The following is a 57,671-nucleotide window of genomic DNA, read 5'->3' as shown; positions in this document are numbered from 1 at the left end:
CATTCGCGAACACAGCGCGTAAACGGCCGCGCGTTCAGGCGTGCGCGAAATGGCTCGCGATCGCCTCGTCGATGCTGTCGAACTGCAGCACTTCGCTGGCTCGCACGGCCATGCCCCGATCGCAATATTCGCGGAGCGTGGCGGGGTCGTGCGACACCATGATCAGGCTGCGTTCCTGCCTGCGTTGCAGCAGCGCTTCGCGGCAGCGATCCTGGAACCGCTCGTCGCCGACCGCCGTAATCTCGTCGATCAGGTAACAGTCGAACGAGACGGCGAGCGACACCGCGAAAGCGAGGCGCGCCATCATACCGGCCGAATAGGTGCGCAGTGGCATGCGCAGATAATTGCCCAGCTCGGCGAAATCCTCGACGAAAGCGAGCGTGTCGTCGACCGGACGGCCATAGATGCGGGCGATGAAGCGCGCATTGTCGGCCCCGCTCAGGCTGCTCTGGAAACTGCTCGACAGGCCGAGCGGCCAGGACACCGACATGCCGCGTCGGATCGTGCCGCTGCTCGGCTGTTCGACGCCGGCGATCAGGCGCAGCAAGGTCGACTTGCCCGCGCCATTGTGCCCGCATACGCCGACCGATTGGCCTTTTTCGATCGCGAAACTGACGTTATCGAGGACGTAATGGCGCCCGTTGCGGGTCGCATAGGATTTGGAAACCCGATTGAAGACGATCATCGATAAAGGCTCGCGTCGCAAGCCGGCGGGCTGCGTGGCCCTCTAGATGACGGTTCGGGTCGCACTTGACAAGCGGAGCGTCGGTTGGGGGCAGGGGACGGGGGTCCGCCGCTATCGCGACCGGCTGCGGCAGTGCATCGAACGTCACGATGATTTGTTCGCGCCGCCGCAATCGCTGACCGACGAAATCGGGGCCGACGGCGAAACGATGCGGGTAAACGCGCGCTATTTTGCCGATGCCCAGAAATGGTTCACGCTGACCGGCCGGCTGCGCAGCGTCAGGCTGGATCGGCCGGTCGATCTTTTCCATTGGTCGCATCCGATGCCGATGTGGGCGAAAGGGGCGCTGAACGTGGTGACGGTCCACGACCTGATCCCGATCCGTCAGCCCGAATATTCGGCCATCCCATCGGGCCGTTTCCGCCGCCTTTTGACGGCATTGGCCGAACGGGGCGCCTGTTTCACCTGCGTGTCGGAAGGAGTGCGCGATGAACTGCTCGCCTTCACCGGCATTGATGCGCGGCGCGCGATATGCACCTGGCAGCCCGTGGAGGCGCCGCGCGCCGTGGCGTCCTTGCCCGCCGGGCTTGAGCGCGGACGCTATTTCCTCCTGCTCGGCAGCGTCGAACCCCGCAAAAATGTCCGTCGCGCAGTGGAAGCGTGGCGCGCGGCGAAAACCGGCGTGAAACTGGTGATTGCCGGGCCCGACGGGCATTGGACCGATCGCCGCGACCGGGCCGCCTTCGAACGCGACATCGCTTCGCCCGACATTGTCCGGTTGCCCTGGCTTGGCGATGCGGTCGTCGAACGCCTGACCGTCGATTGCCGTGCGTTGCTGATGCCGTCGCTCGCCGAAGGCTTCGGTTTGCCGCCGGTCGAGGCGCTGATGGCGGGGGTTCCGGTGATCGCGTCGGATAGCCCCGTCTCGCGTGAGGTTCTGGGCGCGGCGGCGGCGCTCGTCGATCCGCGCGACGCCGCGTCGATCACCGGCGCGATTGTTCGGGTGAACGCGGCCGCACAAGGGATGCGAACGCCGCTGCCGGCGATGTTCGAACGGTATGGCGAAGCCGCCTTCGCCGCGCGCTTGCGCCTTGCCTATGACCGGTTTCTCCAGCTAGGTGAACGCAATTAAAGCGGAATTTCGAATCGACGATCCACTCCGCCCAACAGTGTCGGAGGAATAATGCGGGTCGGAATCGATGGTTTTAATCTGGCTTTGCCATTTGGAACCGGTGTCGCGACTTATTCGATGTCGCTCGCGCATGCGATTCAGGCCGCCGGCCATCAACTCGACGGCGTTTATGGTCTTCGCACGCCGTTCCGCAAAGTCCTGCGCAACGTCAATTTCTTCGAAGCGCTCGGCGCCGAATATCAGTCGAAGGCGCCGCGATCGTGGAGCTTTGGCTGGGGCCGCGAACTCAGCTGGACGGTCAAGGCGCGCAAGGCGCGGCAGGTCGATCTGCACGGCAAGCAGGAAGTCCGGCCCTTTGCGCACCGATTGCCCGATTTCGACCGGCTGTTCACCGTGTCGGACCTGTTCGACCAGGCGATGCGCAATTTTCGCCGATTCGGAACCTTCACGACCGTTTCCTTGCCCGATGCGCCCGACATCATGCACTGGACCTATCCGTGGCCGATCCGCGTGGCCGGGGCGCGCAACATCTACACGATGCACGATCTGGTGCCGATGAAGCTTCCCTATGCCAGCCTCGACAACAAGAAGATCTATCACAAGCTGATGCGCGCCTGCATTCGCAAGGGCGATCATATCGCCACGGTGTCCGAGGCGAGCCGCGCGGATATCGTCGACTTTTTTCCCGAAGCCGAGGGAAAGATCACCAACACCTATCAGGCGATCAGGCCCTCTGCGCAGAGCCTGAGCCTCGCGAGCGGCGACGAGGCCGAGGTGGGGCAGGCCATCAAGAGCATTTTTCGTCTCGATTTTCAGGATTATTTCCTCTTCTTCGGCGCGATCGAGCCGAAGAAGAATGTCGGACGGCTGATCGAGGCCTATCTCGCCTCGGGCGTGAAGGCGCCGCTTGTCGTCCTCGGTCGCCGTGCATGGGGCGCCGACGTCGAACTGTCGCTGATCCAGCGCGACGAGACCCGGCCGATGAAGACGATCTTCAAGAATATCCGGCGGATCGACTATCTGCCGCGGCGGCTGCTCATGCTGCTGGTGCGCGGGGCCAAGGGCGTGGCTTTTCCTTCTCTCTATGAGGGTTTCGGGTTACCGATCCTCGAGGCCATGACTTTGGGGACGCCCGTCATCACTGCGAACACCAGTTCCATGCCCGAAGTCGCGGGCTCGGCGGCGCTGCTCGTCGATCCTTATGATATTCAGGACATTGCCGCGGCGCTGCGCCGGATCGATACCGATGCCGAACTGCGCGCCGACCTTTTCGGGCGCGGTATCGCGCAGGCGGAGAAATTCTCGATGCCAGCCTATCAGGACCGGCTCAACGCGCTCTACGACAGCCTGCTGTCCGGACCCCGCCGGTGACGATGATCCGCTCGGTGGCGGCGGCGCTGTTGCTGGCCGGCGCGCTCGGCGGCTGCGCGATGCTGCCTTCGGCGGCGCCGACGACCGGGCAGGTGACGAAACCGGCGACGCTCGCCGACGGCCGCACACTCAATCTGGTCGACCTGACCGAAAGCGGATGGACCGAGGTTCAGGTGCCGACGCTGCCGTCCGCCGGTTGGTCGTTCACCGACGGAACGACCAGCAGCGAAGAGATATTGGTCGGCGACAATCTGGAAATCGTCGTGTTCGAGGTCGGCTATCGCCTGTTCGGCGCGGTCGACAGCGGCAGCAATGCAAAGGATCCGACGGTGTCGGCGGCCGGTGCGACGCTGCCGACGATTAGCGTACCGCAAGGCGGCTATATCAACATCCCCTATGTCGGGCCGATCGACGTCCTCGGACGTACGCCGCAGGGGGTCGCGGCTGAAATCCGCACCCGGCTGCGCGGCCTGTCGCAACAGGCCGACGTGCTGGTGCGCGTGGCGTCGGGACCGATGCGGTCGATCACCGTCGGCGGCGAGGTCAAGGCACCAGGTCGCATCGCGATTACCGCGGCGGGCGAACGCGTCCTCGACGTCGTCGCCGCGGCGGGTGGTCCCGCCGATCAGCAGTCGAACCTGATCGTACGGCTGGCGCGTGCGGGAGAAAGCCAGGAAATGCCGCTCGACCAGATTCGGGCGGGCGACGCCGCGAACATCCGCCTGATGCCCGGCGATGTCGTCCAGTTGCTGAAACGGCAGCAGAGTTTCTCGGTCATCGGCGCGGCGCGCGACGTCGCCGAGGTGCCGCTTGCCGACACGCCGGTTTCGCTCGTCGAGGGGCTGGCGCGCGCGGGCGGGCCGATCGATAATCAGGCCGATGCGACCGGCGTCTTCGTCTTTCGCTATGTCGATACCGACGTGGACGGCACGGTGACGTCGGTGCCGACCATCTACCGCCTCAATCTTCTCGATCCGCGCAGCTATTTCGTCGCCAGCCGCTTTCGCATGCAGGACGACGATGTGGTCCTGATCGCCAATGCCCGGTCGGCGCAGTTCGCGAAGCTGGTCCAGATGCTCAACCAGCTGACTTCTCCCGTCGTGACGGTCGACGTGCTGACGCGCTGATCCGACGATGTCGGCTCCGGCCATCCTGGCATTGCCGCCGCACCGGCGTCACAAGGCGCGGATCCGGCGGCGTGCCGGGCACGTCGCCTTGCACGAGACCGGCACGGTCGAAGCGGTGGCAGCGCGGATCGTCGGCGGCCGCGTCGGCGGCCTGTTCTGGCGCCCGCTCGACGCCCGGCTGGCGGCTTGGCTCGGCGCGGTCGAGGGCGACATCTGCGCAATCGTCTGCCGCGATCCCGCAAATTTGCAGGTGCTGCTCGACATTTGCGCGCGCGCGTGTCCCGGCCCGATCCTCTTGGTGGCCCCGAATATCTCTGCTTCGGATTGGCCGCACCATGCGCGGTTCGATGAAAAATCGGACCCGTGGCCACTGATCGACCGCGTTTCGACGGTTTGCTGCGACGACCCCGAGCGCGTTTTTGTTCAGCTGGCGGCGCTCGCGGGCCGGAGGATCGTGGCGGTCGAAAAGGGCCGGGTCAGGCATGCCGAAACGGCGACCGTGGCCGAGCGGGCGGTGGCATGTTTGCGCACCGACTGGCGCTATGTTTCCCCTTATGACGGCCTCGATTGGTCGCTCGACCAAATGCTCGATTATCTTGTGCGCTGGCGCGAGGTTGCCGGACGCACGGCGGGCGTTGGCGCGATGTTCGGCATCGCGGGCTGGAAAAGGCGGCGCATTCGCCAGTTCCTGATCGGGTCGCCCGACGCACCCTGCCTGTCCGACGTCGAGGAAGCCCGCCGCGTCGAGGGGGCCGTTGCCGCCTGGCCATCGCGGACCGACATCGCGGCGCTGGAACGCTTGCGAGGAGGGGATTCCGTCTGGCGCGTCGAGGACGGCTTTATCCGCTCGGCCGGGCTTGGGGCCGCGCTCGTCCAGCCTTGCTCGATCGTCCTCGACAAGCGCGGCATCTATTACGACCCCGCGCGTCCCGGCGATCTGGACATGCTGCTGCAGACCGCATCGATCGACGCTGAACTGGCCGCCCGTGCGGCCGCGCTGATCGCGCAGATCCGGACGAACGGCGCGACCAAATATAATTTGGGTGGCAAGCGCGTCGATCTTCCGGCGGACCGGCATATCATATTGATTGCGGGACAGGTCGCGGACGATCTATCGGTGATCGCGGGCGGCGGCGGGATATCCTTCGCGCAGATCGTTTCCGCCGCACGGCGGGAAAATCCCTGCAGCTTCATTATCTTCAAACCGCATCCCGACGTCGTCGCCGGACTGCGCGACGGCGAATGGCGCGAGCCCGCGATCGCTGCCGACGCGGACCTCGTCCTCGCCGACGGAGCGACCCATGACCTGCTCGAACGGGTCGATGCGGTGCACGTCCTCTCGTCCCTGTTGGGGTTCGAGGCGCTTTTGCGCGGACGCCGGGTGAGTGTGTACGGCCAGCCCTTTTACGCCGGGTGGGGGCTCACCGACGATCGCGGCGCGGCACAAGAGCGTTCACGCCCGCTCTCGCTCGAGCAATTGGTCGCGGCGACACTGATCCTTTACCCGCTCTATGCCGATCCGCGGACCGGGCTGCCCTGTTCGCCCGAACATCTGCTGGTGGCCCTTGCCGACATGCCGCCACGGTCGCGCATCCGCAGCCTGGTCGCGCGGCTTGTCGCAAAGTCGCGAAAATGGAACAAATACCGCTAGTGTCACAAGAAATTACGCGATATCGACTGCAATAAGAGGGGTTTATGGGCGCGGCCAACTATTACGACATCTGGCGCTTACTCAGCCATCCGCGCAACGACAACGAAGCCGATATTCGCGGCCTTTGCCGATCGCACTATCTTGGCGACCATGAGGCGCTGTGCCGCGTGCTGGGGCGCTACAAGATGTATGTCGATACGCGCGATATCGGCATCGCCAGTCATCTGATGATGGATGGCTTCTGGGAAATGTGGGTGACCGAAGCGATGCTGCGCAGCGTGCGGCGTGGTTCAGTGGTCCTCGATGTCGGCGCCAATCTCGGCTATTTTTCGCTCCTGCTCGCCGACCTCACCGGGCCAGAGGGGCGGGTGTTGTCCTTCGAACCCAATCCCCGCCTAGCAGGCTTGCTCGACAAGAGCCTGCAGGTGAACGGCTTTGCGGGATTTACCGATCTCCACAAAATTGCGCTCGGCGCCGGGGAATCGGAGTTGCGGCTCGAGGTGCAGGACAGTTCGCCGGGCGGCGGCCGGGTTCTGCTTCCCGGCACCAGCCGGTCGCACAATACCACATCGGAAGTCGTGGTGCCGGTGCGCCGGCTCGACACCATCGAACATGCGCTCGCCGCCGAATTCATCAAGATCGATGTCGAGGGGTTCGAGCAACAGGTTTGGCACGGCATGACCGGCATCCTGAAACAAAGGCGCCCGCTGACGATCTTCATGGAATTTACCGTCCAGCGCTACGACGACCCGCGTGGCTTCCTCGACGAGGTACTCGCTTATGATTTCTCTCTCGAAATCGTCGACCCGGTCGCGGGCGTGCGCCCGATAGCGAAAGACGAAATTTTCGCCATGCCGCACAATATCGATCACATGCTGGTGTTCCGGCGGTGACATTCAAACACGCGTCCGTCAGATTTTGACCTAGGACGCTGCCAGAAAGGGTAAGGCATTGGCCGACGACAGCGTCACGACAAAAGAAATTCAGGCCAGCGGCGCGTCGGATATCGCGTTCAGCCCGGACGGATCGCGCGTTTATGTGGCGACGCAGAATTCGCGCATCCACGTCTTCGACGCCGCGACGGGCACGCTGATCACGACATGGCAGTTCGGACCCGGCTTCGGCGCGATGAGCGTGTCCGACGACGGCTCGTTCCTGCTCCTCACGCGCGCCGAAAGCGGCGGACCCGCGGCCATCTATCGGGTGGCGACCGACACCGGCGCGGTGACGTCTTTTGCGCAGGCAAGTGGTCCTTATGCGACCGACGTCCAGGCGACCGACGGCACCCACGCCATTGTCGCGCTATACGGCGGCAAGATGCAACTGCTCGACCTCGCCACGGGCACCTACACGCCGATCGAGGGCATTTTTGGTGATGGAAACAACACGCGCGTTTTCCTGACCGATTCCGGCCGTCTCACGCTCGCTGCGTCGTCGCAGACCTCGGGCGGCGAGTGGTCGGTTTACGACGAGGTGGCCGGGCGCTTCGTTGTAAGGGGCGATAGCGGCAACGGCCCGCTGCAGCCGGGCTTCAATAGCGGCGTCCAGTCGATCAGCGAGTCCGGTGGGTTGATCGCCCAATATATCGTCGAACTCGCGATCAATATCTCCGATGTTTCTGGCAATGATCTTCGCCGCGTCAATAGCGGCGGCTTTGTCGACGCGATGACCTTCGATCCTGGCGGCGATATTCTCTATTATCACCTCGTCGGCGGCGAGATCGTCGCGCTGGAAACGACCAATTTCACCGAAATCGACCGCTTTTTCGTCGATGTCGGCGCGACGCCGAGCGCGGGCAGCATGACCGGCGCGCAGCTCGACATCAGCCCCGACGGCAAGCATCTCGTCTATCGCGACCATGCGTCGGGTCAGGTGTTCCTGATCGACCTTTCGGTGCGCGACCAGCAGTTCGCCGGGACGAGCGGCGCCGATGCCTTCGATGGCGGCAAGGGCGATGACGTCTATCTGGTCAACCATGCCGGCGACACGGTCACCGAACTGGCGTTCCAGGGGAATGACCGGATCAACGCGACCATCGACTATACGCTCGGCGCGAATGCCCAGGTCGAAACGCTGGCGGCGGCCGACGCCGCGGCGACCACGGCGATCGCCCTGACCGGCAACGCGCTCGACAACCGGCTGATCGGCAACGCCGGGATCAACATCCTTTCGGGGCTGGTCGGCAGCGACGAATTGCGCGGCCTGGGCGGAGCCGACATTTTGAATGGCGGCGACGGTAACGACCTGCTGCTGGGTGGGGCAGGCAGTGACACGCTCAACGGCGGTGCCGGCACCGATACGGCAAGCTACGACGATCTGAACACCGGCGTCACGCTCTCGCTCGCCGCCGGAACCGCCAGCGCCCCGGGCGGCGACATCGATACCTTGGTGTTGATCGAAAATGTCATCGGCAGCCGTTTTGCCGACTCGCTGACGGGCGATGACGCGATCAACCTGCTGGAAGGCGGCGCCGGCGACGACCTGCTCTTCGGGCGCGGCGGCGAGGATATTCTCGATGGCGGGACCGGCGCAGACCATATGCATGGCGGCGCGGGCAACGACAAATATCGCGTCGACAATCAGAACGACCTGATCTTCGAGATCGCGGGCGAGGGCGTGGACGAGGTCACCGCCTCGGTCGGACACTATCTTCACGCCAATGTCGAGAATCTGACCCTCTCGGCGACCGCCGGTGGCATTTTCGGCGTCGGCAACGATCTTGCGAACACGATCCAGGGCAATGCGGAATCGAATCTGTTGCTCGGCGGCGGCGGCGACGACGTCCTTCGCGGCGGGGCCGGGGGCGACAGCCTGTTCGGCGAGGATGGCGCCGACCAGCTCTTCGGCGATGCGGGCGTCGACTATCTCGTCGGCGGCGCGGGCAACGACCGGCTGAACGGCGGCGACGATGCCGACGCCCTTTACGGTCAGGATGGCGACGACGTCCTGACCGGTGGCAACAGCTTCCACACCGACATTCTGGTCGGGGGGGCGGGCAACGACATATTGAACGGCCTGAACGGCCGCGGCGACTATGACCTGATGGACGGCGGCGAGGGGAACGACATCTATTATGTCGACACCCCCGACGACCTGACCTTCGAGGCGGTCGGCGGCGGCATCGACACGGTGTACGCAAGGATCAACGGCGCGGGTTATTATCTCTACGCCAATGTCGAGAATCTCATCCTCGACGGCAACACGCCGTTCGGCGTCGGCAACGAACTCGACAACAGGCTGACCGGCAATGCGATCGGCAATTATCTGCTCGGCGGCGCCGGCAACGACACGCTGAACGGCAAGGCGGGCGAGGATGTGCTGTTCGGGGAAGCGGGCGCCGATATCTTCGTCTTCGAAAGCGGCACCGGCGGCGACGTGATCGGCGATTTCGCGCGCGGCACCGACAAGATCGACATCTCGGCCTTCGGTTTCGCGAACTTCGCGGCGCTGAAGGCGGGTTTCAGCCAGGTCGGCGCCAATGGGGCGATCAACCTCGGCAATGGCGATTTCATCGTTCTCCACAATGTGACGATGAGCCAGCTGACGCAGGGCGATTTCATCCTGTCGGCGACGGCGGGAAAACCGAACCTGTTCGGCGACGGCGCAAAAGCTGTCGAAGACGCCGCCTTTGCTCCCGATGTTGCTACGCTGGTGCTCGACTGGAATCCCGACCAATGGATGGCGCGGCACCATGCCGCCGATCTATGGGCGTGACGGGGCGATATATGACGAATAGCGCGGGCGCGGGCGCGGGGGCCGGCACAGGATTTCTTGGGGACAAAGACTGACATGGCGACGATCAACGGCACCACGGGGAACGACAAGCTCTACGGCACCGGCACCGACGATGTCATCAATGGCGGGGCGGGCAACGACACCATCCTCGCCAGCGATGGCGACGACGTGATAAACGGCGAGGATGGCGATGACGTCATTGTCGCGGGCTTCGGCAACCAGACGATCAACGGCGGTGCCGGCAACGACCAGATCAGCCTTCGCGATGTGGTCCAGTCGGGCATGTTCGCGATCCGCACCCGGCACGAGATCAACGCCGGCAGCGGGAACGATCTGGTCCGGATCGAGTCCGATCTGGGCGGCAGCATCAAGGTCGATCTGGGGACTGGCGACGATGTCGTCATCATCGACCGCCTGCGTGGATCGCAGCCCGAACTGACGCTGGGTGCCGGCCGCGACACGGTCGTTCTTGGAACGCGCTTTCAGCCGATCCAGCAGGGTGACGGAAATATCGTCGTCATCAATGATTTCGCTGCGGGTGATAGCGGCGATTCGATCGATCTGTCCCTGTTCCTGCGCGACATCATGCTTCGCTCGATTGGTCCTGCGAGCGAGTCTGCGGCCAACCCGTTCGCCAGCGGGCATTTGCGTCTGATTCAGGACGGCGCCGACGTTCTGATCCAGACCGACTTCAACGGCAATGTGCCCGGGCAGGTGGAGTTGACGGTCGCGCGGCTTCGCAACGTCGACATGAGCCAGCTGACCGCCGCCAATTTCGGGGGCTATGACCCTGCGGGCGCTGCACCGGTACTCGGCACGCAGAACGGGACGGCGGTTGGGGATTTCCTTGTCGCGTCGGCGATCGGCGGCACGCTCAACGGCCTCGGCGGCGACGACCTGTTGCTCGGCCGCGCCGGCAATGACGTGCTGAATGGCGGCGTTGGGAACGACCGGATCACCGGCGGTTTCGGCAACGATGTCCTGTCGGGTGGCGATGGCAACGATCATCTGTCCGACTCCGATGGCGACGACAGTTTCATCGGCGGCGCGGGCGACGACGAGATCGAGATCACCCGCTATTCGATCGACGGGCGACTGACGTCCAGAACCGACCAGATTTCGATTTCGGGCGGCGACGGCAATGATCGCGTCAATGTCATATTCAACACGTCGACAGAGACCGGAATCCCCGGCTGGCGTCGTGACGGAAAATTGACCGTCGATCTTGGTGCCGGCGACGATTTCTTCGCCCAGTCGGGCCGCGCCTCGACCACGCTCACGCTGGGCGGCGGACGCGACACGGTGGAAATTCTCCCTGATTTCTCGTTATCCCCCGAGGCTCCGGCCTTAACGATCACCGATTTTGCTGCCGGAACTGGTGGCGACGTGCTGGACCTGAACCGTCTGCTGTCGCTTGGCGGGGGCGGTAGCGGCCCCCAGGCATGGGCAGAAGGAAGCAATCCCTTCGCGACCGGCCACCTGCGGCTCGAACGGGCGGGCAACGACACGTTGGTGCTGTTCGACTATGACGGTTTCGGGCGCGCGGGCGGAGATGATGCAGAATATATCGTGGCACGGCTGCAGGGCGTCCTGCCCGAACAACTGACGGCTGCCAATTTCACCGGCTATGCACCCGACGGTTCGGCCGTTGCGTCATTGACGCTTACCGGGACCGCCAGTGCTGACACGCTTGTGGGACGGGGCGGTAACGACACGCTGAACGGCGGGGACGGTAACGACCGGCTGAACGGCGGCTTCGGCAGCGATACGCTGATCGGCGGCAGTGGGGACGATATTCTCGAAAGCGGCGGCGGGCTGGGGTCTGACAATTTGTCGGGTGGGATCGGCAACGACACGCTGATCGCGACCGGTGCGGGGACTGATGTCCTGTCGGGCGGGGATGGCCACGACCATATCATCATTACCCGCTCGGGGCGCATCTCGCCGATGCCGTCGGAGCTTGTCACCGTGACGGGCGGCGCTGGCAACGATCTGGTCGAATTCACCGGGAACTTGACGGGTCGCCTGCTCGTCGATCTCGGCAGCGGTGACGACCGGATCATTCTCTACAGCATCTTGTCGGCCGGTTATGCGGTGGGCGACGGGATCGAGATCACGACGGGGACGGGGCGCGACACGGTCGAACTCAGCCTTTCCATGTTCGGCACCGGTACCGGCGATGTCGTGATCACCGATTTCACGACGGGCGCGGGCGGCGACAGGCTCGAATGGCTGAGCCTTGCGATCCAGCGGACCTTCGACGACTATTTCCGCGATTCCTTTCCGGTCACCGGTATTTCTGGCCTGAATCTTTTTGCAACCGGTCTGGCGACGCTGACCCAGTCGGGTGCGGATACGATCCTGCGCTTCGATCGATATCAGGTGATTTTCCGGAACACGACGGCGACCAGCTTCACCGCCGACAATCTCGGCATCGATCCGCTGCATGCGACGCAGCCGGCGACGACCAGCAACGACAGTTTCACCGGTACGGCGGGGCGCGACTATCTTTTCGGCCAGGCCGGCAACGACACGATCGACGGCCTCGACGGCGATGATGTGCTGTGGGGCCAGGCGGGCAACGACACCATCAACGGCGGTGGCGGCAACGACATCATCGACGGCGGGATCGGCGAGGATGTGTTGAACGGCGGCGACGGCGATGACCGGATCATCGGCGTCGGCAAGGATCAGATCGACGCCGGTGCGGGCGACGACACCATCTATGATACTGCCATGTCGACGATCATTGCCGGTACCGGCAATGATGTCATCCGGCTCAACGTCCCATATGAATTGACGCAGAGCGGCGTCGGACTCGGCAGCCTCCAGGCGGGTGACGGCAACGATGTCCTTGCCGGTACCCACATCGCGGGCGCCCTGATCGATGTCTTCAACAAGGGCAGCTATGTCGTCAACATGGGGGCGGGCGACGACTATGTCGTCGATTTCGTGGGCACGATCACGCTTGGCGCCGGCCGCGACACGGTCGAACGGGTGCGCGGGGCGATCACCGATTTCCAGACCGGAAACGGCGGCGATACCTACGACCTGACCGGCTATTCCTATTTCGCCAACGTCGGGGCCGCGGCGAGTTTCGAATATTTTGGAGTCAATCCCTTTGCCGCTGGCTATTTGCGGCTGGTGCAACAGGGCGCCAACGTCATCCTGCAATCGGCGCCCTATGGCTTCAACGCCGGCTATGTGCCGGATACCATCGTCACGTTCCGGAACACGACCGTGGCCCAGTTCACTGCCGAAAATTTCGGCGGATATGATCCGCACGCGCGCAACCCCGTGACGACGGTCTTTCGCAACTCGACGACGATCGACGCCAACCGCACCTATGAGATGAACAATCCGCTGGGGCATGCCGAAAATATGGGGACGGTCGCCTTCCTGCCGACCTCGACGGGCACCTTTATCAATAACGGTACGATCCTCTTTAACGTCACCGGGTTTGTGACGGGACCATCACCCTATGTGACAACGGCCGCAGGTCTCGTCGTAAGCGACCGCAACACGTCGTCGACCTTCGTCAATTCGGTCGATGGCGAGATCCGCGCGAACATGTCTGCCACCTACGAGGATGGTGCTGTTGTCAAAGACCCGACCCAGCTCTTCGCGACCGGGTTGAGACTGAGCGGCAGTTTCACAAATCATGGCGTAATTTCCGCCCACTCCGCGGTAGGAGGAAGCGCAGTGGCGGTCGGCGTATCAAGCGGAACGCTCCATAACACTGGCACCATCCTTGCGACATCGGCCTATCAGGCAGCTGGTGTTACCGTCACCACCGGTGCTCAACTGGACAACACGGGTACGATCCGCGCCGAGGGCGGCTATCTGGCGATCGGCGTCAGCGGTTCCAACCTGCCGATGCAGAATGGCCTGCACAACGCCGGCACGATCATCGCGCGGACCGACGCATCGTCGCCCTATGCGTCGATCGGCGTGATGGTGCAGTCCTCGGCGCTTCCGGGACCTGCGCCGATATGGAGCAATGCGGGGCAGATTACGGCCGACATCGGCTACTATTTCTATGATTTTACCGACGATGGAATTGCCGAGATATTGCACAACAGCGGCACGATCACCGGCACGATCCTGATCAACAAGGGTGATGATCAGGTCATCAACAGCGGGCAAATCAACGGCGACGTCTTGCTCGACAACGGCAACGACACCTATGACGGCCGTGCGGGACAGATCAACGGCGCGGTGTGGGGCGGTAACGGCGACGACACGCTGCTCGGCGGTCAGGGGGCCGATGTGTTCCTCGGTGGCGCCGGAGCCGATGTGATCTCCGCGGGCGGCGGCGACGACTATGTCGAGGGCGGCTTTGGCAGCGACACGCTCGACGGCGGTGCCGGGACCGACATCCTGTCCTATTTCTACTCCTCCTCCGCGGTCACCGCCAATCTTGCCTTGGGCACGGTCATCGGCGGCGGCAGCACCGACTATGTCCGCAATTTCGAATTCTTTGTCGGGTCGCAGGGGAACGACGTCATCGTCGGCAGCGGCCTCGGCGAGCGGATCTATGGTGAGGGTGGCAGCGACCAGATCGACGGCGGTGGCGGCGACGACATCCTATTCGGCGGCGCGGGCGTCGATACGCTGACCGGCGGCAGCGGCAATGACACCTTCGAATTCCAGGCCGGTGGCGGTCGCGATGTCGTCACGGACTTCGCCAATGGCGACCGCATCAACATATACGGCTATGCCGCCGCGATCGCGATCGAGCAGTCAGGTGCCGATACGATCATCCGTCTGTCGGCGAACGACAGCCTGCTGCTGCGCAACACCGATGCGGCCACGCTGACCGCCGCGAACCTCAGCTTCAAGGGTGCGGTCGCGCCGATCCAGACTCCGCGCTTCGTTTTCGACACGATCGAAACCGCATCCAACCTTGTGCTCGGGGCGGGAACACAGATCGTTCTTGGCGACACCGGTTCGGAAAACCCGCTTTTCGAAGATACGCGTTCGGTCGGGATTCTGCAGGAAGGCCCGAACTTCGCTTCGTCGATCTGGAATGGCGGCACCTTCCGCATGACCACGACGCTGGCTGACCTGCTGACCATCGGCGCATCCGGGCTTTGGGACAAATTCGTCAATCAGGCGGGTGCGATCTTCGAAATCACCGCGCAGAACGCCTCGGCGCTCGGCGGTTCTTATTTCCAGTCGGTCTGGAACGCCGGGCAAATCCGCGTCACCTCGAACAACGGCGACGCCGCAGCCTTTCTTGATCTGAATTTGCGCGAAGGCGTCTTTGTGAACAGCGGCGCGATTGTCGTGACGGCGTCGGGAACCGCTGCCGGGACGATCCACGACTTTAATTCGACCGGTCCGGGCCTCTATTTCAACAGCGGCACGATCTCCGCCTCTGGCGGCGAAGGCGCCATCGCTTTGGGAGTCCGCGCGCCTTATCGAAGCGACGTCGATGTCGTCAACGCGGGAACATTGACCGCCAACGACAATGGCGCCTCGGGCGCGAGCGTCGCGATCCTGTTCGACAGCTTCGCGTCGCTTTCGGAAGTCTGGAACCGCGGCACGATCAACGGTGACTACGCCATTCGCGTGACCGACCTAGACTTCCACGAACAGTTTGCGTCGGAAACGGGGTTGCGCGTTTACAACAGCGGGACGATGAACGGGATCGTCGCGCTCAGCAGCTATGCCGACATCGTCGTCAACACGAACGCTATCAATGGACTGGTCCGACTGGGTGGCGGTGACGATATCTTCGATGGCCGGATGGGCCGTCTGACCGGCCACCTTCTTGGTGGGGCGGGCAACGACACACTGCTGACCGGGGCGGGCAACGACAATCTCTTCGGCCACGTGGGCGACGACATATTGTCGGGCGGTGCGGGCAACGACACTTTGACGGGCGGCGCCGGGCGCGACAGTTTCCGGTTCGAAACTGGCTTTGGCGACGACGTCGTCACCGACTTCCAGACCGGCAGCGCTCACGACTATATCGATGTCGCGGACTATGCTGCCTATCAGTCGATCACCCAGAGCGGCAACGATGTCCTCATCCGCTTCTCGGCGACCGACAGCATGCTGATCCGCGGCACGACGGTCGCGGCGATCACGCCGGCGATGATCCGCTTTGGCGCAGCTCCGATCGCCGCCCAGCCGATCCCGACGGCCCCTGCGGCTCCGGCGGCGCCGCCGCCCCTCGTCGCAACCGATATCGCGCGCCCGTTCGCTCCGGTATTGGGGACGGCCGGCAACGACACGATCACGGGCGGCGCCGGCCCCGACGATCTGCGCGGGCTGGCGGGCAATGATACGCTCGATGGCTTGACCGGCAGCGATCTCCTCTATGGCGGTCGCGGCGACGATATCTATCATGTCGATGTCGCGAGCGACCTGATCTTCGAGGCGGCGGGCGAGGGCAACGACACGGCGATCGCGACCGTCGGCTATTACCTCTATGCCAATGTCGAAAATCTGACGCTGGCGGCCAATGCGGGCAATATCTTCGGCGCCGGAAACAATCTCGCCAACACCATTCTCGGCAATGCCGGGTCGAACCTGCTGCTTGGCGGCGGTGGCGACGACGTGATCCGCGGCGGGGGCGGGGTCGACAGCCTGTTCGGCGAAGCCGGTGTCGATCAGTTGTTTGGCGATGCCGGAATCGATTATCTGGTGGGCGGTCTCGGTAACGACATCCTCGACGGCGGCGACGACGCCGACGCGCTTTATGGCGAGGACGGCGACGATACGCTGATCGGCGGCGCGGGCTTCTTTACCGATATCCTTGTCGGCGGCGCGGGCAACGACATCTTGCGCGGCGATTCGGGGCTCGGCGACTACGACCTGATGGACGGCGGCGCGGGCAACGACATTTATTATGTCGACACGCCTAACGACCTGACCTTCGAGGCGGCCGGCGGCGGCATTGACACCGTCTATGCCAACATCAATGGCGCGGGCTATTACCTCTACGCCAATGTCGAAAATCTGGTGCTGGAGGGCAATACACCGTTCGGGGTCGGCAACGATCTCGCGAACCGGCTGACCGGCAATGCGGCCGGCAACTATCTGCTCGGCGGCGCGGGTAATGACACGCTGAACGGCAAGGCTGGCAACGACGTGCTGTTCGGCGAAGACGGTGCGGACACCTTCGTGTTCGAGCGCGGTACCGGCGGCGACGTCATCGGCGACTTTGCGCGCGGCACCGACAAGATCGACCTGTCGGCCTTCGGCTTCGCAAGTTTCGCGGCGCTGCAGGCGGGGTTCACCCAGGTCGGTGCTAATGGTGCGATCAACCTCGGCAATGGCGACTTCATCGTCCTCCACAATGTGACGATGAGCCTGCTGACCCAGGGCGATTTTGTCCTGTCGGCGATGGCGGCGAAGGAAGAGTTTGCTAGCGACGCGGCGAAAATCGCGGAGGCGGCGCTGTCGCCCGATGCGGCGGCACCGATGCTCGACTGGGCACCCGATCATTGGATGCCGCACTATCAGACGGGGTACCAGTTCGGCCTCGCCTGACCCGGCGCAGCCGAGAATTTGACGACCGAGGATTGCGGGCGACCGCATGGTGGAGAGCGAAGACATGGCCGCAGATGATAGTGTGAAGCTGACCGACCTGGTGGTGAGCGGAGCATCCGACATCGCGTTCAGTCCCGATGGTTCGAGCATCTATGTCGCGAGCGGCAGGCGAATATTCGCCTTCGACGCGGCGACGGGGAACCAAGTCCAGAACTGGTTGGTCGCGGGCAGCCTTGGGGCGATGAGCGTTTCCGAGGACGGCGCTTTCATACTCGTGCTGCAGGCCAATGGCACCATCGTGCACCGAGTATCGACGGTCACGGGGGCGGTAACGAATTTCCCCGTGCCAGGCGGTGTGCCGGCATTCGATATCGAAACAACCGACGGGACGCACGCGATCGTGACGGTGGGGCAAAGGTCTGTCACGGGAGACGCCGGCGCCTATTCGATCGATTTCGCGACCGGGACCTTCACTTCGTTGCCGCTACCTGTCTATGGCGGGGGCTCATATCTGACGGAATCCGGCCGCTATGTCCTCGCCGCCGCTCGGGGGATCAGCAATGGTCCGCTGGCTGTCTATGACAGCGTGGCAAACCAGTTCGTGGCGTCGGGTGACAATTATCAGTTCGACGCAATACGCGAGGGCTTCAACGACGGCATTCAGGCGATCAGCGAGGCTCGCGGGCTGATTGCGCAGCCCAATTCGTATGGCATGATCAATATTTTCGATCTCGCGGTCGACGGCTTGCGCATGGTCAGTGCTGTCGGCCGGATCGATGCGCTGGCGTTCGATGCGAGTGGTGCAATCCTCTATTATCATTCCATAGAGACCGGCGAAATCGTGGCGCTGGAAACGACCAACTTTACCGAAATCGACCGGTTCCAGGTTGATATGACCGACTGGAACTTCGGGATCGGCACCCAGGGCGCGCAACTGCACATCAGCCCCGACGGCAAGCATCTCGTCTATCGCGATCCCCAGTCGGGCCAAGTTACCCATGTCGACCTCAGCGTGCGCGACAATATCATGAACGGCACGACCGGCGCCGACGCGCTCGACGGTGGCAAGGGCGACGACGTCTATCTCGTCGACCATCTCGGCGACACGGTGACCGAGCGCGCCTTCCAGGGCAACGACCGCGTCAACGCCTTGGTCGATTTCCATCTGGGCGCCGGTTCGGCGGTGGAAACCATCGCCGCCGCCGATCTCGCCGCGACCACGCCGCTCGCGCTGTCGGGCAACGCACTCGCGAACCTGCTGCTCGGCAACGCCGGAAACAACCGGCTCGCCGGCGGTGGCGGCAACGACCGGCTCGAAGGCGGCGCGGGCAACGACCGGCTCGACGGCGGCAGCGGCGCCGACGTCCTGGTCGGCGGCAGCGGCGACGATGTCTATGTCGTCGACCAGGCGGGTGACGAGGTGATCGACAGCGCCGGCATCGATACCGTCGAGGCGAGCATCACCTACATCCTCGGCGCGGGGATCGAGAATCTGACGCTGACGGGGAATAGCAGCGGTGCCGGCACCGGGAACGAATTGGCGAACATCCTCATCGGCAACGACGCCGGCGCTCTCCTGTTCGGCGGCGGCGGCAACGATCGTCTCTTCGGCGGTACCGGCACCGATTTTCTCGATGGCGGCGAGGGCGACGACATGCTGTCGGACCAGGGCGGCTATAACACGCTCGTCGGCGGCGCGGGCGCTGATACGCTGACCTCGACCGGCGACAGCGCGCTCATGGCATCGCATCTCTACAACGGCTTCGACAATCTCGACACGCTGGCCGAGGCCGATACGCTGATCGGCGGCACCGGGAACGAGTTGTTCTGGGCCGGCTTCAACGACAGCGTCGACGGCGGCGCCGGCGGGGAAAACACCCTCAGCCTCAATCTCCAGGGCTCGGCAGCGGGCGTGCGGATCGATTTTCGTCCGCTGGAGACCGGCGGGGCGGTCGTCAACGGCACCGGTACGATCCGCTCGATCACCGGGCTCAGCACGATCATCGGCAGCCAGGGCAACGACCGGATCAACGGCTTTTCGGACGCCGCGATCTTTCCCTTCTCGGGACTCACGCTTGACGGGCGCGACGGGAACGACATCCTCGTCGGCGGTGACGGGGGCGACAAGCTGCTGGGGGGATCCGGCGCGGACACGTTGCGCGGCGGCGGCGGGCGCGACCTTATCTTCGCCGCGGGCGAGGATTATGATCCGGCGATCACCGACACCTTCCGCGACACGCTGTACGGCGAGGGCGGCGACGACTCGCTGTCAGCCGGGCGCGGCGACACCGTCGATGGGGGCGAGGGGATCGACAGCCTGTTCCTTAACCTTGCCAATGCCACCGCGGGTGTCACGCTCAATATAGCCGACCTTGCCACCGCCACCGGCGTGACGATGTTCACCGGAACCATCCGCAATATCGAGGTTCTCACCGGCCTGATCCTCCCCAATGCCACCAACATGGTCAATCTGGCTGGCCAAGTTGGCGAATCGAGCCTTCCCATTTTCGGCGGCACGGCGCGCGACGTCCTGATCGGCTCCGATTTTCGCGACCAATTCTACGGCGGCGATGGCGACGACGAACTGCGCAGCGGTGCGGGCAACGACTATATCGAGGGCGGGGCGGGCGACGACCTGCTCGCCGGCGGGGCGGGGCGCGACAGCCTTTTCGGCGGAACGGGCATCGACACCGTCAGCTATGACGACGCCGCCAGCGCGGTCACCATCTCGCTCCTGTCGAACTACGGGACCGATTTCGCCAACAATGTCGACGTCCTGAATTCGATCGAAAATGCCATCGGAAGCCGCTTTGCCGACGCCATCACCGGCGATAATGCGATGAACAACGTCCACGGCGGCGATGGCGACGACATCATCGATGGGCGCGGCGGGTCCGACAATATTTTCGGCGATGCTGGAAACGACATACTCACTGGTGGGCTTGGCAGCGATTTCATCGACGGCGGCACGGGCGCCGACCGCATGTACGGTGGGCAGAACGACGACAGCTATCGTGTCGACGATGGCGCCGATCTCATCTTCGAAAATGCCGACGAGGGCGTCGACAGCGTCATCGCCTCCGCCAGCCACTATCTTTTCATGAATGTCGAGCATCTCGAACTCGCGGCGGGGGCGGGCGATCTGTTCGGGGTCGGCAATGGCCTTGCGAATACGCTCCAGGGCAATGCGGGATCGAACCTGCTGCTCGGCGGCGGCGGCGACGATGTCCTCCGCGGCGGCGGCGGGGTCGACAGCCTGTTCGGCGAAAGCGGCGCCGATCAGTTGTTCGGCGACGCCGGGGTCGATTATCTGGTCGGCGGGCTCGGCCACGACATCCTCGACGGCGGCGCCGACGCCGACGCGCTCTATGGCGAGGACGGCGACGACACGCTGACCGGCGGCGCTGGCTTCTTTACCGACATCCTCGTCGGCGGCGCGGGCAACGACATATTGCGCGGCAATTCGGGGCTCGGCGATTACGACCTGATGGACGGCGGCGCGGGTAACGACATTTATTATGTCGATACCCCCGACGATCTGACCTTCGAGGCGGTCGGCGGCGGGGCCGACACCGTCTATGCCAACATCAATGGCGCGGGCTATTATCTCTACGCCAATGTCGAAAATCTGGTGCTGGAGGGCAATACGCCGTTCGGGGTCGGCAACGATCTCGCGAACCGGCTGACCGGCAATGCGACCGGCAACTATCTGCTTGGCGGCGCGGGTAACGACATATTGAACGGCAAGGCCGGCAACGATGTCTTGTTTGGCGAGGGCGGCGCGGACACCTTCATATTCGAACGCGGCACCGGCGGCGACGTGATCGGCGACTTCGCGCGCGGCACCGACAAGATCGACGTCTCGGCCTTCGGTTTCGCGAGCTTCGCGGCGCTGCAGGCGACCTTTGTGCAAGCGGGCGCCGACGGCGCGATCCAATTGGGTTCGGGCGACCTGATCGTGTTGCACGGGGTCGATATGGCGGCGCTTGCCTCGGCCGATTTCATCCTGTCGGCGTCATCGCCAAAGCTCGATCCGTTCGAAGCGGCGGGCAAGATCGACGCCCTGTTCGTCGGCGACGCCGATGTGGATCATATGCCGATCCGCTTCGGCGCGCAGATCCACGGCGCATGGATCGACCAGGGTTTCTGGGCCTGATATGAAAATCTTTTCAGGTTTGTCCGATCCACGTCCATGATATTCTATCGCTTTCCTTTCTTCCGTTTTTCAGCCGAATAGGGTCGCCTCATGGTTCTCTCCACCCGCCTCCAGACTGTCGGCGAAAGCGGCAATGTCTTCATCGACACGCTCGTCTATGGCGTTGCCTTTCGCCCCGCGACGACGGTGATCTATGCGTTGCAGGGAAATCCGGGCGATACCGGGCTGAACGGCGGCGCCTTGTGGGCCGCCAACGGTGCGGCCGGCGCTTACGCCGCTGCGCTCGCCAGCTGGGCCGCCGTGGCCAACATCCGGTTCCAGGCCGCGACGACCGCCTATGACGGCACGGGCAGCCGCGCCAGCTACGACTTTGTCGGCCAGTTGAGCACTAGCCTGCCGTCCGATGTCCTGGGACAGCATACGCTGCCGACGACCGGCGACATGGTCGGTCAGTTTAACACGACGATCTCCTATTTTACCACCGCGAGCAATCAGGCCGGCGGTCTCAGCTTCCTGACCTTCGTGCACGAGCTGGGCCATGGCATCGGACTGCTGCATCCGCATGCCGATGAGCCGGGCGATGACAGCTTCCCCGGCCTCGGCGACGCGTTCTCGACCGGGCCGTTCGGCCTCAACCAGGGCATCTTCACCACGATGACCTATAATGACGGCTATGAGGACGTCGGCAGATCCCCGTCGGTCAATTATGGCTGGCAGATGGGGCCCGGGGCTTTCGATATCGCTGCGGTGCAGTTCCTCTATGGCGCGAATAACAGCACCGGCGCCGGCAACACCACCTACACCATGCCGACGCTTAACCAAGCTGGCACGGGCTGGATGACGATCTGGGACGTCGGGGGAACCGACACCATCTCGGCACAGGGTAGCCAGCTCGATGCGATCATCGACCTGCGGGCGGCCACCCTGCGCAACGAGGAAGGCGGCGGCGGGTTCGTCTCGCGCAATGGCGGCGTGCTGGGCGGCTTCACCATCGCCAACGGGGCCGTCATCGAAAATGCGATTGGTGGCAATGGCGACGATTTGCTGGTCGGCAATGCGGCTAACAACAGCCTCAACGGCGGGGCTGGCTGGGATACGGTCAGCTACGCCCATATGACCAGCGCGGTCACGGTCAATCTGGCGACTGGCATCGCGACTGGCGAAGGGAATGACACGCTCAGCGCGATCGAGCGTGCGATCGGCGGCAGCGGCGATGATGTCATGACCGCGTTTATTGGCGCCAGCATTGTCAATGGTTCACAGGATGTGATCAAGTCGGCGGCACTCCGCAACGGCGAAATCGCGTCGGCACTCTCGCTCGACGGGCGCTTTTCGCCGCACAGCAGCGACGTCTCGATCCAGGCCGTCGGCGCTGGAGTGAACAGCGTCACGGTTCACGGTGAAGGCGGCCTCCAGCGAGATGTTTATAGCTTCACGCTGACGGCTGGGGCCCAGATCACGATCGACATTGATAACAGTTTCCGCATGGATTCGATCATCGCGCTCTTCGGCCCTGGGCTCTACGGCCCGTCGAGTTTGATGACGACCAATGACGATAGCCCCAATGATCTGGACGTCGGCTCGGCAAATTCTCTCGACAGTTTCCTGACGTTCAATGCGACGACGGCGGGCACCTATTATGTTATGGTTTCGACCTACAGCGCTGAGTCGGACGGTGGCGGCCCCATCGCCCTTGGCAGTTCCTATACGCTCAACATTTCGGCGGCCAACACGGTTGCGGCGGCTGGCACGATCCTTCTCGGCTCGACGCTCGACGGCGGTGCGGGGAACGACACGCTCAACGGCGGTGCGGGCATCGACACGTTGATCGGCGGCATCGGCAACGACATGCTGAATGGCGGTGGGGGCGCCGACCTGATGTACGGCGGCACCGGCAACGACAATTATGTCATCGATGCGCAGGGCGACCTGACCTTCGAAGGCCTGAACGGCGGCACCGACACGGTGACAGCATCGGTCGGCCACTATCTCTACGCCAATCTCGAAAACCTGACCCTCGCGACCGGCGCGGGCGACATTTTCGGGGTCGGCAACGAACTGGCGAATACGCTCCAGGGCAATGCGGGGGCGAACCTGCTGCTCGGCGGTCTCGGCGACGACGTGATCCGCGGTGGTGCGGGCGTCGACAGCTTGTTCGGCGAAGCCGGTGTCGATCAGTTGTTCGGCGATGCCGGGATCGATTATCTGGTGGGCGGTCTCGGCAACGACATCCTCGACGGCGGCGCTGACGCCGACGCGCTTTATGGCGAGGACGGCGACGATACGCTGATCGGCGGCGCGGGCTTCTTTACCGATATCCTTGTCGGCGGTGCGGGCAACGACATATTGCGCGGGGCCTCGGGTCTTGGAGACTATGATCTCATGGACGGCGGTGCGGGCAACGACATTTATTATGTCGACACCCCCGATGACCTGACCTTCGAAGCGGTCGGCGGCGGGGCCGACACCGTCTATGCCAACATCAATGGTGCCGGCTATTATCTCTATGCCAATGTCGAAAATCTGGTGCTGGAGGGCAATACGCCGTTCGGGGTCGGCAACGATCTCGCGAATCGGCTGACCGGCAACGCGATCGGCAATTATCTGCTCGGCGGGCGCGGCAACGACACGCTGAATGGCAAGGGCGGCAACGATGTGCTGTTCGGCGAGGGCGGAGTGGACACCTTTGTCTTCGAACGCGGCACCGGCGGCGACGTGATCGGCGATTTCGCGCGTGGCACCGACAAGATCGACGTCTCGGCCTTTGGTTTCGCAAGCTTCGCGGCGCTGCAGGCGGGCTTCACCCAGGTCGGCGCGAACGGCGCCATCAACCTTGGCAATGGCGACTTCATCGTCCTCCACAATGTGACGATGAGCCAGCTGACCCAGGGCGATTTCATCCTGTCGGCGACGGCGGGCAAACCGGACCTGTTCGGGGACGGCGCAAAAGCTGTCGAAGACGCCGGCTTCGCTCCCGATGCCGGTACGCCCGTGCTCGACTGGCATCCCGATCACTGGATGGCGCAATATCATACCGCGTATCAGCTCGGCTTCGTGTGAGCTTGCGGTGATGCCCTATGCGGTTTCGATCGATGATCCCGGGGTGGCCGATGCGCATGATATGCTGTCGCCGGCAAAAAACGTGCTGCGATCCCACATCGTCGCGCTTGAACAATTGCTCGACGGCCTCGACGACACGCTGCTCAAGCTTGCAATCAGGATCGCCGCCTGCCGCGGGCGTGTGATCCTGACCGGCATCGGCAAGTCGGGGATCGCCGCCAGAAAGATCGCGGCCAGCCTTGCTGCGCGCGATGTCGCGGCGACCTTCATGCACGGCGCCGACGCGCTGCACGGCGATCTCGGGATGGTACGGGCGGACGATATCGTGATTGCGATCACGATATCGGGCGCGTCGAGCGAGTTGTTGTATGTCATCCGCCATGCCCGGTCGATCGGCGCCGAGACGGTGGCGATCACCGCGGCGCCGGACGAGGCCGTGTCGGCATCGTGCGACCATGTCATCGCGATACCGGCACTCGACACCGCATGCGATTTCGGCATCGCGCCTTTTTCCTCGACCATCGCGAGCATCGCGGTCGGCGACGCGCTGACGATGCTCGTGGCGCGCGAAATAGCGTTCAGTCGCAATCAGTTCGCGCGGCTGCACCCCGCCGGCCGGATCGGCGGTCGCTTCCTGTCGGTTTGTGAATTGATGCTGCAGGACGACGCGCTTCCCATGGTCGGCCCCGATGCACCGGTCGAACAGGTGATCGCGGAGGCGTCGCGAACCGGCATCGGCGCCTGTGCGGTCGTCGATGCGAACCGGATGCTGCTGGGCATCGTCACCGACGGCGACATCCGACGGCATTTTCTGGACGGCAGCGAAAGCCCGGCGTCGGGCATCATGACCGCCGACCCCGTCACGGTTGGCGACGATACCGACCAGCACGATGCCTTTGCGATCATGCGCGGCCATCGCATCGCGGTGTTGCCGGTGATGGCCGCCGATGGCCGGACGCTGGTCGGCATGCTCAATATCCAGGACATGCTGCAGGCCGGCTATCCCGAAAAGTGAGTGATGCGCGCCGCGATGTCCTGATCATCATCCCCGCGCGTTTCGGCTCGCTGCGCTTTCCCGGCAAGCTGCTGTCGCCGCTGCGCGGCGCTGACGGCGTCTCCCGTCCGCTGGTCGAACATAGCTGGCGGGCGGCGAATGCCCTGCGCGACCTCGCCGATATCGTGATCGCGACCGATGATCGCGCGATCGCCGATGTGGCGTCCGGTTTCGGCGCGCGCTGCGTGATGACCTCCGCCACCGCACGCAACGGGACCGAACGTTGTGCCGAAGCCGTCGCGTCACTGGCGGAGGCTCCGTCGCTGGTGATCAATCTGCAGGGCGATTCGCCGGCGATCGATCGTGCGCATGTTGCGGCGTTAATCGCGGCGTGGCGCGCCGGTGCCGGCGCCGTCCTCACCGCCTTCGTTCGTTGCTCGGGGGAGATGCGGGCGCATCTTGCTGGCGAGATTGCCGCTGGACGGCCATCGGGGGTTTTTGCCGTCGCCGACGGCGCCGGGAACGCCCTCTATTTTTCGCGTTCGCCGATCCCTTCGGGCGTCAATGCCGAATGGAAGCTGCATCTGGGCCTCTATGCCTATGAACCCGCGATGCTGGCGCGCTATGCGGGCTGGCAGGTTGGCGCGATCGAAGCCGCCGAAAGCCTGGAACAGTTACGATTTCTCGAAAATGGCCAGCCCATCGCGCTGATCGAGGTCGATCCCGTCGTGGGGGGCTATGGCGACGTCAACTATCCCTCGGACGTCGAAAAGGTCGAGGCGCTGCTGCGCGAGCGCGGCGACTTTTGACCGGTGGGTGTCACTGCCGAAAAGCGTGGTTGATCTGGTCGAGCAACGGTTTCAGCAGGTAGGACATCAGCGACCGGCTGCCGGTGCGCAGGAACACCTCCGCCGGTAATCCCGCGCGAAGCTGGGTATGGATCGGCATGTTGCGGGTCGTGACTGGCAATTCGACGCGAATGCGGAAAAAGGGCGGGCCACCCCGGCCGTCGTCGGTGGCATCGGCGGCAAGATAGATGAGCTTGCCGGCAAGTTCGGGCGTGACATTCTGTTCGAGCGTCGGGAACATGATCCGTGCCGGCTGTCCGACCTTCAACTGGTCGATATCGGAAGGCCGCACGCTTGCTTCGACGATCAGGGTATCCTTGTCAGGCACGATCTGCGCGATCGGGGTGCCGCCGGGAACCGCGCTTCCTATCGTTGTAAAGGCCAGCTTTTCGATCACCCCCGCCGCCGGAGCCCGTACGACGGAGCGCGAAAAGCGGTCGTCGGCGTCGGCGATACGGATACGCTGATCGGCGATCGCGGCGTCGACCTGGGCCAGTTCGGCGCCGGCTTCGGCGCGGCGCGATTGCTCGATGGTGAGTTTTTGCTCACGGACTTCGGAAATGCGCGCGTTGGTCTGCGCGATATTCGCCTCGAGCGCGCCGATCGACCCTTCGAGTTCGACCGCCTGGCGTTCGAGCTGGTTGAGCCGGTTCACCGTGACCAGCCGCTTTTCATATAGCTGCCGCAGCCCGGCCAGCTCGGGCTGGATGATTTCGAGCTGTCGTCGTGCCGAACTGATCTGGACGCGATAGCTTTGATTGAGCTCGTTGAACTGCGAAATCCGCTCGTCGAGCAGCCGGCGGTTTCCGGTCATCTCGCTCTGGCGCAGTTGCAACAATCGCCGTTCCTGCGCCAGCGCCGCGCGCGCCTCGTCATCGGCGGGCGGCGGATATCCTGCGGGCCAGTGCATCTGCGAGCTGCCCGATCGTTCGGCATCGAGCCGGGCCTGCCGCGCGAGCAACTGGTCCAGCGACTGGTTGCTGAGTTCGGAACTCGGTCCGGATACGTCGGTCGCGAATTCCATCACGATGTCATTCTCGCGCACCCGATCGCCGTCCCGAACGAGCAGGCGCGACAGGATGCCGCCGGTGGGATGCGCGATCGTCTTCACCCGCGATTCAGCCGACAGCGCGCCGCTGCCGACGACCGCGCCGTCGATCTGCACGACCGTCGAGATCGCCAGCAGCGCGGCGATGATCCCGACCATCAACCACAGCGCGCGCCGCATCCGCGTCGCCAGCGCGGCGGTAACGTCGGGCGACGAAACGCTCGCTGCTGCGGCAGCGGGAGTCCCCGTTGGCTGGTCCTGAGCGTCGGTCATAGCGGCCTAGTTCACGGCCTTCAGGCCGCCGTCGCGCGGCGCCTGTTTCGCGCCCTGCGCGAGCGCCGCCAACACCTTGTCACGCGGTCCCCATGCTGCGACCTTGCCGTCGCGAAGCACCAGCAGCTTGTTGGTCGAACTCAAAATGCGCGTCTGATGGGTGACCAGCAAGGTGATCGCACCACGACCCTGCGCGCGCTTGATCGCTCCCGCCAGCGCCGCCTCGCCCTCGGGATCGAGGTTGGAATTGGGCTCGTCGAGCAAAAGCAGGAACGGATCGCCATAGAGCGCGCGGGCGAGGGCTATGCGCTGGCGCTGGCCGGCTGATAGATTGTGCCCGCCCGACCCGATTTCGGTTTCATACCCGCCGGGCAGCGAGACCACCAGGTCGTGGACCCCGGCCTGCTGCGCCGCCGCCAAAATCTGCTCCGACCCCGCCGTGGATGAGAAGCGGCCGATATTCGCCGCGACGCTGCCCGACAAAAGGCCAACTTCCTGCGGCAAATAGCCCAGATAGCTGCCGAGTTCGTCGCCCTCCCACTGGTCGAGCATCGCGCCGTCGAGCCGGATGCCGCCGCGGACCGGCGGCCATATCCCGGCAAGGCCGCGCAGCAGCGAAGATTTCCCCGATCCGCTCGGGCCGATCACCCCGATGACGTCGCCCGCCTGCGCGTCGAAACTGACGTCGGCGATCGCGATCCGGTCGCTGCCGGCGGGAACGAGGGTCAGCCGGTCGACCTGCAACTGTTTCGTCGGCCGCGGCAGGCGAACGGGCTTTGCGGTTTCTTCGGCATGTTTGCCGAGCATCTCGTCGAGCCGGGTCCAGCTTTGCCGGGCCGCGACGAAGCCGCGCCACTGCGCGATCGCCTGATCGATCGGCGCCAGCGCGCGGCCGGCGAGAATCGAGCTGGCGAAGATGATTCCGCCCGACGCCTTGCCGTCGATCACCAGCAGCGCGCCGACACTGAGCACCGCCGATTGCAGGAAGATGCGAAAGATGCGCCCGGTTCCGCCCGCCCGGGCGACGATCCGGCTGATGCGGTTGCTTTCATCCTGATAGGCGCCGTCGCTCTGCCGCAGCCGCGACGAGAGGGTTCCGGTCATACCCAGCCCCTTCAGCGTGGCCGCATTCTGGAAGCTCATTTCCTGATCCTGCCCGCGCGTATAGCGCAGCGGTTCGAGCAGGGTCATGTTCTTCGCGATCGACCGCTCGGTGTGCCAGGTCAGCAGGGCGAGCACGATGATGCCGGCCAGCGTCGCGACGCCGAGCCACGGATGTAGCAGGAACAGGACCGCGAGGAAGAAGATCACCCACGGCAGGTCGATGAAGGCGGCGGGTCCCGAACCCGACATGAAACCACGAATATGGTCGAGGTCCTGCGTTGGGCGCGGCCTGCCCGGCGGCGGTGCGATGGCGAACTGCCACTGCAACTGCTCGACCCGCGGCGACAGCTTGTCGCCGAACGCCCGCCCGATATCGACGAGCATCTGCGCACGTGAGACGTCGAGCACGCCATGAAAGACGAAGGCGAGGCCGAACAGCACGAACAGCCCGAACAGCGTCGCCCCGCTGCCGCTCGGCAGCACCCGATCATAGACCATCATCAGGAAGATCGAGCTGGCGAGCGCGAGGACGTTGATGAAGGCGCTGAGCCCGCCGACGACCATCAACGGTCCGCGGAGCGAGCGAAGGGCATCGGCCAGTTCGGAATTCTTGGGTAACCGCAACCGAACCATCGACCGAATAAACTCCCCGCTTTCAGCTGGCTGCATAGGGCGACACGCCCGAAAGCGCAATCGGAAGCCGTTGGGGGAGATGGTGAGCCCTGCTGGGTTCGAACCAGCGACCTACTGATTAAAAGTCAGTTGCTCTACCGACTGAGCTAAGGGCCCATCGCGGTGCCTCGAAAAGGTCGCCCGCGAAGTGAGCCGTCGCCCTAGTGCGCCGATGCGTTCCGGTCAACCGGCTTTGCCCGCACCAGTTTCGCCGCGAGCTGGCGGACGCTGCGGCCGAGCAGCGGGTGCTGCCAGTCGGGCGCGATCGCGCGCAGCGGGCCGAGGACGAAAGCGCGGCTCGCCATGGCGGGGTGCGGGATGGTGAGATCGCGGTCGGCCCAGGTGCCGCCCGACCAGAGCAATATGTCGAGATCGAGCGTGCGCGCGCTCCAGCGCTGGCCGGTACGGCGGCCGAATGCGGCCTCGATCGCCTGCAGTCGCCTCAGCATCTCGGACGGGGAAAGCGGCGAAGCGACAAGCGCGACGGCATTGGCATAGCGGCGGCGTGACGGGCCGATCGGCTCGCTGGCGATGATCGGGCTGGCATCCACTGGTTCGATGTCCGCGCTTTCGAGCGCGTCCAGCGCCGCCATCAACACCTGCCGCGGATCGCCGAAGCGCGCATGGCGCCGGTTCGACCCCAGGCCGATCGCATAGAGCGCCAAAGGAATCCGGGAGGGCGACGTTGCATCGGACATGACGCAGCGCCTATCGCAGCGGGGTGGAAATTGTAAGCCCTTTGCCGGGAACCGAGCCGCCGCGCGATTGCCCGAACTGTCCGCGCCTTGTCGCGTTTCGGGCCGCGTGTCGCGCCGAATATCCCGATTGGTGGAACGCGCCGGTCTATGCGTTTGGCGATCCCGATGCGTGGCTGGCGCTTGCCGGTCTCGCGCCCGGCAAGTACGGCGCCAACCGCACCGGACGGCCCTTCACCGGCGATTATGCCGGTGACCTCTTGTTCGCGACGCTTGCCGAGTTCGGCCTCAGCCGCGGCCGCTATGACGCCCGCATCGACGATGGCCTGACCCTCGACGGCGCGATCATCGTCAACAGCGTTAAATGCCTGCCGCCGCAGAACAAGCCGACCCCGCAGGAGATCGCCGCCTGCCGCCCCTTTTTCGAAACGCAAATGGCCGCGCTTCCCAAGGTCCGCGTGATCGTCGCGCTGGGCAAGATCGCGCATGACGCGGTCGTCCGGTCATTCGGCGGGCGCCTGGCGACCTACCCCTTCGCCCACGGCGCCCTCCATGCGCTTCCCGATGGCCGGCACCTCGTCGATAGCTATCACTGCTCGCGCTACAACACGAACACCGGGCGGCTGACCGCGGCGATGTTCGCCGATGTCTTCCGCACCGCGCTCGCGCTCCGCGATCAGACCAGCGGCCCGAACTCCTCGACCAGCGAACGGTAAAGCGCGCGCTTGAACGGCACGATCAATTTCTCGATCTCGTTCAGTTCAGCCCATTTCCACGCCCGAAACTCCTGATGCTCGGTCGCGATATTGACGTCGCTGTCCTCGCCCATGAAGCGCATCAGGAACCAGTGCTGGCGCTGGCCGCGATATTTGCCGCCCCACATCTTGCCGATCAGATGATCGGGCAGGTCATAGAAATACTCCTCACGGCTGCGCGCGATGACCTCGACCAGTCCGCCATGCACCCCGGTTTCCTCACCGAGTTCGCGGATCGCCGCCATTTCGGCGTCTTCGCCGGGGTCGATCCCGCCCTGCGGCATCTGCCACGCCTCGCTCGTCGTATCGAGCCGCTGGCCGACGAACACGCGCCCGTCGCGATTGGCCAGCATCACCCCGGCGCAGGGGCGATAGGGCAGGTTGCTATGGTCGATCATGCCGTCGCGGTCGCTTCGGCGACCATCGCCTTGAGCATGGTCAGCGCGCCCTTGATGTCGTCCTTGGCGCTCGGAATGCCCTGCGACAGGTTGATATAGCCGTGGATCGTGCCCGCGCCCTCGCGGTAAACCGTCGTTACCCCCGCCTCGACCAGCTTGGCGGCATAGGCGCGGCCCTGGTCGCGCAGCGGATCGAGCCCGGCGGTGACCAGCAACGTCGGCGGCAGGCCCTCGGCCGGGAAATCGAGCGGCGACGCGCGATAGTCGGCGGGGTCGGCGGCATAGTGATCGCTGAACCAAGTCATGCTGCCCTGGGTCAGCAAATGGCCCTCGCCGAAATCGCGGTAGCTTTGCCAGTCGTCGTGGGTGGTCACCGCGGGATAGATGGGGTGAATCGCGATCACTGGCTTCGACGCAGGCTTGTCGCGCAGCGTCAGCGCGGTCGCGATGGTCAGATTGCCGCCCGCACTCTCGCCGGCCAGCACCAGGCCGGTGCAAGGGATATTGTCGCCGACCCAGCGCGTCGCCGCCTCGCAATCCTCGGGCGCGGCAGGGAAGGGATGTTCGGGCGCCAGCCGGTAATCGACCGCGATCACCGGCATGTCGAGCTGGCGCGCCGCCTCGGCGCACCAGCCATCGTGCGTGTCTAGGTCGCCGATCACCCAGCCGCCGCCATGATAGAAGACCAGCACCGGACCCGTCTCGCGATCGGGTCGGCTGTCATAGAGCCGGATCGGAATGTCGCCCGCCGGGCCGGGGATGCTGCGGTCCTCGACCTTGGCGATCTCGCCGCGCGGGCTGTCGGCCATCTGGGTCATCACCCGGAACATTTCGCGAGCGCCCTCGGCCGGCATCTCCTCCATCTTTGGGCCCTCCTGTGCATTCAGGAAGGCAAGAAAGGCCGCCACATCGGGGCGCGTAAAATGGGTGGTGCCGTCGGTCATCCTGTTCATCCCTCGCTTATGTTGTTGGCGCAGCTATTCGGCATCGCGGCCGATAATTCAATGGCAATTGGCAACCGATCTCGTCGCCTATGCCGCGCATTCGCTTTGCAGCGCACAATTTTTTCTGAATTGCGGCATCGCGCCGACGGGCCTAGGCCGATGTCACAGGTTCGCAAGATTCAAAGGCAGAGATAGAAAATGGCGAGTGCGGTAGAGGACCGAGCCGACAATCGGCAGTCCCCCCTTTCCGATGCAGTGGTAGTTCGATTTGCCGGCGATAGCGGCGACGGGATGCAGCTGACGGGTGGCCAGTTCACCCTGTCGTCGGCGCTTGCGGGCAACGACTTCGCGACCTTTCCCGACTTCCCCGCCGAGATCCGCGCGCCGCAGGGCACGTTGTTCGGCGTGTCGGCGTTCCAGATCAATTTCGGGTCGTCGGCGATCGACACCGCGGGCGACGCGCCCGACGTGCTCGTCGCGATGAACCCCGCGGCGCTCAAGACCAATGTGCCGTCGCTCAAGCAGGGCGGGTTGATCATCGCCGACGAGGGTGAGTTCAACGACCGCAACCTCGCCAAGGCGAAGTACGACGCCAACCCGCTCGATGACGGCAGCCTCGCCAAATGGCAGTTGCTCAAGCTCAACATCAGTCAGCTCACCATGGACGCGGTCAAGCCCTTCGGGCTCGGCAACAAGGAAGCGCTGCGCTGCAAGAATATGTGGACGCTGGGGCTCGCGCTCTGGATGTTCGACCGTGAGCGCCAGCCGCTGATCAACTGGCTCAACGGAAAATTCGCCAAGGACCCGAATCTTGCCGCCGCCAACGTCGCGGCACTCAACGCCGGTCACGCTTATGGCGAGACCGCCGAACTCGCGGGACCGCTCACCCAGCATCATGTGGATCCCGCGCCGGTCGCGCCCGGCCTCTATCGCACACTCACCGGTGCCGAGGGTATCGCGCTGGGCCTCGTCGCGGGCGCACAGCTTGCGAAGCTGCCGATGTTCTTCGGCGGCTATCCGATCACCCCCGCCTCGGCGATCCTGCATCACCTGTCGCGGCTCAAGGAATATGACGTCACGACCTTCCAGGCCGAGGACGAAATCGCGGCGATCTGTTCGGCGATCGGCGCCAGCTATGGTGGCTCGCTCGGTGTGACCAGCTCGTCGGGCCCGGGCATCGCGCTGAAGGGCGAGGCGATGGGCCTCGCGATCATGACCGAACTGCCGCTCGTCATCGTCAATTCGCAGCGCGGCGGTCCCTCGACCGGCCTGCCGACCAAGACCGAACAGTCGGATCTGTATCAGGCGGTCTACGGCCGCAACGGCGACGCGCCGCTGCCGGTGATCGCCGCGCGCTCGCCCGGCGACGCGTTCGACTGCGCGATCGAGGCGGTGCGCATCGCGGTGCAATATATGACCCCGGTGATGCTGCTCACCGATGGCTATATCGCCAATGCCGCCGAACCCTGGGCGGTGCCCGACCTGACGACTTACGAGGCGTTCCCGGTCGAATTCCTCACCGAAGTGCCCGAAGGCGGGTTCAAGCCCTATGGCCGCGACGAAAAGCTCAAGCGCCCGTGGGTCAAGCCCGGCACTCCCGGCCTGCTCCACCGTATCGGCGGGATCGAGAAGGAACTCGACACCGGCCACATCAACTACGAGGCGTCGAACCATCAGGCGATGACCGACATCCGCAAGGACAAGATCGACGGCATCAAGGTGCCCGATCAGGTCGTCGAGCTGGGTGCCGAGGGCGGCAAGCTCGCGGTCGTCGGCTGGGGCTCGACCTTTGGCCCGATCCACCAGGCGGTGCGCCGCAAGCGCGCCGAGGGGGCCGACGTCAGCCACATCCATATCCGTCACATCTGGCCGCTGCCCGCCAACCTCGGCGAATTGCTCAAAAGCTATGACAAGGTGATCGTGCCCGAGATGAACACCGGCCAACTCAAGACCGTGCTGCGCGACCAGTATCTGGTCGACGCGAAGCCGGTGAACAAGGTGTCGGGCCAGCCCTTCACCATCGCCGAAATCGAAGCCGCGATCGAGGGAGCCCTCTGATGAACGAGATGACCACCATCGCCCGCACCACGACGCTCAAGGATTGGGAAACCGATCAGGAAGTCCGCTGGTGCCCCGGCTGCGGCGACTATGCGATTCTGAAGGCGGTGCAGCGCACCATGCCCGAAATCGGCACGACGCCCGAAAACACCGTGTTCATCAGCGGCATCGGCTGCTCGTCGCGTTTCCCCTATTATATGGAAACCTATGGCTTCCACACGATCCATGGCCGCGCGCCGGCGTTCGCGACGGGGCTGAAGCTCGCCAATCCGGGTCTCGACATCTGGATCGTCACCGGCGACGGCGACGGGCTGTCGATCGGCGGCAACCACACGATGCACCTGATCCGTCGCAATCTCGATTGCCAGATCATGCTGTTCAACAACGAGATTTATGGCCTCACCAAGGGCCAATATTCGCCGACCAGCCGCGTCGGCACCTCCAGTCCCTCGACGCCTTATGGTTCGGTCGATCGTCCGGCCCAGCCCGCCGCCTTCGCGCTCGGCGCCGGTTCGCGCTTCGTCGCGCGCGGTTTCGACGTGTCGAAAAAGCTGCCCGAGGTTCTGAAGGCCGCCCATGCCCACAAGGGCGCCGCCTTCATCGAAATCTTCCAAAATTGCATCGTCTACAACAAGGACGTGTTCGAGGATTTCGCCGCCCCCAAGGGCGCCGAGGACCGCCAGCTTTGGCTCGAAAATGGCGAACCGATGGTCTTTGCAAAGGGCACGAAGGGCATCGCGCTCGACAGCGAAGCACTGCATCTGAAGGTCGTCGACGTCGTCGATGGCGACTGGCAGGCGGCGGGGGTGATCGTCCATGACGTCACCAACCGCAGCGTCGCGCACATGCTGGTCGAAATGCGCTTCGGCGAATTCCCGATGGCTTTGGGCGTCCTCTACGACGACCCCCGCCCGACCTTCGAAGCTGACGTCTGGCGCCAGAACAAGGCGGCATCCGAAGGCAAGAAGGCCGACCTGCAAAGCCTGCTCAAGAAGGGCCAGACTTGGACGGTGACCGAGGGCGGGCCTGAGCTTTAACGCATTGCGATAACGCTGTGGGTCGGGTCTATAGGATCTATGGACAATCTGACTCACAGCCTCGTCGGTGCCGTGCTCGGCCAGATGGGGCTCAAGAAAAAGACCGGCCTCGCGATGCCGACGCTGATCATCGCGGCGAACCTGCCCGATATCGACGCCGCCTGCACCGTCTATGGCCAGCTCTCGCTGTCGATGCGCCGCGGCATCACCCACGGCCCGATCGCGCTGATCCTGCTACCGATCCTGCTCTGGATCGCGATGATTGGCTTCGACCGCTGGCAGACCAAACGCGGCAAGCGCCCCGAAGGCCGCTTGGCCATCCACAAGGGCTGGCTGCTCGCGCTCGCTTATATCGGCTGCCTCAGTCACCCCGCGCTCGACTGGCTCAACAATTACGGCATCCGCCTGCTCGAACCGTTCAGCCACCGCTGGTTCTATGGCGACAGCATCTTCATCATCGACCTGTGGGTCTGGATCGCGCTCGGCCTGTCGGTCTGGCTCTCGCTGCGCCGCGAACGTGCGAAGGTCGCGGCATGGACACGCCCCGCCTGGGTCGGTTTCACCGCGATCTGCGGCTATTTCCTCTTCAACGGCCTGATCACCGGCACCGCCGAGCGCGAAATCGCCGCGGTGCTACGCGGTGGGGGCCACCCCGACGCGCTCGTCGTCGCCAGCCCACCGCCGCTGATGTTCTGGAAACGCGACGTCTTCTGGCGCAGTGGCGAGCGTTACGGCAGCGCGAGTTTCGACATCGGCTCGGGCGGCGAGGTCGATATCACCGGCATGCCGACCGGCATGGACGACCCGCGCGTCGCACCGATGGTGGCGACCAGCCCGGCGGCGCAGGCCTTCCTCTTCTGGTCGCGGATGCCGGTCGCGAAGTTCGACAAAAAGGGCCGGTTGATCCTGTCCGACCAGCGGTTCGGGAACCGGCTGAGCCGCGGTCAGTTTCAAGTCATCGTCGACCCCAAACCGGAACCCACACCCTGACCGCACCCTCGATCGTATGGTTTCGCCGCGACCTTCGCCTGTCCGATCAGGCGGCGCTGCTCGCCGCGGCGGCGGGGGGGGCGGTGATCCCGGTCTATATCCTCGACGATGAAACGCCGAAACACCGTGCGATGGGCGGCGCCTCGCGCTGGTGGCTCCACCACAGCCTCGCCAGCCTCGACGCGGCGCTGCGCCAAAAGGGCTCGCGGCTGATCTTGCGCCGCGGCAAGAGCGACGAGCAACTGGACCAAATCGCCGATGAATGCGGGGCAGGGCAGGTCCACTGCCTGCGCCACTACGAGCCCTGGTGGCGCAACGCTGAGCGCGCCGTGTCCAAAAGTCTCGACCTGATCTGGCACGACGGCAATTATCTCGCGCCTCCCGGATCGGTAACCAGCGGCGCCGGTGGCCTCTACAAGATCTACACCCCCTTCTGGCGCGCGCTCAAAGAACGCATGCCGCCCCCAGCACCCGCGAACCGCCCGCGCGAGATCGCCGCACCGCCGAAATGGCCGGCCTCCGACACGCTCGCCGACTGGAACCTGCTCCCGACCACACCCGATTGGGCGACGGGGTTCGGCAACGAATGGACACCCGGTGAGGAGGGCGCCCGCACCCGCGTCGCCGATTTCATCGACGAAGCCGCCGATTACGACCGCCGCCGCAACTTGCCGTCCGAAGAGGGCAGTTCGCGTCTCTCGCCGCACCTGCACTTCGGCGAAGTCTCGCCCGCCCATGTCTGGCATCGGCTCGCCGATGCGGGCGGATCGGTCGACGTGTTTCTCAGTGAGGTCGGCTGGCGCGATTATGCGCAGAATGTCATCCTGCAATTTCCCGATTACGGCGGTCGCAACGCCCGCGAGGTCTTTGACGACTTCCCTTGGCGCACCGGCAAGGCGGCCGACACCGACCTCAAAGCCTGGCAACAGGGCCGTACCGGCTATCCGATCGTCGATGCCGGGATGCGCCAGCTCTGGGCGACCGGCTGGATGCACAACCGGGTGCGGATGATCGCGGCGAGTTTCCTGATCAAGCATCTGCTGATCGACTGGCGGCTCGGCGAGCAATGGTTCTGGGACACGCTGGTCGACGCGGATTACGGGAACAACAGCGTCAACTGGCAGTGGACCGCCGGCACCGGTATCGATTCGAACATGTTTCCGCGCATCATGGCGCCGTTGACGCAGTCGGAGAAGTTCGATGCGGCGGACTATATTCGCGAATGGGTGCCGGAATTGCTCGATCTTCACGCACATCACATACATGACCCGGATGAACATGGGGTACGGCCGGCGGGCTATCCCGCCAAGCTCATCGGGCATCGCGAGGCGCGGACGCGGGCGCTTGCGGCGTATGACGTCATGAAGGCGCACGACAATTGATTGTCAGCCGCGCCGCTTTGCGGCAGTGATAAGACTATGAACACGCATGTCAGGACGGGGCGGGGCCGACGGTTGCTGCGGGCGGATCGCGCCTTTCGGTCGGGCGGGCTGATCGCCTCGATGATGGCGCGAGCGCCCGCCGCCTTTTTCCATGGCCGTCTCGACAAGATCGACGCCGGACTCGAACAGGGCACGCTCGAAGCTCATCTCCCCGATGGCAGCATTCGCATTCTCGGGGGGCGAGGCCGCGGGCCGGTCGCGGTGGTGCATGTCCACAGCTGGGCGGCCCTCGTCCGCCTCGCGCTGTCGGGATCGGTGGGCTGGTACCGCGCCTGGGACAAGGGCGAATGGTCTTCGCCCGACCCGGTGCCGCTGTTCGACCTGTTCATGCGCAATGGCGAGACGTTGGGCAATGCCGCACGATCGCGCGGACCGTGGCGCTGGCTCAATCTCACGGCGCATTTCCTCAACCGTAACAGCCGCCGCGGCGCCAAGCGCAACATCCATGCTCACTATGATTTGGGCAATGATTTCTATCGCTTGTGGCTCGACACTGGCATGAACTATTCGAGTGCGCTGTTTGCGGAAGCGGCGCAATCGCTGGAGGAGGCGCAGGTCGAAAAGCTCGACGCGATCCTCGACCGGCTCGACCTGCGGTCGGGTAGCCGGCTGCTCGAAATCGGCTGCGGCTGGGGCGCGCTTGCCGAACGGGCGGTCGAACGCCACGACGTGATCTACACCGGGATCACCCTTTCGCCGGCGCAGGCGGAGATTGCCGATGCGCGGCTCTCCGAGGTCGACCTGTCGGGGCGCAGTGCGATCGAATTATGCGATTATCGCGATGCGCAGGGCCCCTATGATGCGATCGCGAGCGTCGAGATGGTCGAGGCGGTCGGGCAGGCCTATTGGCCCGCCTATCTCGACACCATCGCGCGATTGCTGCGGCCCGGTGGCCGCGCCGCGATCCAGTATATCCTGATCAACGACGCCCTGTTCGAGCGCTATGCCGCGAGCAGCGACTTCATCCAGGCCTATGTCTTTCCAGGCGGCTGCCTGATATCCGAAAGCCGCTTCCGCAAGCTTGCCGAGGAACGCGGGCTTGCCTGGCGCGATGTGCGACGGTTCGGACCCGATTATGCCGAGACGCTGCGAAGCTGGCGTGAACGCTTCGACGCGGCGGTGGCGAGCCAGCAATTGCCCGCAGGGTTCGACGAGCGGTTCATCCGGCTCTGGCGTTATTATCTGCAATATTGCGAGGGCGGTTTTCGCGGCGGCGGTATCGACGTCGCACAGGTCACGCTCGAAAAAACAGCCTGAAAACAAGCAGGGGGAGACGATACATGCGAAGACTTATGGCGGCGGCGCTGCTGTGCGCGACGGCGGGATGCACATCCCCCGCACCCACGAAAACCGACACTCTGCCGAAGGATTTGAATGTGCTGTTCTGGACCCAGGATCAACGCGACGCCGCTTTTCGCACGATGGAGACGGTGCCCAAGGTGGTGGTCAACACCGTTGAAGCCGGAGGGCCGGTCTATCCCTTGCCGCAGGGCAAGCCGCTCGATATCGGGGCCGATGTCGATGCCTATATGGGCAAGCAGCGCAATGCCGGGCTGGTCATTGTTCAGGACGGTAAGATCAGGCTCGAAAAATATGCGCTCGGCTATAGCGCCGCGGGCCGTTGGACGAGCTTTTCGGTCGCCAAGAGCTTCACCTCGACGCTGGTCGGTGCTGCGGTGAAGGACGGCTATATCAAGAGCCTCGACGACAAGGTCACCGTCTATATCCCCGGGCTCAAGGGCTCGGCCTATGACGATGTCTCGGTAAAGCAACTGCTTACGATGACTTCGGGCGTCAAATGGAATGAGGATTATACCGATCCCAAATCCGATGTGGCGCAGTTCAACCTGCAGAAACCGGTGGCGGGAGAAGACATCACCGTCAGCTATATGAAGACCTTGCCGCGTGAAGCGCCTGCGGGGTCGAAGTGGGTGTACAAGACCGGCGAGACCAATCTGATCGGGGTGCTGGTGTCGAGCGCGACGGGCAAGACGCTGTCCGCCTATCTGTCGGAGAAGGTCTGGAAGCCGTTCGGCATGGAGCAGAATGCGGTGTGGATGCTCGGGCCGACGGGGCATGAGATCAGCGGCTGCTGCATGTCGGCGAGCCTCAAGGATTATGCACGTTTCGGCCAGTTCATCCTGAACGGCGGCGTTGCGGGCGGGCAGAAGGTCCTGCCCGACGACTGGATCGCGTCGGCCACGACCAAACAGACGGGCATCGACATCCCGGGCCGCGGCTATGGCTATCAATGGTGGACCAACGACGACGGCAGCTTCGCCGCGCAGGGCATCTTCGGGCAGGGGATCTTCATCGATCCCAAGCGCAAGCTGGTGATCGCGTCGAACGGCAACTGGCCGACCGCGACCGATCCCGAGGGCGTCGGCGCGGCGCGCGAGGCGTTTTACAAGACGGTGCAGGCGGCCGTCGACAAGGACGCCGCGGTCAAGCCGTAGCCGGGGTCGCGAAGCCCGTCGCGCGCTGCGCAAGCCAGGCAGCGGCGGCGGGGACGAGTACGGCCAGGGCAAAAATCCACCATTCGTCGACGGGCGAAGAGGCGCGGTAGATGGCCGCGCCCATCACCGCGCCGGCGACGATCCAGCCGGCGCCAGTGCCTGCCGACACCCGCATGGCGAGCCATCCGCCGGCGAAGGTGCCGACGAACCAACCGATGATCAGCGCGATCGTCGTGCCAAGCGGTGCCTCGATTTCCTCGGCGGAAACATCATAGACCGCCGTGTCATAGCCGGCGGGAAACAGGCTCGCGCTGGCATATTGGAAGAGCAGGATGAGGCCGAACGCCACGACGATGCCGACGATCGTTGCAATCGCCGATCGAATAAGTCCGCTGGTCATTCCCGAAACCTTCATGAAAACCCGTATCGAACGGACATCCTAGGTCGCGAAAGCAAATATCGCGTTAAGCCTCCGCCATCACCTTGGGCAGCGCATGAAAGGCGGTGCTGTCGAAGCCGTCGATCATCAGTCGCGCGACAAAGGCGCCGACCGCGGCGGGGTCCTTGATGCTCTGCGGGTCTTCGCCGGGATAGGCGCGCGCACGCATCTGGGTGCGGGTGCCGCCGGGGTCGAGGATCGCGGTGCGCACGGTCGAGATATTGCGCATCTCGGCGCCATAGCTGGTGATCAACGTTTCGAGCGCCGCCTTGGTCGCGGCATAGGCGCCCCAATAGGCGCGCGGTTCGCGCGCCACGCTGCTCGACAGCGCGAGGACGCGACCGTTGGCGGCGCGGCGCAGCAAAGGGTCGAAATTGGCGATCAGCGCCTGCTGTGCGATCAGGTTGAGCGTCAGCAGCTTGTTGAATTCCTTGCCGTCGATTGCGCCGACCGGGGTCAGCGTGCCGAGCATCGCGGCGTTGAGCACCAGCATGTCGAGCTTCTGCCAACGTTCGGCCATCGCACTCGCCAGCCGGGCGATGCTGTCACCGTCGGTGAGGTCGAGCGGCGCGATCGTGGCGCTGCCTCCGGCGGCATGGATGCGGTCTTCGAGTTCTTCGAGTCCGCCCGCGGTGCGCGCGGTGATGACGACATGCGCGCCGCGCGCCGCCAGCGCTTCGGCGATCGCTTCGCCGATGCCGCGGCTTGCCCCGGTGACGAGCGCGACCTGGCCCGCCAATTCTTCAGACTGAATATGCATGGTGTCAGACAACTCGTTCGGCGAGCAGGGAAAATTGATCTTCCAATCCATGCTCGTCGAAATCGGTGAGCGTGGTCGGATAGTCGCCTGTAAAGCAGGCATCGCAATATTGCGGCGCCCGGTCGCTGCGTTCGGCCTCGCCGAGCGCGCGATACAGGCCGTCGATCGAGATGAACGACAGGCTGTCGGCGTTGATGAAATTCGCCATCTGCCCGACCGTCATCTGCGCCGCGAGCAGCTTGGCGCGCTCGGGGGTGTCGACGCCATAGAAACAGCTGTGCTGGGTCGGCGGGCTGGCGATGCGCATATGCACCTCGGTCGCGCCGGCATCGCGCATCATCTGGACGATCTTGAGGCTCGTCGTGCCGCGCACGATCGAATCGTCGATCAGCACGACTCGTTTGCCCGCGATCAGCGCCTTGTTCGCATTGTGCTTCAACTTGACGCCAAGGTGGCGGACCTTGTCGCCCGGCTGGATGAAGGTGCGGCCGACATAGTGCGAGCGGATGATCCCCAGTTCGAACGGAATGCCCGATTCCTGCGCATAGCCGATCGCCGCAGGGGTGCCCGAATCGGGGACCGGGATGACGAGGTCGGCCTCGACCGGATTTTCGCGCGCCAGTTCGGCGCCGATCGCCTTGCGCACCGAATAGACGCTGGTGCCGTCGACGATCGAATCGGGACGCGAGAAATAGACATATTCGAAGATGCACGGGCGCGCGGGACGCTCGGCAAAGGGGCGGTGCGAGGTGAGTTCGCCGTCGCGGATGATCACCAGTTCGCCGGGGTCGACCGAGCGCACGAAATCGGCGCCGACGACGTCGAGGGCGACGGTTTCGGAGGCAAGGATGAAGGCATCGCCGAGCTTGCCGATGACGAGCGGGCGGATGCCGAGCGGGTCGCGGCAGCCGATCATGCCCTCGGCGGTCAGGCAGATCAGCGAATAGGCGCCTTCGACCTGTTTCAGCGCGTCGATGAAGCGGTCGAGCAGGGTGCGGTAGTTCGACGTCGCGACGAGGTGGATGATCACCTCGGTATCGCTGGTCGACTGGAAGATCGAACCGCGGCGGACGAGAATCTTCTTCAGCGCCGTCGCGTTGGAAATATTGCCGTTGTGCGCGACGGCAAAACCGCCGGTCGACAGGTCGGCGTAGAGCGGCTGGACGTTGCGCAGCGCGGTTTCGCCGGTGGTCGAATAGCGGACATGTCCGACCGCCGAGGCGCCGGCGAGCTGGCGCATGATGTCGTCGCGGTCGAAATTGCCCGCGACATGGCCCATCGCGCGGTGGGTATGGAACTCCCTGCCGTCGAAGCCGGTGATGCCCGCGGCCTCCTGGCCGCGATGCTGGAGCGCGTGGAGGCCCAGCGCGACGACTGCGGCCGCGCTTTCGGCGCCGTGAATACCAAAGACGCCGCACTCCTCACGGAGCTTGTCGTCATCGAACGGGTGTGTGGTGAGCATTTTTGTCCAGCTGTGCGGGGCAGTGACTGCGGCGCATATAGGGAGGGGAATCGCAATTGTCGCCCCCCCAATTTGGACTCTTGCGTGACAGTTGCATTTGTCCTGCTCTAAAGCGCCTTTCATGACCGATATCCGTGATGCCACCGACCGCTTCGACCCGCGTTTTGATTCCGCCGGACTGGTGACGGCGATCGTCACCGATGCGGACAGCGGGATTTTGCTGATGGTGGCGCATATGAACCATGACGCGATCCGGCTGACGCAGGAGACGGGGCAGGCGCATTTCTGGTCGCGATCGCGTAAGGCCTTGTGGCGCAAGGGGGAAACCTCGGGCAACGGGCTGGCGATGGTCGAAATGCGCGTCGATTGCGATCAGGACGCGCTGTTGCTCCGCGTCACCCCCGCGGGGCCGGCCTGTCACACCGGGCGGCGATCCTGCTTCTATCGCCGCGTCGAAAGCGATGGCCGGCTGACCTTCCTCGACGATGATGCGTAAGTTCGGCTGCGCGCTGTTGCTGCTGCTCGCGGCCTGCGGGCGGCCCGCGCCCGAGGCCGCCGAGGGCGCCGATAGCGGCAATCCGCTCGAGATCGCGGCGCGCGAACGCGGGATCGTCCGGCCCGAGGCGACCGACCTGACCGGCGTGTTCGAGCGACGCCACGATCTGGGCCGCGACGCGATGTGCGTCGTCCCCGACGGCGCCGACCGCTGGCGCTTCGCCGTCACCGCCGCCTTCGGCCCGGGCCTGTCGTGCGAGGCGAGCGGGCGCATCGTTCGCGATGGCGAGGGTTGGCGGCTCGATTTTGCCGGCGTGGAGGGCTGCAGCGCATTGGTTCGCGAGGAAGAGGATGAGCTGCAACTGCCCGGCGAGCTGCCGTCGCAGTGCGACAAGCTCTGCCCCGAACGCGCGTCGTTATCGGGTCTGCGCCTGCCGCGTGCGAGCTGGGCTGAGGGCGATGCAAGACGCTTGCAGATGAAGGACAAGCGCGGCAATATGATCATGCCGTGCGGCGCCTGATCCACCGGTTTCCTTCCGCTCCGCCAGCCTTGACGTTCACGTCAACGGAAACTATTCTCCTCCGATGACCGACGATTACGGCCACGCCCACATCGATACGCCCGATCACCTCGGCCGCGAACAGTTCAGCATCACCGACCTGTCGTCGGAGTTCAGCGTCACCGCGCGTGCGCTGCGCTTCTATGAGGATGAGGGGCTGATCAGCCCGTCGCGCAAGGGGTTGTCGCGCATCTATTCGAAGCGCGACCGGGCGCGGCTTGCCTGGATTCTGCGCGCCAAGCGCACCGGTTTCAGCCTCGCCGACATTCGCGAGATGATCGACCTTTACGACGTCGGCGACGACCGCAAGACCCAGCGCCAGGTGACGATCGAAAAATGCCAGGAGCGCATCGCGTTGCTCCGCAGCCAGCGCGACGACATCGACAGCGCCGTCGATGAACTGTCACGCTTCATCGACATGGTGAAAAAGGTCGACGCGCGCCAAAAGGCGAACTGACGCTCGACAATCCAGCCTCCCCGGGCAAGACATGATACCAACCCCTGTTTTGCAGAGAGAATTCGCATGCCCGTCTATCGCGCGCCCGTCCAAGACACGCTGTTCCTGATCAACGAAGTGCTCGGGATCGAGCGCTACGCCAATTTGCCGGGCTTCGCCAATGCGAGCCCCGACATGGTCGAGGCGGTGCTGACCGAGGCGGGCAAGTTCTGCGAAGAGGTGCTGTTCCCGATCAACCTGTCGGGCGACCTCGAAGGCTGTACGCGCCACGAAGACGGCAGCGTCACCACCCCGGCGGGTTTCAAGGAGGCGTATAAGGCCTATTGCGACGCCGGCTGGACGCTGCTGACCCAGCCCGAAGAGTTCGGCGGACAGGGCCTGCCGCACGTCGTCGGTTTCCCGGTCGAGGAATATCGCATGGCGGCCAATCAGGCGTTCGCCATGTACCCCGGTCTGACCCAGGCCGCGGTCGCCGCGATCCTCGTCAAGGGATCGGACGAGCAGAAGGCCATCTATGTCCCCAGGATGATTTCGGGCGAGTGGGGCGGGACGATGAACCTGACCGAGCCGCACTGCGGCACCGACCTCGGCCTGATCCGCACGCGCGCGGTGCCCAATGGCGACGGCAGCTATGCCATCACCGGCACCAAGATCTTCATCTCGTCGGGCGAGCATGACCTGACCGGCAATATCATCCACCTCGTGCTGGCGAAGACCCCCGATGCGCCCGACAGCGTCAAGGGCATTTCGCTGTTCATCGTCCCCAAATATCTGGTGAACGAAGACGGCTCGCTCGGCGATCATAACAAGCTGCTGTGCGGGTCGATCGAGCACAAGATGGGCATCCACGCCAATTCGACCTGCGTGATGAATTACGACGGCGCGACCGGCTGGATGGTCGGCGAGGAGAATAAGGGGCTCGCCGCGATGTTCGTGATGATGAACGCCGCGCGACTGGGCGTCGGCATCCAGGGGCTGGGGCAGGCCGAGATCGCGTTCCAGAACGCGGTGCAATATGCGCAGGACCGTCGCCAGGGCCGCGCGCTCACCGGCCCGCAGGACCCGCAGGAAAAGGCCGATCCGCTGTTCGTCCACCCCGACGTGCGCCGCATGCTGATGGACGGCAAGGCGACGGTCGAGGGGCTGCGCGCCTTGTGCCTGTGGGGTGCGCTGCAGGTCGATCTGGCGCATGTCGCCGAGACCGAGGAGGAACGCCAGCAGGCCGACGACATCGTCAGCCTGCTCACCCCCGTGATCAAGGGCTATGGCACCGACAAGGGCTATGAGGTCGCGACCAACGCGCAGCAGGTGTTCGGCGGGCACGGCTACATCGAGGAAACGGGCATGTCGCAATATGTCCGCGATGCCCGCATCACGATGATCTACGAAGGCGCCAACGGCGTGCAGGCAATGGACCTTGTCGGGCGCAAGCTGGCGCAGAACGGCGGGCGTGCGGTGCAGGCGCTGTTCGCGGTGGTCGACGGCGAATGCGCGCGGGCGAAGGACGTGCCCGAGCTCGCCGATTTCGCCGAACGCCTCGAAAAGGCCAATGGCGAACTCAAGGCCGCGACGATGTGGTTCATGGCGAACGGCATGGCCAACCCGAACAATGTCGGCGCCGGGGCGCATCATTATATGCACATCATGGGTATCGTCGCGCTCGGGTCGATGTGGCTGATGATGGCCGAGGCGGCGCAAAAGGCGCTGGTCGAGGGGCGCGGCAACAAGCCGTTCATGGAAGCCAAGCTGGTCACCGCGCGTCATTTCGCCGAGCGCTTCATGCCCGACGCGGGCGCGCTGCGCCGCAAGATCGAGGCGGGCAGCGAGGCGATGATGGCGTTGACGCCGGAGCAGTTCCACGCTGCTTGATGGCGTCTTTGCAGGTCGGGGCAACCAAAGCGGTTGCGGTGCGTCTCAGCGACCATGAGCGAGGGCGCGCTTTCCCCGATCGTTGTCGAAGGCCGCAATTGCTGGCGGATCGAACGCGCCGACAAGGCGCGCATGATCGTCGATGCCGCCGATTATTATGCGCTGCTCAAAGAGTTGATGGCGGGTGCGAAGGAACGCATCCTGCTGATCGGCTGGGACTTCGATCCGCGCATCGCCCTATGCCCCGACGAGAAGGGCGAGGGCGAGGCGCTCGGCCACTATCTGCTGCGGCTGGCGCATGATGCCCCCGATCGCGACATCGACATCCTGCGATGGAATTTCGGCGGACTGAAGCAATATCTGTCGCCCGCCATCGTGACGATGATCGCGCGCTGGAAACTGACGCGCTCGATCAGCTTTCGCATGGACAGCGCGCACCCGTTCGGGTGCAGCCATCACCAGAAGGTCGCGGTGTTCGACGATCATCTGGCGGTATGCGGCGGCATCGACGTCGCCGCGCGCCGCTGGGATACGCGCGACCACTCAGACGAAGACCCGCGCCGCACCGATCCCGACGACAAACCCTATATGCCCTGGCATGATTCGACGATGATCCTCGCCGGGCCGGTCGGCAATGCGCTGGCCGAACTGGGCAACGAGCGGTGGCAGCGCGCGACCAAGAAGCCGTTGCGCGAGGTGAAGGGCGACGGAGAGAATTGGCCCGAGACGCTCGAGGCCGACTTCTTCGGGGTCGATGTCGCCATTTCGCGCACCCGCGCCGAATATGACGGCTATGAGGAAATCCGCGAGATCGAGCAGCTCTATCTCGACATGATCGCGGCGGCGCAGCGCTTCATCTATTTCGAAAATCAATATTTCACGAGCGCCAAGATCGCCGCGGCGATCGCCGAGCGGCTGAACGAGGACGATCCGCCCGAATTTGTGCTGGTGATGCCGAAGCAGGCCGACGGCTGGCTGGAGCAGATGGCGATGGACGCCGCGCGGGTCCAGCTGGTGCGCGAGATCGCCAAGGCGAAGCATGGCGACCGGCTGCGTGTCTATGTCCCGCATACCGAGGGGGGCGAGGCCATCTATGTCCATGCCAAGACCGCGATCGTCGACGACCGGATGATCCGCGTCGGGTCGGCGAACATGAACAACCGCTCGATGGGGCTCGACAGCGAATGCGATGTGACGATCGATGCCGCGTTGGCGGCGAACACCGGGGTTGAGCCGACGATCCGCCGTCTGCGTGAGTCGCTGATCGCCGAGCATCTGGGGGTCGAGCCGAGCGAGGTCGGCCGCGCGTTCGAAGGCAGCGGGTCGCTGGTTACGGCGATCGAGGCGTTGCGCGGGAGCGAAGGGCGGACGCTCGAACTGCTCGACCTGACCAAACCGGGGCCGTTCGACCAATATATCGCCGAGCATGAATTGCTCGATCCCGAAAGCCCCGACGCGATGTTCGATGCGATCCCCGAGCGCGGGATGCGCAAGAACTGGCACAAGGGCAAGGCCTGGATCAGTCGGCACCGGTCGTTCGGGCGCAGATCCGACTAGCCCCTGCCGTCATTGCGAGCGAAGCGAAGCAATCTCCAGCTTTCGTCCGGTGTCAGCCGAGAGCTGGAGATTGCCGCGTCGCCTTCGGCGCCTCGCAATGACGAAATGCTAATCCGCCAGCGACAGGATATGCCGCGCCTGCTTTAGATGCGGGGCATCGACCATCTTGCCGTCGACCTGCAGCACCCCGACGTCGGGATTGGCGGCAAAGGCGTCGACGATCGCCTGAGCCCGCGCGACCTCGTCGGAGGCGGGGGTGAAGGCGGCGTTGATCGGGCCGACCTGCGACGGATGGATCGCCATCATGCCGGTGAAACCGTCGCGCCGCGCGCGGGCCGCATAAGCGGCGAGGCCGGCCTCGTCCTTGATCGCGGGGAAGACCGTGTCGATCGCGGCGGTGCCCGCGGCGTGCGCGGCGAACAGGGTCATCGCACGGGCGACGTCATAGGGCGCGGTATAGCTGCCGTCGGCTTCGCGGCTGGTCGTCGCGCCGATCGCGGCGGGCAGGTCCTCGGCGCCCCAGGTCAGTCCGACGAGCCGATCCTTCACTTCGCGGTAGCTGCCGAGGGTGAAGAGGGCGGCGGGGGTTTCGGTGGCGATCGGCAGGATCGCTGGTAGCGAAGCGTCGCTTGCCGACTCGCTGCGCATGATGGTGTCGAGTTGCTGGATGCTGGGGGCGCCTTCGGCCTTGGGCAGCATGATCGCGTCGGGGCGCGCGGCGATGATCGCGGCGACGTCGGCGGCGGTCAGATGGCCGTCGAGCGGATTGACGCGCACCAAGGTGATCACCTCGCGGGTGCCCGCCAAATAGTCGGCGATCGCGTGGCGGGCAGCATCCTTGTTCGCGAGCGACACCGAATCCTCGAGGTCGAGGATGATCGCGTCGGCGCCCGAGGCGGCGGCCTTGGCGAAGCGTTCGGGCCGGTCGCCGGGGACGAAGAGGAGGGAGCGGAGTCTCATGCCATCACCTATGCCGTTCGTGTCGAGCGAAGTCGAGACGCGCGAAGGGCAAACGGTTCTCGACTTCGCTCGAACCGAACGGAAAAATCAGTTCTTCTTCTTGATCAGCGCGGAGCGTTCGCACTGGCAGACGCTTTCTTCGCGCTGGTTGATCGCGCGGTGCAGGAAGGTCACGATACCCGCATTCGGCCGCGATTTGGACTCCTTGAGACCAACGACTTCGGATTCGGCGCGAAGCGTGTCGCCGATGAACACCGGCTTGGGCATGACGAGCTTGTCGTAACCAAGGTTGGCGACCAGCGTGCCGAGCGTCGTGTCGCCGACCGACAGCCCGACCATCAAGCTGAAGGTGAAGGTGCCGTTGACGAGGATCTGGCCGAATTCCGACGTCTTTGCCGCCTCGATGTCGAGGTGCAAAGGCTGCGGATTGTGCGTCATCACCGTGAACAGCAGATTGTCGGTCTCGGTCACCGTGCGGCGGATCTCGTGCGCCAGCGTGTCGCCGACCGCCCATTCGTCGAAATATTTGCCGGCCATCAGCCTTCTTCCTTCTCGATCCGCACCAGCAGCGCTTCGACCTGCACTTGCGCGCCGGCCACCGCATTGAGTTCGGCGACCACCCCGTCGAAGGGCGCGGTCAGGCTGTGCTCCATCTTCATCGCTTCGAGCGTGAGCAGTTTCTGCCCCTTGGTCACCGTGTCGCCCGCAGCGACCTCGACCGCGATGATCTTGCCGGGCATCGGCGACAGGATCGCGCCGTCGCCTGCGGCCCCGCCTGTGCCGCCCGCCGCACGCCAGGGGGTGAGCTGCCACACCGATCCCGCTTCGGCGACGAGCATCGCGGGGGCGGGTTCTTCGGTGCCGGGGCCGTGGAGCATCACCTCGACGCGCTTGCCGTCGAGCAGGAAGGGCGCGCTGCGCACATCGGGCGCGTTGAGGCGGAAACCCGCCTGCAGGACACGCGGCGTCATCGCCATCGCGGCGTTGGTCAGCGCCTGCGCCGACGGCTCGGGCTCGGCGGTCATGCTGTCGCCGTCGCGGCCGATCAGCCCGGTATCGACGCTGCCCGCGACGAAATCGGGGTGGTCGAGCGCATTGATCAGGAACGCCGAATTGGTCTTCACCGGCCAGATCGCGCTGTCCTCCAGCATCTCGGACAGCAATTCGCGCGCTTCCTCGCGGTCTTCGCCCCAAGCGATGACCTTGGCGATCATCGGATCGTAGAAGGGCGAGACCTCGGCACCCTCATAGACGCCGGTGTCGACGCGGCCGATATGCTCAGGGAGCTGGAACAGTTCGAGCGTGCCGATCGAGGGCAGGAAGCCTTTCGCCGGATCCTCGGCATAGAGCCGCGCTTCCATCGCCCAGCCGTTGATCGCGAGGTCGTCCTGCGCCAGCGGAATCGGTTCACCCGATGCGACCCGGAGCTGCCATTCGACGAGGTCGACGCCGGTGATCTCCTCGGTCACCGGATGCTCGACCTGGAGCCGCGTGTTCATTTCCATGAACCAGATGCGGTCGGCGCGCAGGCCTTCCGAGGCGTCGGCGATGAACTCGATCGTGCCGGCGCCGACATAATCGACCGCCTTCGCCGCGCGCACCGCGGCGTCGCAGAGGTCGGCGCGCGTCGCTTCATCCATGCCGGGGGCGGGGGCTTCCTCGATCACCTTCTGGTGGCGGCGCTGGAGCGAGCAGTCGCGCTCGAACAGGTGGACGACGTTGCCGTGGGTGTCGCCGAAGACCTGCACCTCGATATGGCGCGGGGTCAGAATATATTTCTCGATCAGCACATGGGCGTTGCCGAACGACGCCGCCGCCTCGCGCTGGCACGAGGCGAGCGCGTCGAAGAAATCGGCCGCGGCGTCGACCTTGCGCATCCCCTTGCCGCCGCCGCCGGCGACCGCCTTGATCAGCACGGGGTAGCCGATTTGCCCGGCCTGTTCGGCGAGGAAGGCGGGGTCCTGATTTTCGCCCATATAGCCCGGCGTCACCGGCACCCCGGCTTCGGCCATCAGCTTCTTGGCGGCATCCTTCAGGCCCATCGCGGTGATCGACGAAGGCCTGGGGCCGACCCACACGAGCCCGGCATCGGCGACAGCTTGCGCGAACTCGGCGTTTTCGGACAGGAAGCCATAGCCTGGATGGATCGCCTCGGCGCCGGTGGCTTTGGCGGCGGCGATGATCTTCTCGCCGATGAGATAGGATTCGCGCGCCGGCGACGGCCCGATATGCACCGCCTCATCGGCCTCGCGCACATGCAGCGCCTTCGCGTCGGCGTCCGAATAGATCGCAACGGTACGGATGCCCATCTCGCGCGCGGTGCGGATGATACGGCAGGCGATTTCGCCGCGATTGGCGATGAGGAGGGATTGGATCATAGATCTAGCATCTCGTTCAGGGAGCGCCACTGAATGCGTGCGGGTGGTGCTTGCCGATTTAGAAAAGAAACGAACACATCGGCGGCGTCCTTCAATAGGAACCACTCGTCCGACTTCATCGTAATGTCTCCGGCTCCGGTGCTAATTTTCGCCCCATCCGCGTATTTTGGCGACGGTGTGTCTTGAAACGCGCGCTCGTGAATCGGAGGCGCGACCTGTCGTCTCTCGAGAACGCACCACGGACGGCTACCGGCAACCTGTACATAGTTCCCGGTCTCGTCTGCCAGCGACACGAATGATGTGCCCGATCGTGCAAGCTCTAACACAGCCTGACGGACATCATCCTCAGTTGGATTGCTCAGTGGCGAGAGCCCTTCGCCTTCGAGCGTCATCGTTGCCGGACCGGGCGATTTTGAGAATAGTTTGCCAAACAATCCCATGGGATCACATCCGGAACACGCCGAAGCCGCGCTCTTCGACCGGCGCATTCAGCGTTGCCGAAAAGGCCAGCCCCAGCACGTCGCGCGTCTGCGCCGGGTCGATGATCCCGTCGTCCCACAATCGCGCAGTCGCGTGATAGGGGTTGCCTTCATCCTCATATTTCTGCCGGATAGGGGCCTTGAAAGCTTCGGCCTCCTCGGGCGTCCATTTGTCGGCGTCGCGGTGCACCGTCGCGAGCACGCTTGCCGCCTGCTCGCCGCCCATCACGCTGATCCGCGCATTGGGCCAGGTGAACAGGAACCGCGGTGAATAGGCGCGTCCGCACATGCCATAATTGCCCGCGCCGAAGCTGCCGCCGATCAGCACGGTGATCTTCGGTACCGTTGCGGTCGCGACCGCCGTCACCAGCTTGGCGCCATGTTTCGCAATGCCTTCGGCTTCATACTTCCCGCCGACCATGAAGCCCGAGATGTTCTGGAGGAAGAGCAGCGGGATGCGGCGCTGCTGCGCCAGCTCGATAAAATGCGCGCCCTTGACCGCCGACTCGCTGAACAACACGCCATTGTTGGCGAGGATCGCGACCGGGATGCCCCAGATATGCGCGAAGCCGCAGACGAGCGTACTGCCGTAATTCGCCTTGAACTCGTGAAATTCGCTGCCGTCGACGATGCGCGCGATCACTTCGTGCACGTCATAGGGCGCGCGCACGTCTTGCGGGACGATGCCGTAGAGCTCCTCGCCGTCATATTTGGGCGGGCGCGGGTCCTTGATCGCGACGTCGAAGCCCGCGTCGGTTCCCAAATGGCTGACTATGTCGCGGACGATCGTCAGCGCATGTTCGTCATTCTCGGCGAGATGGTCGACGACCCCCGATTTCTTCGCGTGCAAATCGCCGCCGCCGAGGTCCTCGGCGCTGATTTCCTCGCCCGTCGCCGCCTTCACCAGCGGCGGGCCGGCGAGGAAGATCGTGCCCTGGTTGCGGACGATCACCGTCTCGTCGCTCATCGCGGGCACATAAGCGCCGCCCGCGGTGCAGCTTCCCATCACGCAGGCGATCTGCGGGATGCGCTTGGCGCTCATCGTCGCCTGGTTGAAGAAGATGCGCCCGAAATGGTCGCGGTCGGGAAACACCTGATCCTGATGCGGTAGGTTCGCGCCGCCGCTGTCGACGAGATAGATGCAGGGCAGGCGGTTCGCCTCGGCAATCTCCTGCGCGCGAAGATGCTTCTTCACCGTCAGCGGATAGTAAGTGCCGCCCTTCACGGTGGCATCGTTGCACACGATCATGCACTGGCGCCCCGACACGCGGCCGATGCCGCAGATCAGCCCCGCGCCGGGCACTTCGCCGTCGTAGAGGTCGTTCGCGGCCAGCTGGCCGATTTCGAGGAAGGGCGAGCCCGGATCGAGCAGCCGCTCGACGCGCTCGCGCGGCAGTAGTTTGCCGCGGCTGGTGTGGCGCTCGCGCGACTTTTCATTGCCGCCCAGCCCGGCTTCGGCAACGCGTGCTCGCAGTTCCTCCCGCAGCGCGATATTGTGTGCGGCATTGGTGCGATAGGCTTCGCTATCGGCGTTGATCATGGTTCCGAGGACCGGTGCGCTCACGTCCATTACTCTCCCGTTCAGAAGGGCGGAGTTAGCCGGTCGCTCGTCGATTGGAAAGCGCCGCACGCCGAAATCGGTTGGCGTTGAAACCATCGGCACACAGGCGTATCGCTTCGGCATATTTTTGAAACAGACAAGGTCCTTCCCCCCATGAAGCATCCCATCCTCGCCATCCTGCTGTCCACCGCGGCGATCCTCGGTGGCCCCGTTGCCTGCACCAGCGGCAAGGAGGCGAGCAGCGCCGCCTATACCGTCGGCACCGAACTCGGCATCAACAAGGCGGCGATGGACACCGCCGCCAAGCCGGGCGACGACTTCTTCGCTTACGCCAACGGCAATTGGGCGAAGACCACCGAGATTCCGGCCGACCGGTCGAACATCGGCGCTTTCTATGTGGCGCAGCTCGAAACCGAAAAGCGCAACCGCGAACTGGTCGATGCGATCGTCAAGGGCGCGCCGGGCGCGGACAGCAACAATTCGCGCATCGCGGCCTTTTATCGCGCCTATGTCGATACCAAGGCGATCGATGCTGCGGGCATGAAGCCGGTGGCGGCCGACATCGCGCGCTTCGATGCGATCGCCGACAAGGCGGCGCTGTCGAAGATACTGGGCGAACAGACGCGCGCCGACGTCGACCCGCTCAACGCCACCGACTTCAACACCGAAAACCTGTTCGGCATTTTCGTGACGCAGGGGCTTGCGACGCCGGGCGACGTCATTCCCTATGTGCTGCAAGGCGGGCTGGGTTTGCCCGAGCGCGAATATTATCTGTCCGCCGATCCCAAGATGGCGAAGATCCGCACAGAATATCAGGCCTATATCGCCAGGCTGCTGACTGCCGCGGGGCAGGCCGATGCCGCTGCGAAGGCGAAGCGCATCTATGACCTCGAGGTCAAGATCGCGAAGGCGCATGTGTCGCGCGAAGACAGCGAGGATTTCGCCAAATCGTCGGGCGTGTGGAGCAAGGCCGATTTCGCGAAAAAGGCCCCCGGCATCGACTGGTCGGCCTATCTGGCGGGTGCCGGACTCGACGGGGCCAGCAAGTTCGGCGCCTATCACGCGGCGGCGATCACCGGCCTGTCCGCGCTCGTCGCATCCGAACCGCTCGACGCGTGGAAAGACTGGCTGGTTTTCCACCAGATCAACACCCACAGCGACGTGCTGCCGACCGCGGTCGACAACGTCCATTTCGCCTTTTACGGCACGACGCTCGCCGGCACGCCGCAGCAGCGTGCGCGTGACAAACGCGCGCTCGACGCGCTCGATACCTATCTCGGCGATGCGGTCGGCAAGGCCTATGCCGACAAATATTTCCCCGCCTCGGCGAAGGCCGAAGTCGGCGACATGGTGAGCAATATCAAAGGTGCCTTTGCCAAGCGGGTCGAGGGCATCGACTGGATGGCGCCAGATACCAAGAAAGAAGCGATCAAGAAGGTCGAGACGATCGTCGTCGGCGTCGGCTATCCCGACACCTGGCGCGATTATGGCAGCTACACGGTCGGCAACGATGCCTATGCCAATGTCGTCGCGGGCGAAAAGGCCGAGACCGCGCACCAGTTCGCCAAGATCGGCAAGCCGATGGACAAGGGCGAATGGTGGATGGTGCCGCAGACGGTCAACGCCGTGAACCTCCCGGTCCAGAATGCGCTGAATTTCCCCGCCGCGATCCTGCAGCCGCCTTTCTTCAATCCCAAGGCCGACCCCGCCTATAATTATGGCGCGATCGGCGCGGTGATCGGACATGAGATCAGCCACAGCTTCGACAACAATGGCGCCGCGTTCGATTCGACTGGCGCGCTGCGCAACTGGTGGACCCCGGCCGATCTCGCGAAATTCAACGCGGCCGGCGCCGCGCTCGCGGCGCAGTTCGACACCTACAAGCCGTTCCCCGACCTTGCGATCAACGGCAAGCTGACGCTGGGTGAGAATATCGCCGACGTCGCGGGCTTGCAGGCCGCCTATGACGCGTATCGCGCCTCGCTGAACGGCAAGGAGGCGCCGGTGATCGACGGCTTCACCGGCGACCAGCGCTTCTTCATCGCCTATGCGCAGACCTGGGCGACCAAGATGCGCGACGAGGCGCTGCGCGCGCGCGTCGCGACCGACGGCCATGCGCCGGGCATGTACCGCGCGCTGACGGTCCGCAACCTCGACGCCTGGTACAAGGCGTTCGACGTGAAGGAAGGCGACAAGCTGTATCTGGCACCCGACAAGCGCGTGCGGGTTTGGGGGTAAAATACCTCAACGGTCTGGAGCGGCCCAAAAGATCCTCTCCATCGCGGAGCGTTGGNGTTTCGACGTCGGCGCCATTACCCCTCCGTCAGCGGCTGCGCCGCTGCCACCTCCCCATCGCTTCGCGTGGGGAGGATCTTTGGCGCTACTCTTCTTGGGCTGGCTCCACCCCCGGCTTTTCCTTCAGGATCAGATAACGATAGACCCCAATCGCGTTGATGATCAGCAGCGCGATATTCTGCCACCCGATGCCCTCGCTATCGGGTTGCAGAAAACCCCACGCGACCAGCGCGATGCTGCTCGTGACGAACACCACGAACGCCCAGCCGGTCCAGCGCCGCCCAAGGTTGAGCGACACCACCAGCGCCGCCAGCGTCGCCGCGCCGGCGCCATAATATTGCATCGCGGTCAGCAGCGTGTCGTTCAAGCCCAGGCTCCGATCAGCGCCAGCACCCCGGATCCGGCCAGAAAGGGCCAGATGATGTGCCGTCCACCGGTACACGCGGCGTTGACCAGTCCGGTTCCCAGCCAGCCGATGCCGAGGACGATAATCAGCCCGCGCGGGGTGCCCGGCCAGGCGACCGTCGCCGCCGACAGCAGCATCAGCACCGCCATCGCGTGCCACGCGAAGCGAAAGACCTTGCGCGGCAGGTCGGCGAGCAGGATTCCGCGCTTGATGCGCAGCAGCGGCTGGATCAGCCGCTTTTCGCCCAGGATCGAATGGGTGAGGGCCGATGCGACCATCGCCGCGGCGGCAAGCCATAGCCAGTTCACGCGCCGCGTATCCCGCCGCCAATACCCCTCATTTAGCCCCCCTTCGGCTGGTCTCAGCCCGCTCCAATAAGCTCCCGGCCGATCAACATACGGCGAATTTCGTTCGTTCCGGCGCCGATGTCGAGCAGCTTGGCGTCGCGCCAATAGCGTTCGACCGGCCAGTCCTTGGTGTAGCCCGCGCCGCCCAGCGCCTGGATCGCTTCGCCCGCGACCTTCACGGCGTTCTCGCTCGCCAGCAAGATGCAGCCCGCGGCGTCGAAGCGCGTCGTCTGGCCGGCGTCGCAGGCCTTGGCGACGTTGTAGACATAGGAGCGCGCCGACTGGAGCATCACATACATGTCGGCGACCTTCGCCTGCATCAGCTGGAACGATCCGATCGGCTTGCCGAACTGCTTGCGCTCGCGCACGTAGGGAATCACGGTGTCGAGGCACGCCTGCATGATGCCGAGCTGAAGTCCCGCGAGCACGACGCGTTCATAATCGAGCCCTGACATCAGCACACCGACGCCGCCATTTTCGGGGCCGATCACCTGCTCTTCGCTCACTTCGCAATCGTCGAACACCAGTTCGGCGGTCGGCGAGCCGCGCATGCCGACCTTGTCGATCTTCTGGCCGATGCTGAACCCCGGCATGTCCTTTTCGATCAGGAAGGCGGTGATCCCGCGCGACCCCGCCTCGGGGCTGGTCTTGGCATAGACGACGAGCGTGTCGGCGCAGGTCGCGTTGGTGATCCAGAATTTGGTGCCGTTGAGGACATAGCCGCTGCCCTTCCGCTCGGCCTTGAGCTTCATCGACACGACGTCGCTGCCGGCGCCGGCTTCGGACATCGCAAGGCTGCCGACATGCTCGCCCGAGATCAGCTTGGGGAGATATTTCGCCTTTTGTTCGGCATTGCCCCAGCGGCGGATCTGGTTGACGCACAGGTTAGAATGCGCGCCATAGCTGAGCCCGATCGCGCCCGAAGCGCGCGACACTTCCTCGACCGCGATGACATGTTCGAGATAGCCGAGCCCCAGCCCGCCATAGTCTTCCTCGACGGTGATGCCGTGCAGGCCAAGGTCGCCCATCGCGGTCCACAGTTCGTCGCGCGGGAACCAGTCCTCGGCATCGGCCCTGGCCGCGAGCGGCGCGATCTTGTCGTCGGCGAAGCGCGCGGCGCTCTCGCGGATCATCTCGGCATTGTCACCGAGCGCGAAATCGAAATCGGGGGTGGCGCGCATATGTTCCTCTATCTGCTTGTCGTTGCGACTAGCAGGAAGGTGCCGCAAACAGAAGGGGATGCACAAGCCAGACTATTTTGCCGCAAAGCCCATACTGCTTGCCTGTCGGCGGGCCGAGTGGCTAGGGGCGATCGGCGCGGACGGTCGTCCGCGTGGCTCCCATTTGGGAATAGTCTACGCCGGATAGGCGCTTATGTCGCCGATCCAGCGCCATCGAATAAAGAGGAACCGGAGCTTGTCGTCTCCCACGCCGCAAAGTTCATCGAACCTGACCCATCTTGACCGCTTGGAGTCGGAGGCGATTCACATCATGCGCGAGGTGCTGGCGGAT

General features: G+C 64.4%; 42 protein-coding genes and 1 tRNA gene (1 of these 43 running past the window's edge). 25 read left to right on the top strand and 18 right to left on the bottom strand.

Annotation, left to right across the window (positions count from 1 at the left end; all coding sequences use genetic code 11):
* Positions 1-22: the 3' portion of a hypothetical protein gene (locus tag ASD67_RS11825; RefSeq protein WP_056347420.1), read on the top strand. 1,151 nt of this gene lie to the left of the window's left edge; only the last 22 of its 1,173 coding nucleotides appear in the window; its start codon lies beyond the left edge, outside the window; it ends in the stop codon at positions 20-22.
* 12 nt (positions 23-34) lie between these two features.
* Here ASD67_RS11825 and ASD67_RS11820 read toward each other — a convergent pair whose 3' ends face one another.
* Positions 35-685, bottom strand: a complete 651-nt coding sequence (locus ASD67_RS11820; protein ID WP_056347418.1) for an ABC transporter ATP-binding protein — start codon at positions 683-685, stop codon at positions 35-37.
* A gap of 46 nt (positions 686-731) precedes the next feature.
* On the opposite strand from ASD67_RS11820, the gene ASD67_RS11815 reads away from it, so the two are divergent.
* The 11 genes from ASD67_RS11815 to ASD67_RS11765 all read left to right on the top strand — a co-directional run bounded on the left by ASD67_RS11815 (position 732) and on the right by ASD67_RS11765 (position 26,223).
* Positions 732-1,817: a glycosyltransferase family 4 protein gene (locus ASD67_RS11815; protein WP_056347415.1), complete on the top strand. Its 1,086-nt coding sequence runs from the start codon at positions 732-734 to the stop codon at positions 1,815-1,817.
* 51 nt (positions 1,818-1,868) lie between these two features.
* Complete coding sequence (locus tag ASD67_RS11810; protein ID WP_056347414.1) at positions 1,869-3,188, top strand: glycosyltransferase family 4 protein; 1,320 nt, start codon at positions 1,869-1,871, stop codon at positions 3,186-3,188.
* A gap of 2 nt (positions 3,189-3,190) precedes the next feature.
* Entirely contained in the window at positions 3,191-4,315 is a 1,125-nt protein-coding gene (locus tag ASD67_RS11805) for a polysaccharide biosynthesis/export family protein (protein WP_056347411.1), read from the top strand.
* 7 nt (positions 4,316-4,322) lie between these two features.
* On the top strand, positions 4,323-5,966 hold the full coding sequence (locus ASD67_RS11800) for a capsular polysaccharide export protein, LipB/KpsS family (protein WP_082545024.1): 1,644 nt from the start codon (positions 4,323-4,325) through the stop codon (positions 5,964-5,966).
* 44 nt (positions 5,967-6,010) lie between these two features.
* On the top strand, positions 6,011-6,859 hold the full coding sequence (locus ASD67_RS11795) for an FkbM family methyltransferase (RefSeq protein ID WP_056347406.1): 849 nt from the start codon (positions 6,011-6,013) through the stop codon (positions 6,857-6,859).
* 58 nt (positions 6,860-6,917) lie between these two features.
* Positions 6,918-9,680: a hypothetical protein gene (locus ASD67_RS23925; RefSeq protein ID WP_056347404.1), complete on the top strand. Its 2,763-nt coding sequence runs from the start codon at positions 6,918-6,920 to the stop codon at positions 9,678-9,680.
* A 75-nt stretch (positions 9,681-9,755) separates the two neighbouring features.
* Positions 9,756-17,204: a calcium-binding protein gene (locus tag ASD67_RS23675; protein ID WP_056347402.1), complete on the top strand. Its 7,449-nt coding sequence runs from the start codon at positions 9,756-9,758 to the stop codon at positions 17,202-17,204.
* Positions 17,205-17,268: 64 nt separating this feature from the next.
* Positions 17,269-21,360 (top strand): hypothetical protein, encoded by a 4,092-nt coding sequence (locus ASD67_RS11780; RefSeq protein ID WP_162248571.1) that lies wholly within the window; start codon positions 17,269-17,271, stop codon positions 21,358-21,360.
* Positions 21,361-21,450: 90 nt separating this feature from the next.
* Complete coding sequence (locus ASD67_RS11775; RefSeq protein WP_056347398.1) at positions 21,451-24,420, top strand: M10 family metallopeptidase C-terminal domain-containing protein; 2,970 nt, start codon at positions 21,451-21,453, stop codon at positions 24,418-24,420.
* An 82-nt stretch (positions 24,421-24,502) separates the two neighbouring features.
* Positions 24,503-25,435, top strand: a complete 933-nt coding sequence (locus ASD67_RS11770) for a KpsF/GutQ family sugar-phosphate isomerase (protein ID WP_162248570.1) — start codon at positions 24,503-24,505, stop codon at positions 25,433-25,435.
* Positions 25,432-26,223, top strand: coding sequence for a 3-deoxy-manno-octulosonate cytidylyltransferase (locus ASD67_RS11765; RefSeq protein ID WP_056347394.1), 792 nt, complete (start codon positions 25,432-25,434; stop codon positions 26,221-26,223). The genes ASD67_RS11770 and ASD67_RS11765 overlap by 4 nt, the downstream gene beginning before the upstream one ends.
* 10 nt (positions 26,224-26,233) lie before the next feature.
* On the opposite strand, the gene ASD67_RS11760 is transcribed toward ASD67_RS11765, so the two are convergent.
* The 4 genes from ASD67_RS11760 to folK all read right to left on the bottom strand — a co-directional run bounded on the left by ASD67_RS11760 (position 26,234) and on the right by folK (position 30,057).
* Positions 26,234-27,583, bottom strand: coding sequence for an HlyD family type I secretion periplasmic adaptor subunit (locus ASD67_RS11760; RefSeq protein WP_082545022.1), 1,350 nt, complete (start codon positions 27,581-27,583; stop codon positions 26,234-26,236).
* 6 nt (positions 27,584-27,589) lie between these two features.
* On the bottom strand, positions 27,590-29,320 hold the full coding sequence (locus ASD67_RS11755; protein WP_056347389.1) for a type I secretion system permease/ATPase: 1,731 nt from the start codon (positions 29,318-29,320) through the stop codon (positions 27,590-27,592).
* Between the two features lie 80 nt (positions 29,321-29,400).
* Positions 29,401-29,476: transfer RNA gene (locus ASD67_RS11750), tRNA-Lys, on the bottom strand.
* A 44-nt stretch (positions 29,477-29,520) separates the two neighbouring features.
* Complete coding sequence (gene folK / locus ASD67_RS11745; RefSeq protein WP_056347387.1) at positions 29,521-30,057, bottom strand: 2-amino-4-hydroxy-6-hydroxymethyldihydropteridine diphosphokinase; 537 nt, start codon at positions 30,055-30,057, stop codon at positions 29,521-29,523.
* A gap of 23 nt (positions 30,058-30,080) precedes the next feature.
* Between folK and ASD67_RS11740 the strand changes: the two genes are divergently transcribed.
* Positions 30,081-30,770 (top strand): uracil-DNA glycosylase, encoded by a 690-nt coding sequence (locus ASD67_RS11740; protein ID WP_056347385.1) that lies wholly within the window; start codon positions 30,081-30,083, stop codon positions 30,768-30,770.
* Here the strand turns inward: ASD67_RS11740 and ASD67_RS11735 are convergent.
* Both ASD67_RS11735 and ASD67_RS11730 read right to left on the bottom strand, forming a co-directional pair.
* Positions 30,731-31,207 (bottom strand): RNA pyrophosphohydrolase, encoded by a 477-nt coding sequence (locus ASD67_RS11735; RefSeq protein ID WP_056347383.1) that lies wholly within the window; start codon positions 31,205-31,207, stop codon positions 30,731-30,733. The two genes, ASD67_RS11740 and ASD67_RS11735, sit on opposite strands and share 40 nt — an antisense overlap.
* Positions 31,204-32,151, bottom strand: a complete 948-nt coding sequence (locus ASD67_RS11730) for an alpha/beta hydrolase fold domain-containing protein (RefSeq protein WP_056347381.1) — start codon at positions 32,149-32,151, stop codon at positions 31,204-31,206. The genes ASD67_RS11735 and ASD67_RS11730 overlap by 4 nt, the downstream gene beginning before the upstream one ends.
* 198 nt (positions 32,152-32,349) lie before the next feature.
* Between ASD67_RS11730 and ASD67_RS11725 the strand changes: the two genes are divergently transcribed.
* From ASD67_RS11725 to ASD67_RS11700, 6 genes are all read left to right on the top strand, one after another.
* Positions 32,350-34,209 (top strand): 2-oxoacid:acceptor oxidoreductase subunit alpha, encoded by a 1,860-nt coding sequence (locus ASD67_RS11725; RefSeq protein ID WP_056347379.1) that lies wholly within the window; start codon positions 32,350-32,352, stop codon positions 34,207-34,209.
* On the top strand, positions 34,209-35,246 hold the full coding sequence (locus ASD67_RS11720) for a 2-oxoacid:ferredoxin oxidoreductase subunit beta (RefSeq protein WP_056347377.1): 1,038 nt from the start codon (positions 34,209-34,211) through the stop codon (positions 35,244-35,246). The genes ASD67_RS11725 and ASD67_RS11720 overlap by 1 nt, the downstream gene beginning before the upstream one ends.
* Before the next feature lie 39 nt (positions 35,247-35,285).
* A complete protein-coding gene (locus ASD67_RS11715) occupies positions 35,286-36,236 on the top strand; it encodes a metal-dependent hydrolase (protein WP_056347375.1) in 951 nt (316 codons plus the stop codon).
* A complete protein-coding gene (locus ASD67_RS11710) occupies positions 36,233-37,618 on the top strand; it encodes a cryptochrome/photolyase family protein (protein ID WP_056348442.1) in 1,386 nt (461 codons plus the stop codon). The genes ASD67_RS11715 and ASD67_RS11710 overlap by 4 nt, the downstream gene beginning before the upstream one ends.
* 36 nt (positions 37,619-37,654) lie before the next feature.
* Entirely contained in the window at positions 37,655-38,935 is a 1,281-nt protein-coding gene (locus ASD67_RS11705) for an SAM-dependent methyltransferase (protein ID WP_056347373.1), read from the top strand.
* Between the two features lie 119 nt (positions 38,936-39,054).
* Positions 39,055-40,134: a serine hydrolase domain-containing protein gene (locus ASD67_RS11700; RefSeq protein ID WP_235535664.1), complete on the top strand. Its 1,080-nt coding sequence runs from the start codon at positions 39,055-39,057 to the stop codon at positions 40,132-40,134.
* On the opposite strand, the gene ASD67_RS11695 is transcribed toward ASD67_RS11700, so the two are convergent.
* The 3 genes from ASD67_RS11695 to purF form a co-directional block, all read right to left on the bottom strand.
* Positions 40,124-40,534, bottom strand: coding sequence for a hypothetical protein (locus tag ASD67_RS11695; RefSeq protein ID WP_056347369.1), 411 nt, complete (start codon positions 40,532-40,534; stop codon positions 40,124-40,126). The two genes, ASD67_RS11700 and ASD67_RS11695, sit on opposite strands and share 11 nt — an antisense overlap.
* A gap of 64 nt (positions 40,535-40,598) precedes the next feature.
* Positions 40,599-41,333, bottom strand: a complete 735-nt coding sequence (locus ASD67_RS11690) for an SDR family NAD(P)-dependent oxidoreductase (RefSeq protein ID WP_056347367.1) — start codon at positions 41,331-41,333, stop codon at positions 40,599-40,601.
* Between the two features lie 4 nt (positions 41,334-41,337).
* Positions 41,338-42,795, bottom strand: coding sequence for an amidophosphoribosyltransferase (gene purF / locus ASD67_RS11685; RefSeq protein ID WP_056347365.1), 1,458 nt, complete (start codon positions 42,793-42,795; stop codon positions 41,338-41,340).
* A 121-nt stretch (positions 42,796-42,916) separates the two neighbouring features.
* On the opposite strand from purF, the gene hisI reads away from it, so the two are divergent.
* The 5 genes from hisI to ASD67_RS11660 all read left to right on the top strand — a co-directional run bounded on the left by hisI (position 42,917) and on the right by ASD67_RS11660 (position 47,733).
* The gene (gene hisI / locus ASD67_RS11680; RefSeq protein ID WP_056347363.1) at positions 42,917-43,291 is read left to right on the top strand and encodes a phosphoribosyl-AMP cyclohydrolase; all 375 of its coding nucleotides are present in this window, start codon (positions 42,917-42,919) and stop codon (positions 43,289-43,291) included.
* Positions 43,284-43,811, top strand: coding sequence for a hypothetical protein (locus ASD67_RS11675; RefSeq protein ID WP_056348439.1), 528 nt, complete (start codon positions 43,284-43,286; stop codon positions 43,809-43,811). The genes hisI and ASD67_RS11675 overlap by 8 nt, the downstream gene beginning before the upstream one ends.
* A gap of 64 nt (positions 43,812-43,875) precedes the next feature.
* A complete protein-coding gene (locus ASD67_RS11670; RefSeq protein WP_056347361.1) occupies positions 43,876-44,307 on the top strand; it encodes a MerR family transcriptional regulator in 432 nt (143 codons plus the stop codon).
* A 66-nt stretch (positions 44,308-44,373) separates the two neighbouring features.
* Positions 44,374-46,176, top strand: a complete 1,803-nt coding sequence (locus tag ASD67_RS11665) for an acyl-CoA dehydrogenase C-terminal domain-containing protein (RefSeq protein ID WP_056347359.1) — start codon at positions 44,374-44,376, stop codon at positions 46,174-46,176.
* A gap of 54 nt (positions 46,177-46,230) precedes the next feature.
* Positions 46,231-47,733: a phospholipase D-like domain-containing protein gene (locus ASD67_RS11660; RefSeq protein WP_056347357.1), complete on the top strand. Its 1,503-nt coding sequence runs from the start codon at positions 46,231-46,233 to the stop codon at positions 47,731-47,733.
* 108 nt (positions 47,734-47,841) lie between these two features.
* Here the strand turns inward: ASD67_RS11660 and ASD67_RS11655 are convergent, their stop codons facing one another.
* From ASD67_RS11655 to ASD67_RS11640, 5 genes are all read right to left on the bottom strand, one after another.
* Entirely contained in the window at positions 47,842-48,693 is an 852-nt protein-coding gene (locus ASD67_RS11655) for an HpcH/HpaI aldolase/citrate lyase family protein (protein ID WP_056347354.1), read from the bottom strand.
* Positions 48,694-48,780: 87 nt separating this feature from the next.
* Entirely contained in the window at positions 48,781-49,230 is a 450-nt protein-coding gene (locus tag ASD67_RS11650; RefSeq protein ID WP_056347351.1) for a MaoC family dehydratase, read from the bottom strand.
* Positions 49,230-51,071, bottom strand: coding sequence for an acetyl/propionyl/methylcrotonyl-CoA carboxylase subunit alpha (locus ASD67_RS11645; RefSeq protein WP_056347350.1), 1,842 nt, complete (start codon positions 51,069-51,071; stop codon positions 49,230-49,232). The genes ASD67_RS11650 and ASD67_RS11645 overlap by 1 nt, the downstream gene beginning before the upstream one ends.
* A complete protein-coding gene (locus ASD67_RS23090; protein WP_156377693.1) occupies positions 51,068-51,463 on the bottom strand; it encodes a hypothetical protein in 396 nt (131 codons plus the stop codon). The genes ASD67_RS11645 and ASD67_RS23090 overlap by 4 nt, the downstream gene beginning before the upstream one ends.
* 52 nt (positions 51,464-51,515) lie before the next feature.
* Positions 51,516-53,114: a carboxyl transferase domain-containing protein gene (locus ASD67_RS11640; protein WP_056348437.1), complete on the bottom strand. Its 1,599-nt coding sequence runs from the start codon at positions 53,112-53,114 to the stop codon at positions 51,516-51,518.
* 150 nt (positions 53,115-53,264) lie between these two features.
* On the opposite strand from ASD67_RS11640, the gene ASD67_RS11635 reads away from it, so the two are divergent.
* Positions 53,265-55,349, top strand: coding sequence for a M13 family metallopeptidase (locus ASD67_RS11635; protein WP_056347348.1), 2,085 nt, complete (start codon positions 53,265-53,267; stop codon positions 55,347-55,349).
* Positions 55,350-55,491: 142 nt separating this feature from the next.
* On the opposite strand, the gene ASD67_RS11630 is transcribed toward ASD67_RS11635, so the two are convergent.
* The 3 genes from ASD67_RS11630 to ASD67_RS11620 are packed head-to-tail and all read right to left on the bottom strand — an operon-like array spanning position 55,492 to position 57,340.
* Entirely contained in the window at positions 55,492-55,773 is a 282-nt protein-coding gene (locus ASD67_RS11630) for a hypothetical protein (protein WP_056347346.1), read from the bottom strand.
* A complete protein-coding gene (locus tag ASD67_RS11625; RefSeq protein WP_056347344.1) occupies positions 55,770-56,120 on the bottom strand; it encodes a hypothetical protein in 351 nt (116 codons plus the stop codon). The genes ASD67_RS11630 and ASD67_RS11625 overlap by 4 nt, the downstream gene beginning before the upstream one ends.
* 53 nt (positions 56,121-56,173) lie before the next feature.
* Positions 56,174-57,340: an isovaleryl-CoA dehydrogenase gene (locus ASD67_RS11620; RefSeq protein ID WP_056347342.1), complete on the bottom strand. Its 1,167-nt coding sequence runs from the start codon at positions 57,338-57,340 to the stop codon at positions 56,174-56,176.
* Between the last annotated feature and the right edge of the window lie 331 nt (positions 57,341-57,671).

This window comes from Sphingopyxis sp. Root1497, assembly GCF_001427085.1.
GTDB lineage: Bacteria > Pseudomonadota > Alphaproteobacteria > Sphingomonadales > Sphingomonadaceae > Sphingopyxis.
This window is presented reverse-complemented; position numbering and strand designations above follow the sequence as displayed.

Bases quoted from the DNA above. Each gene is read 5' to 3' on its own strand.
- ASD67_RS11820 (WP_056347418.1), bottom strand. From the start codon at position 685: ATGATCGTCTTCAATCGGGTTTCCAAATCCTATGCGACCCGCAACGGG.
- ASD67_RS11815 (WP_056347415.1), top strand. From the start codon at position 732: ATGACGGTTCGGGTCGCACTTGACAAGCGGAGCGTCGGTTGGGGGCAG.
- ASD67_RS11810 (WP_056347414.1), top strand. From the start codon at position 1,869: ATGCGGGTCGGAATCGATGGTTTTAATCTGGCTTTGCCATTTGGAACC.
- ASD67_RS11805 (WP_056347411.1), top strand. From the start codon at position 3,191: ATGATCCGCTCGGTGGCGGCGGCGCTGTTGCTGGCCGGCGCGCTCGGC.
- ASD67_RS11800 (WP_082545024.1), top strand. From the start codon at position 4,323: ATGTCGGCTCCGGCCATCCTGGCATTGCCGCCGCACCGGCGTCACAAG.
- ASD67_RS11795 (WP_056347406.1), top strand. From the start codon at position 6,011: ATGGGCGCGGCCAACTATTACGACATCTGGCGCTTACTCAGCCATCCG.
- ASD67_RS23675 (WP_056347402.1), top strand. From the start codon at position 9,756: ATGGCGACGATCAACGGCACCACGGGGAACGACAAGCTCTACGGCACC.
- ASD67_RS11780 (WP_162248571.1), top strand. From the start codon at position 17,269: ATGGCCGCAGATGATAGTGTGAAGCTGACCGACCTGGTGGTGAGCGGA.
- ASD67_RS11775 (WP_056347398.1), top strand. From the start codon at position 21,451: ATGGTTCTCTCCACCCGCCTCCAGACTGTCGGCGAAAGCGGCAATGTC.
- ASD67_RS11760 (WP_082545022.1), bottom strand. From the start codon at position 27,583: ATGACCGACGCTCAGGACCAGCCAACGGGGACTCCCGCTGCCGCAGCA.
- ASD67_RS11755 (WP_056347389.1), bottom strand. From the start codon at position 29,320: ATGGTTCGGTTGCGGTTACCCAAGAATTCCGAACTGGCCGATGCCCTT.
- folK (WP_056347387.1), bottom strand. From the start codon at position 30,057: ATGTCCGATGCAACGTCGCCCTCCCGGATTCCTTTGGCGCTCTATGCG.
- ASD67_RS11735 (WP_056347383.1), bottom strand. From the start codon at position 31,207: ATGATCGACCATAGCAACCTGCCCTATCGCCCCTGCGCCGGGGTGATG.
- ASD67_RS11730 (WP_056347381.1), bottom strand. From the start codon at position 32,151: ATGACCGACGGCACCACCCATTTTACGCGCCCCGATGTGGCGGCCTTT.
- ASD67_RS11725 (WP_056347379.1), top strand. From the start codon at position 32,350: ATGGCGAGTGCGGTAGAGGACCGAGCCGACAATCGGCAGTCCCCCCTT.
- ASD67_RS11720 (WP_056347377.1), top strand. From the start codon at position 34,209: ATGAACGAGATGACCACCATCGCCCGCACCACGACGCTCAAGGATTGG.
- ASD67_RS11715 (WP_056347375.1), top strand. From the start codon at position 35,286: ATGGACAATCTGACTCACAGCCTCGTCGGTGCCGTGCTCGGCCAGATG.
- ASD67_RS11705 (WP_056347373.1), top strand. From the start codon at position 37,655: ATGAACACGCATGTCAGGACGGGGCGGGGCCGACGGTTGCTGCGGGCG.
- ASD67_RS11695 (WP_056347369.1), bottom strand. From the start codon at position 40,534: ATGACCAGCGGACTTATTCGATCGGCGATTGCAACGATCGTCGGCATC.
- ASD67_RS11690 (WP_056347367.1), bottom strand. From the start codon at position 41,333: ATGCATATTCAGTCTGAAGAATTGGCGGGCCAGGTCGCGCTCGTCACC.
- purF (WP_056347365.1), bottom strand. From the start codon at position 42,795: ATGCTCACCACACACCCGTTCGATGACGACAAGCTCCGTGAGGAGTGC.
- hisI (WP_056347363.1), top strand. From the start codon at position 42,917: ATGACCGATATCCGTGATGCCACCGACCGCTTCGACCCGCGTTTTGAT.
- ASD67_RS11675 (WP_056348439.1), top strand. From the start codon at position 43,284: ATGCGTAAGTTCGGCTGCGCGCTGTTGCTGCTGCTCGCGGCCTGCGGG.
- ASD67_RS11670 (WP_056347361.1), top strand. From the start codon at position 43,876: ATGACCGACGATTACGGCCACGCCCACATCGATACGCCCGATCACCTC.
- ASD67_RS11665 (WP_056347359.1), top strand. From the start codon at position 44,374: ATGCCCGTCTATCGCGCGCCCGTCCAAGACACGCTGTTCCTGATCAAC.
- ASD67_RS11660 (WP_056347357.1), top strand. From the start codon at position 46,231: ATGAGCGAGGGCGCGCTTTCCCCGATCGTTGTCGAAGGCCGCAATTGC.
- ASD67_RS11655 (WP_056347354.1), bottom strand. From the start codon at position 48,693: ATGAGACTCCGCTCCCTCCTCTTCGTCCCCGGCGACCGGCCCGAACGC.
- ASD67_RS11650 (WP_056347351.1), bottom strand. From the start codon at position 49,230: ATGGCCGGCAAATATTTCGACGAATGGGCGGTCGGCGACACGCTGGCG.
- ASD67_RS11645 (WP_056347350.1), bottom strand. From the start codon at position 51,071: ATGATCCAATCCCTCCTCATCGCCAATCGCGGCGAAATCGCCTGCCGT.
- ASD67_RS23090 (WP_156377693.1), bottom strand. From the start codon at position 51,463: ATGACGCTCGAAGGCGAAGGGCTCTCGCCACTGAGCAATCCAACTGAG.
- ASD67_RS11635 (WP_056347348.1), top strand. From the start codon at position 53,265: ATGAAGCATCCCATCCTCGCCATCCTGCTGTCCACCGCGGCGATCCTC.
- ASD67_RS11620 (WP_056347342.1), bottom strand. From the start codon at position 57,340: ATGCGCGCCACCCCCGATTTCGATTTCGCGCTCGGTGACAATGCCGAG.